General features: G+C 56.9%; 57 protein-coding genes, 1 pseudogene and 1 riboswitch (1 of these 59 running past the window's edge). Of the genes and pseudogenes, 4 read left to right on the top strand and 54 right to left on the bottom strand.

The genetic code is table 11. The features are described 5' to 3' along the window. The 41 genes from ccsA to BLR08_RS04175 form a co-directional block, all read right to left on the bottom strand. Positions 1 to 781: the 5' portion of a cytochrome c biogenesis protein CcsA gene (gene ccsA, locus BLR08_RS04375; RefSeq protein ID WP_072327704.1), read on the bottom strand. 467 nt of this gene lie to the left of the window's left edge; only the first 781 of its 1,248 coding nucleotides appear in the window; the start codon lies at positions 779 to 781; its stop codon lies off the left edge, out of view. Further along, positions 778 to 2,451: a cytochrome c biogenesis protein ResB gene (locus BLR08_RS04370; protein ID WP_072327705.1), complete on the bottom strand. Its 1,674-nt coding sequence runs from the start codon at positions 2,449 to 2,451 to the stop codon at positions 778 to 780. The genes ccsA and BLR08_RS04370 overlap by 4 nt, the downstream gene beginning before the upstream one ends. A 257-nt stretch (positions 2,452 to 2,708) precedes the next feature. Then, complete coding sequence (resA, locus tag BLR08_RS04365; protein ID WP_072327706.1) at positions 2,709 to 3,233, bottom strand: thiol-disulfide oxidoreductase ResA; 525 nt, start codon at positions 3,231 to 3,233, stop codon at positions 2,709 to 2,711. Between the two features lie 141 nt (positions 3,234 to 3,374). After that, positions 3,375 to 4,145, bottom strand: coding sequence for a pseudouridine synthase (locus BLR08_RS04360; RefSeq protein ID WP_072327707.1), 771 nt, complete (start codon positions 4,143 to 4,145; stop codon positions 3,375 to 3,377). A gap of 20 nt (positions 4,146 to 4,165) precedes the next feature. After that, positions 4,166 to 4,516, bottom strand: a complete 351-nt coding sequence (locus BLR08_RS04355; RefSeq protein WP_256328312.1) for an N-acetylmuramoyl-L-alanine amidase — start codon at positions 4,514 to 4,516, stop codon at positions 4,166 to 4,168. A 77-nt stretch (positions 4,517 to 4,593) separates the two neighbouring features. Beyond that, the gene (locus BLR08_RS04350) at positions 4,594 to 5,130 is read right to left on the bottom strand and encodes a spore maturation protein (protein WP_072327709.1); all 537 of its coding nucleotides are present in this window, start codon (positions 5,128 to 5,130) and stop codon (positions 4,594 to 4,596) included. 7 nt (positions 5,131 to 5,137) lie between these two features. Further along, the gene (locus BLR08_RS04345) at positions 5,138 to 5,737 is read right to left on the bottom strand and encodes a nucleoside recognition domain-containing protein (RefSeq protein WP_072327710.1); all 600 of its coding nucleotides are present in this window, start codon (positions 5,735 to 5,737) and stop codon (positions 5,138 to 5,140) included. Between the two features lie 157 nt (positions 5,738 to 5,894). Beyond that, positions 5,895 to 7,073 carry a D-alanyl-D-alanine carboxypeptidase family protein gene (locus tag BLR08_RS04340; protein ID WP_072327711.1) on the bottom strand — a complete coding sequence of 393 codons (1,179 nt, stop codon included), beginning with the start codon at positions 7,071 to 7,073 and terminating at the stop codon, positions 5,895 to 5,897. Positions 7,074 to 7,323: 250 nt separating this feature from the next. Next, a complete protein-coding gene (locus BLR08_RS04335) occupies positions 7,324 to 8,412 on the bottom strand; it encodes an HD-GYP domain-containing protein (RefSeq protein WP_072327712.1) in 1,089 nt (362 codons plus the stop codon). A 315-nt stretch (positions 8,413 to 8,727) separates the two neighbouring features. Beyond that, positions 8,728 to 9,210: a GerW family sporulation protein gene (gene ytfJ, locus BLR08_RS04330; RefSeq protein WP_072327713.1), complete on the bottom strand. Its 483-nt coding sequence runs from the start codon at positions 9,208 to 9,210 to the stop codon at positions 8,728 to 8,730. Between the two features lie 83 nt (positions 9,211 to 9,293). Further along, complete coding sequence (locus BLR08_RS04325) at positions 9,294 to 9,983, bottom strand: DUF2953 domain-containing protein (RefSeq protein WP_072327714.1); 690 nt, start codon at positions 9,981 to 9,983, stop codon at positions 9,294 to 9,296. Between the two features lie 140 nt (positions 9,984 to 10,123). Continuing rightward, the gene (gene scpB / locus BLR08_RS04320) at positions 10,124 to 10,738 is read right to left on the bottom strand and encodes an SMC-Scp complex subunit ScpB (protein ID WP_072327715.1); all 615 of its coding nucleotides are present in this window, start codon (positions 10,736 to 10,738) and stop codon (positions 10,124 to 10,126) included. Continuing rightward, the gene (locus tag BLR08_RS04315) at positions 10,707 to 11,492 is read right to left on the bottom strand and encodes a segregation and condensation protein A (protein WP_072327716.1); all 786 of its coding nucleotides are present in this window, start codon (positions 11,490 to 11,492) and stop codon (positions 10,707 to 10,709) included. Before BLR08_RS04315 ends, scpB begins: the two co-directional genes overlap by 32 nt. 72 nt (positions 11,493 to 11,564) lie before the next feature. Beyond that, positions 11,565 to 12,035, bottom strand: coding sequence for a 6,7-dimethyl-8-ribityllumazine synthase (gene ribE, locus BLR08_RS04310; RefSeq protein WP_072327717.1), 471 nt, complete (start codon positions 12,033 to 12,035; stop codon positions 11,565 to 11,567). 50 nt (positions 12,036 to 12,085) lie between these two features. Next, positions 12,086 to 13,300: a bifunctional 3,4-dihydroxy-2-butanone-4-phosphate synthase/GTP cyclohydrolase II gene (locus BLR08_RS04305; protein WP_072327718.1), complete on the bottom strand. Its 1,215-nt coding sequence runs from the start codon at positions 13,298 to 13,300 to the stop codon at positions 12,086 to 12,088. 33 nt (positions 13,301 to 13,333) lie between these two features. Next, on the bottom strand, positions 13,334 to 14,005 hold the full coding sequence (gene ribE / locus BLR08_RS04300; protein ID WP_072327719.1) for a riboflavin synthase: 672 nt from the start codon (positions 14,003 to 14,005) through the stop codon (positions 13,334 to 13,336). 3 nt (positions 14,006 to 14,008) lie between these two features. Next, positions 14,009 to 15,127 (bottom strand): bifunctional diaminohydroxyphosphoribosylaminopyrimidine deaminase/5-amino-6-(5-phosphoribosylamino)uracil reductase RibD, encoded by a 1,119-nt coding sequence (ribD, locus tag BLR08_RS04295; protein WP_072327812.1) that lies wholly within the window; start codon positions 15,125 to 15,127, stop codon positions 14,009 to 14,011. A 411-nt stretch (positions 15,128 to 15,538) separates the two neighbouring features. After that, a riboswitch (FMN riboswitch) is annotated at positions 15,539 to 15,710 on the bottom strand. Between the two features lie 289 nt (positions 15,711 to 15,999). Beyond that, positions 16,000 to 16,431 carry a peptidylprolyl isomerase gene (locus BLR08_RS04290; RefSeq protein ID WP_072327720.1) on the bottom strand — a complete coding sequence of 144 codons (432 nt, stop codon included), beginning with the start codon at positions 16,429 to 16,431 and terminating at the stop codon, positions 16,000 to 16,002. 293 nt (positions 16,432 to 16,724) lie between these two features. After that, positions 16,725 to 18,056, bottom strand: a complete 1,332-nt coding sequence (gene lysA / locus BLR08_RS04285) for a diaminopimelate decarboxylase (protein ID WP_072327721.1) — start codon at positions 18,054 to 18,056, stop codon at positions 16,725 to 16,727. A gap of 135 nt (positions 18,057 to 18,191) precedes the next feature. Then, positions 18,192 to 19,892, bottom strand: a complete 1,701-nt coding sequence (locus BLR08_RS04280; protein ID WP_371117112.1) for a spore germination protein — start codon at positions 19,890 to 19,892, stop codon at positions 18,192 to 18,194. A 461-nt stretch (positions 19,893 to 20,353) separates the two neighbouring features. Then, the gene (locus BLR08_RS04275; RefSeq protein WP_072327723.1) at positions 20,354 to 20,779 is read right to left on the bottom strand and encodes a stage V sporulation protein AB; all 426 of its coding nucleotides are present in this window, start codon (positions 20,777 to 20,779) and stop codon (positions 20,354 to 20,356) included. Continuing rightward, positions 20,776 to 21,441: a stage V sporulation protein AA gene (locus BLR08_RS04270; protein ID WP_072327724.1), complete on the bottom strand. Its 666-nt coding sequence runs from the start codon at positions 21,439 to 21,441 to the stop codon at positions 20,776 to 20,778. The genes BLR08_RS04275 and BLR08_RS04270 overlap by 4 nt, the downstream gene beginning before the upstream one ends. Positions 21,442 to 21,681: 240 nt before the next feature. Further along, the gene (sigF, locus tag BLR08_RS04265) at positions 21,682 to 22,437 is read right to left on the bottom strand and encodes an RNA polymerase sporulation sigma factor SigF (RefSeq protein WP_072327725.1); all 756 of its coding nucleotides are present in this window, start codon (positions 22,435 to 22,437) and stop codon (positions 21,682 to 21,684) included. Between the two features lie 12 nt (positions 22,438 to 22,449). Next, positions 22,450 to 22,896: an anti-sigma F factor gene (spoIIAB, locus tag BLR08_RS04260; RefSeq protein ID WP_072327726.1), complete on the bottom strand. Its 447-nt coding sequence runs from the start codon at positions 22,894 to 22,896 to the stop codon at positions 22,450 to 22,452. Further along, positions 22,893 to 23,246, bottom strand: a complete 354-nt coding sequence (spoIIAA, locus tag BLR08_RS04255; protein ID WP_072327727.1) for an anti-sigma F factor antagonist — start codon at positions 23,244 to 23,246, stop codon at positions 22,893 to 22,895. Before spoIIAA ends, spoIIAB begins: the two co-directional genes overlap by 4 nt. A 211-nt stretch (positions 23,247 to 23,457) precedes the next feature. Then, the gene (locus BLR08_RS04250) at positions 23,458 to 24,594 is read right to left on the bottom strand and encodes a D-alanyl-D-alanine carboxypeptidase family protein (protein ID WP_256257363.1); all 1,137 of its coding nucleotides are present in this window, start codon (positions 24,592 to 24,594) and stop codon (positions 23,458 to 23,460) included. Positions 24,595 to 24,857: 263 nt separating this feature from the next. Further along, positions 24,858 to 26,528: a DUF4179 domain-containing protein gene (locus tag BLR08_RS04245; protein ID WP_083536610.1), complete on the bottom strand. Its 1,671-nt coding sequence runs from the start codon at positions 26,526 to 26,528 to the stop codon at positions 24,858 to 24,860. After that, positions 26,521 to 27,042: an RNA polymerase sigma factor gene (locus tag BLR08_RS04240; RefSeq protein ID WP_072327729.1), complete on the bottom strand. Its 522-nt coding sequence runs from the start codon at positions 27,040 to 27,042 to the stop codon at positions 26,521 to 26,523. The genes BLR08_RS04245 and BLR08_RS04240 overlap by 8 nt, the downstream gene beginning before the upstream one ends. Positions 27,043 to 27,221: 179 nt before the next feature. Next, a complete protein-coding gene (locus tag BLR08_RS04235; RefSeq protein WP_072327730.1) occupies positions 27,222 to 28,553 on the bottom strand; it encodes a pyrimidine-nucleoside phosphorylase in 1,332 nt (443 codons plus the stop codon). Between the two features lie 129 nt (positions 28,554 to 28,682). Further along, the gene (locus BLR08_RS04230; protein WP_072327731.1) at positions 28,683 to 29,060 is read right to left on the bottom strand and encodes a cupredoxin domain-containing protein; all 378 of its coding nucleotides are present in this window, start codon (positions 29,058 to 29,060) and stop codon (positions 28,683 to 28,685) included. 230 nt (positions 29,061 to 29,290) lie between these two features. After that, positions 29,291 to 29,695, bottom strand: coding sequence for a flagellar protein (locus BLR08_RS04225; RefSeq protein ID WP_072327732.1), 405 nt, complete (start codon positions 29,693 to 29,695; stop codon positions 29,291 to 29,293). A gap of 679 nt (positions 29,696 to 30,374) precedes the next feature. Next, entirely contained in the window at positions 30,375 to 31,226 is an 852-nt protein-coding gene (locus tag BLR08_RS04220) for a purine-nucleoside phosphorylase (RefSeq protein ID WP_072327814.1), read from the bottom strand. Between the two features lie 47 nt (positions 31,227 to 31,273). After that, positions 31,274 to 32,107: a purine-nucleoside phosphorylase gene (locus tag BLR08_RS04215; protein WP_072327733.1), complete on the bottom strand. Its 834-nt coding sequence runs from the start codon at positions 32,105 to 32,107 to the stop codon at positions 31,274 to 31,276. Positions 32,108 to 32,168: 61 nt separating this feature from the next. Then, the gene (locus BLR08_RS04210) at positions 32,169 to 33,344 is read right to left on the bottom strand and encodes a phosphopentomutase (RefSeq protein WP_072327734.1); all 1,176 of its coding nucleotides are present in this window, start codon (positions 33,342 to 33,344) and stop codon (positions 32,169 to 32,171) included. 120 nt (positions 33,345 to 33,464) lie between these two features. Next, positions 33,465 to 34,364: a site-specific tyrosine recombinase XerD gene (xerD, locus tag BLR08_RS04205; protein WP_072327735.1), complete on the bottom strand. Its 900-nt coding sequence runs from the start codon at positions 34,362 to 34,364 to the stop codon at positions 33,465 to 33,467. 136 nt (positions 34,365 to 34,500) lie between these two features. Further along, positions 34,501 to 34,743, bottom strand: coding sequence for a DUF4227 family protein (locus BLR08_RS04200; protein ID WP_072327736.1), 243 nt, complete (start codon positions 34,741 to 34,743; stop codon positions 34,501 to 34,503). Between the two features lie 62 nt (positions 34,744 to 34,805). Continuing rightward, entirely contained in the window at positions 34,806 to 35,930 is a 1,125-nt protein-coding gene (ald, locus tag BLR08_RS04195) for an alanine dehydrogenase (RefSeq protein ID WP_072327737.1), read from the bottom strand. A 154-nt stretch (positions 35,931 to 36,084) separates the two neighbouring features. Continuing rightward, entirely contained in the window at positions 36,085 to 36,534 is a 450-nt protein-coding gene (locus BLR08_RS04190; RefSeq protein WP_072327738.1) for a ferric iron uptake transcriptional regulator, read from the bottom strand. 117 nt (positions 36,535 to 36,651) lie between these two features. After that, entirely contained in the window at positions 36,652 to 37,299 is a 648-nt protein-coding gene (spoIIM, locus tag BLR08_RS04185) for a stage II sporulation protein M (protein WP_072327739.1), read from the bottom strand. Positions 37,300 to 37,387: 88 nt separating this feature from the next. After that, the gene (locus tag BLR08_RS04180) at positions 37,388 to 38,569 is read right to left on the bottom strand and encodes an endonuclease Q family protein (RefSeq protein ID WP_072327740.1); all 1,182 of its coding nucleotides are present in this window, start codon (positions 38,567 to 38,569) and stop codon (positions 37,388 to 37,390) included. 1 nt (position 38,570) lies between these two features. Continuing rightward, on the bottom strand, positions 38,571 to 39,137 hold the full coding sequence (locus BLR08_RS04175; protein ID WP_072327741.1) for an NUDIX domain-containing protein: 567 nt from the start codon (positions 39,135 to 39,137) through the stop codon (positions 38,571 to 38,573). Positions 39,138 to 39,286: 149 nt separating this feature from the next. Between BLR08_RS04175 and mciZ the strand changes: the two genes are divergently transcribed. Then, positions 39,287 to 39,508: a Z-ring formation inhibitor MciZ gene (gene mciZ / locus BLR08_RS04170; RefSeq protein WP_176835410.1), complete on the top strand. Its 222-nt coding sequence runs from the start codon at positions 39,287 to 39,289 to the stop codon at positions 39,506 to 39,508. Here mciZ and BLR08_RS04165 read toward each other — a convergent pair. Both BLR08_RS04165 and BLR08_RS04160 read right to left on the bottom strand, forming a co-directional pair. Continuing rightward, positions 39,472 to 40,857, bottom strand: a complete 1,386-nt coding sequence (locus tag BLR08_RS04165) for a DUF3866 family protein (protein WP_072327743.1) — start codon at positions 40,855 to 40,857, stop codon at positions 39,472 to 39,474. The genes mciZ and BLR08_RS04165 overlap by 37 nt on opposite strands. A 106-nt stretch (positions 40,858 to 40,963) precedes the next feature. Further along, positions 40,964 to 42,106: a M20/M25/M40 family metallo-hydrolase gene (locus BLR08_RS04160; RefSeq protein ID WP_072327744.1), complete on the bottom strand. Its 1,143-nt coding sequence runs from the start codon at positions 42,104 to 42,106 to the stop codon at positions 40,964 to 40,966. 104 nt (positions 42,107 to 42,210) lie between these two features. On the opposite strand from BLR08_RS04160, the gene prli42 reads away from it, so the two are divergent. Continuing rightward, positions 42,211 to 42,306 carry a stressosome-associated protein Prli42 gene (prli42, locus tag BLR08_RS30980; protein WP_176835409.1) on the top strand — a complete coding sequence of 32 codons (96 nt, stop codon included), beginning with the start codon at positions 42,211 to 42,213 and terminating at the stop codon, positions 42,304 to 42,306. Positions 42,307 to 42,487: 181 nt separating this feature from the next. On the opposite strand, the gene BLR08_RS04155 is transcribed toward prli42, so the two are convergent. The 4 genes from BLR08_RS04155 to lpdA form a co-directional block, all read right to left on the bottom strand. Further along, positions 42,488 to 43,873 (bottom strand): dihydrolipoamide acetyltransferase family protein, encoded by a 1,386-nt coding sequence (locus tag BLR08_RS04155; protein ID WP_072327745.1) that lies wholly within the window; start codon positions 43,871 to 43,873, stop codon positions 42,488 to 42,490. A gap of 104 nt (positions 43,874 to 43,977) precedes the next feature. Beyond that, a complete protein-coding gene (locus tag BLR08_RS04150; protein ID WP_072327746.1) occupies positions 43,978 to 44,961 on the bottom strand; it encodes an alpha-ketoacid dehydrogenase subunit beta in 984 nt (327 codons plus the stop codon). Beyond that, positions 44,961 to 45,974, bottom strand: coding sequence for a thiamine pyrophosphate-dependent dehydrogenase E1 component subunit alpha (locus BLR08_RS04145; protein ID WP_072327747.1), 1,014 nt, complete (start codon positions 45,972 to 45,974; stop codon positions 44,961 to 44,963). The genes BLR08_RS04150 and BLR08_RS04145 overlap by 1 nt, the downstream gene beginning before the upstream one ends. Before the next feature lie 155 nt (positions 45,975 to 46,129). After that, the gene (lpdA, locus tag BLR08_RS04140) at positions 46,130 to 47,551 is read right to left on the bottom strand and encodes a dihydrolipoyl dehydrogenase (RefSeq protein WP_072327748.1); all 1,422 of its coding nucleotides are present in this window, start codon (positions 47,549 to 47,551) and stop codon (positions 46,130 to 46,132) included. A gap of 163 nt (positions 47,552 to 47,714) precedes the next feature. On the opposite strand from lpdA, the gene BLR08_RS04135 reads away from it, so the two are divergent. Then, positions 47,715 to 47,984, top strand: coding sequence for a DUF2627 domain-containing protein (locus tag BLR08_RS04135; RefSeq protein WP_072327749.1), 270 nt, complete (start codon positions 47,715 to 47,717; stop codon positions 47,982 to 47,984). 123 nt (positions 47,985 to 48,107) lie between these two features. On the opposite strand, the gene BLR08_RS04130 is transcribed toward BLR08_RS04135, so the two are convergent. Genes BLR08_RS04130 through steA form a run of 3 tightly spaced genes read right to left on the bottom strand, consistent with a single transcriptional unit; the run spans position 48,108 to position 50,847 of the window. Further along, a complete protein-coding gene (locus BLR08_RS04130; RefSeq protein WP_072327750.1) occupies positions 48,108 to 49,010 on the bottom strand; it encodes a hypothetical protein in 903 nt (300 codons plus the stop codon). Further along, the gene (locus BLR08_RS04125) at positions 49,004 to 49,729 is read right to left on the bottom strand and encodes a glycosyltransferase family 2 protein (RefSeq protein WP_072327751.1); all 726 of its coding nucleotides are present in this window, start codon (positions 49,727 to 49,729) and stop codon (positions 49,004 to 49,006) included. The genes BLR08_RS04130 and BLR08_RS04125 overlap by 7 nt, the downstream gene beginning before the upstream one ends. Further along, positions 49,726 to 50,847: a putative cytokinetic ring protein SteA gene (gene steA / locus BLR08_RS04120; RefSeq protein ID WP_072327752.1), complete on the bottom strand. Its 1,122-nt coding sequence runs from the start codon at positions 50,845 to 50,847 to the stop codon at positions 49,726 to 49,728. The genes BLR08_RS04125 and steA overlap by 4 nt, the downstream gene beginning before the upstream one ends. Before the next feature lie 373 nt (positions 50,848 to 51,220). Here steA and BLR08_RS04115 point away from each other — a divergent pair, with 373 nt between their 5' ends. Next, on the top strand, positions 51,221 to 51,547 hold the full coding sequence (locus tag BLR08_RS04115) for a hypothetical protein (protein WP_072327753.1): 327 nt from the start codon (positions 51,221 to 51,223) through the stop codon (positions 51,545 to 51,547). A 122-nt stretch (positions 51,548 to 51,669) separates the two neighbouring features. Here BLR08_RS04115 and BLR08_RS04110 read toward each other — a convergent pair whose 3' ends face one another. From BLR08_RS04110 to BLR08_RS31410, 4 genes and pseudogenes are all read right to left on the bottom strand, one after another. Beyond that, a complete protein-coding gene (locus tag BLR08_RS04110; protein ID WP_072327754.1) occupies positions 51,670 to 52,677 on the bottom strand; it encodes a DUF3231 family protein in 1,008 nt (335 codons plus the stop codon). A 215-nt stretch (positions 52,678 to 52,892) separates the two neighbouring features. Continuing rightward, positions 52,893 to 55,049, bottom strand: a complete 2,157-nt coding sequence (locus BLR08_RS04105) for a right-handed parallel beta-helix repeat-containing protein (RefSeq protein ID WP_072327755.1) — start codon at positions 55,047 to 55,049, stop codon at positions 52,893 to 52,895. 3 nt (positions 55,050 to 55,052) lie between these two features. Further along, a complete protein-coding gene (locus BLR08_RS04100; RefSeq protein ID WP_072327756.1) occupies positions 55,053 to 55,928 on the bottom strand; it encodes a metallophosphoesterase family protein in 876 nt (291 codons plus the stop codon). A 244-nt stretch (positions 55,929 to 56,172) separates the two neighbouring features. After that, positions 56,173 to 56,387: pseudogene (locus BLR08_RS31410) on the bottom strand (IS110 family transposase); the annotation flags it as partial.

Raw genomic sequence — 56,387 nt, 5'->3', positions numbered from 1 at the left:
CCATCAACGGCTCCGTCATGCCGAAGAACGGCGTCATTTGGAGAATCGTGGCCTCATGCGGACCGACCAGCGGCGGCAGCACATACGTCGTCTCCTGAGGCACGAGCTGCTCGACATTGTTGACGTCCTTCATGACGGCATTGCTGGAAAATACCGCTTTATAGCCCATGCCGTTGAAGGAGAAGATCGCAACCACGAAAGCAACGACGATCGCCAGCGTAAACAGGGTGAATTCCACCCCGCGCTGTTCGCGGCGGGCAGCCTTGCTGCGATCCTTGAAGTCGACGTTCTGCACGAGATACATCAGACCCGCTGCAAAGCCGACGGCGAAAAACGCCTCGCCAAGCGCCGCAGTCGTCACATGAATTTTCAGCCAGTAGCTCTGCAGAGCCGGAATTAGCGGCTGCACCTCTTTGGGAAAAACGGAAGCGTACCCGATAATGATGATGGCCACAGGCATCGCGAAAACGCCAAGCACGGAAGACTTGTACAAGAAGTAAACGACGATAAAGGCAAGCACGATCATCATGCTGAGAAATGTCATGAATTCATACATGTTGCTTGTAGGGATGTGTCCGGCCTCCGCCCACCTTGTAAAGAAAAAGCCCGCTTGCGAGAGGAAGCCCAGTATCGTGAGAACAATTCCGATACGGCCCCATTTACGCCCGTAGCTTACCGGATCGGCAACCTGCACCGACTTGCCCCCTGAAACCCCGATCACGAAGCCCAGCATGGCCAGCGCATAAATAATAAATGCAATCAGCAGTAACGTGCTGCTCACGTTTGTTCCACCTTTCTTTCGAGCGCTTTGGGATCAATCACGATTCCCGTTTTTCCGAGAACCTGCGAGACTTCCTTGCGAAGCCCGTACCAGTTTTTATTAGCGTGAGCGCCAAGCGACAGCTCCCCGTCGTCAATACGAAGCCAAATCCGGCGGTGATTCCAGTAAAAGCCCATAATAAGCCCAATCATGGAGATAGCCGCTCCCACCCAAATATACGGCATCGCCCGGTCAACCCGGATGTTCAGATAGCTGATATATTCGGATATCTGGACATTGTCCATCGAGCTGACCGACAGCTCCAGCTTCTGACCGAGCGCGCCGTTGATCTCGTCCTGGCGGAAATTAACCTTGTCGATCTGACGCGGGAAATACATATAAGGCTCGCCACCGGCGGCAAGGCCCGGACCCGTAATCGTAAACACAAAGGCCGGCATAATCGGGTCCCTGGACTTCGTCATCGGCAGCCCTTTGGGGTCGACGGCAAACTCCGGGAAGTAGGCGCTCAGCTTGAGCTGATAAGGACCGGCCGTATACAGCTCCCGCGGATTGTCCATGGACAGCTCGAACGCTCCGAAGGACTCCCCGGTTTCCTTGTTGACCAGCGTCGGCTTGACGGAGATGAGGGTCGGAGCTGGCTTGAAGTCAAACTGGTACGCGAGCAGCCCTTTGTAGGAGAGCGGCTTGTTCACGACAATAGACTGCTTGTGCACTTCCTCCAGCACCGGCTCCTTCGCCGGATCGTCGCAGTCCGCCTTGCACATAAACAGCGCCGCCTGCGTCTCGTACACCTTAGGCACATCGATTCCTTTGGCGCGGAAGTCCTCGGTCATCTCCTCGGGCGTATAATACTCCAGCGTGAATTTCTCGTTTTTCAAATAATACGAGGTCTCCGGAATTTTGACCAGCTTGCCTTCAGGAAACCCGATGTGCTGGTCCATATGCCACCCGGGAATTCCCCGCATCAGCACGGCCCCGAGGAAAATAATGAGTCCGATATGATTGATATAAGGACCCCAGCGGCTGAAACGGTATTTCTCGGCAAGCAGGGCGCTGCCTTCCGTATGTACGCGGTAGCCGGACTTGGCAAGCGCCTTGGCGGCAAGCTTGTTCCACTCCTCAGCGGCTTGCGCGGAAGAGCCTCCGGGAATTGGACCGCTGTACGTCACCTTCTGCCGGGTAATGAAGCGAAGATGCTTGCGAATCTGCTGCTTGCTGAGCGCCCGGTATAACGGAAGCACGCGGTCCAGGCTGCAGACGACCAGCGACGTGCCGATCATAAACAGCAGAGTAATGAACCACCAGGACTCGAACGTATGGGACAAGCCCAGCATGTAATAGATTTTTCCGGACAACCCATAGGTTTCTTCATAATAAACGGATGGATCGAAGTTCAGAAATGTGTTTTCTTGCGGATAAATCGTGCCGAGCGCCGATCCGAGCAGCGTGATCAGGATCAGATAGATGGCCACCTTGACCGAGGAGAAAAAGTTCCATACCCGGTCGATCACGCCTGGATTGGCCTTCTGGGAGCGACGGGCCATCCCGTCATACTTCATCTCGAGCGGCCCTTCCCCCCCGTCATCCTCCAGCGGCTTGCCGCAAGATTCGCACAGCAGGGTGCCGACGGGATTCTGATGGCCGCATTCGCATTTTGTATTGTGAATCATGAGGGTCCTCCTCGAAGGAAGGGCAGCCGGTTAGTAAAAAGCAGATTCGATCAATAAGGCTGGCACGCTCCTGTCAGAATGAGGCTCCGGCTGCTGTTGAAATCGGATTTCCCTGATTGAACTGTCAAGTAGATAGAAATCCGATTTCAAAGGCAGCTCGTAAACTCTTCGCCCCATTCTGACACCGCTTATACCAAATTGATCAAATCTGACAAGCAAACCAACCGGTTCCGGCACGTTCCTTCGTAATCATTAAGTTATTGGGGCAGTAAGGATGCGATCGTTTTGTCGATGTAAGCGGCATCCATCTCGCCGATGCGGATTTCTCCGATTTTGCCGTCAGGCTTGACGAAGAACGTCGTCGGATACTGTGAGACGCCGTAGCGCTTGCGCGTCTCCTCGTTCTTGTCGAACAAGATCGGGAAAGTGACTTTGTACTGCTTGATGAAGTTTTCCACGGCCACTTTGGGCTCGTCCAGATTCAAACCCCATATCTCCACGTTTTTCCCGGCCCACTTCGCCTTCTGCTGCTCCAGCGCCGGCATCTCGTTGCGACAGGGCTCGCAGAACGTGCCCCAGAAGTTGATGACGACTACTTTGCCTTTCAAGTCGGACAGCTGTCTGGTCTGACCATCCAGACTGGCCAGCTTAAAGTCAGGCGCATTCGCTCCTTCAGTCGGCTTTTTGTCGGCGAAAAACAGGTTATTCACAAGCGTCCAGCCGCCGACCAGAAGAATAACGGTGAAAATGGCAATTTGTACCCACTTTTTATGTTTTCCCATCATCCCACACCTTCAAACCCGATTAGTTCGCCATCGTGAAGAAGCGCCGGCTGCAGTCGTCCTCGGCATGGACCGACGAAGGGCTGCGAGTCGGCGCGGTTCCTCATTAAACGGCTACTCACTTTATTATAGCGAAAAATGTCACAAGTCGGATTCGCCTTTTTGAATTTTATGTGACTGGCCGTTCTCCATTGCGAGCGCGGCGTCGCGCAGCTCCTTCACTTCCTGCGGCGACATGAGCCGGAACTTGCCCCGCGGCAGCCCGGAGAGCAGCAGCGGTCCGAATTGCACCCGCTTCAGCTTGATCACGGGATGATGGATGGCGTCGAACATCCGGCGCACTTGACGGTTGCGCCCTTCGTAGATCGTAATTTTAATAACCGATTCCTTTTTCTCGGGATACACGTTGTGATACTCGACCTCGGCAGGCGAAGTCATCCCGTCCTCCAGTTGAATGCCCTCTCTCAGCTTGTCCAGCAGATTGCCGTGCGGCACCCCCTTCACCGTGGCCAGATAAGTGCGCGGCACATGGTGCTTGGGATGCGTCAGCAGATGGGCAAATTCGCCGTCGTTGGTCATCAGGAGAAGCCCTTCGGTATCGTAATCCAGCCGTCCGATCGGATAAATCCGCTCCTTCATATGCCGGAAGAAATCGGTCACGGTCTTCCTTCCTTCCGGATCTTCCGCGCTGGTGATGACGCCCTTCGGTTTATTAAATATCACATATACCTTGGCCTGTTTGCGTATCGGCTTGCCGTCCACCCGGATCTGATCGCTGCCGGCGTCCACCTTCACGCCCAGGGTGGTGACGACCTCGTCATTCACCTGCACGCGGCCTGCGGTTATAAGCTCCTCGCATTTTCTTCGCGATGCAACGCCGGCCTCGGCCAGCACTTTCTGTAATCGTTCCATCTTCTCTATTCACCTCAAAGCTAATGATACCTATCCTGAGGTGAAATCACAAGACGCGCCCACGGAAAACCCGGGCCGGGACATGTTTCCGAGTGCGGATACACCGCATCGGGAGGGAAATCGTACATCGCCGACAAGCGAAGGATCAATTTGCCCAGCACAAACCACTGCTCTTCGCTGCCTGGTTCCAGGTACGCGCCCTGCTGCGAATAGTCGCCTTCCAGACAAATATGAATATAGGAAGGGTCCGTCGGGACAGAGGAAGGGATGATAACGCCGGTTTTGGTGATGAACAGATCATATCCTTTTCCATTAATGGACGGACAGACGGAATGATGCATGAGGATGCCGTCATAGCTCAAAGCTCTCACCTCTTCACGAAGGTTCGCTGCTTGCAGTCTATGCAGAGCTTGACGGCAGGGTGACGCGGAGGGATGACGGACGAGGCTCAGCCGGAAAAAGCGAGGTAGCAGATGACGATGGAAGCGATGAAGCCCACGGCATCGGAGATGAGACCTACCTTGAGCGCATAGCCGGCCTTGCGGATGCCGATCGCTCCGAAGTACACCGTGACGACATACAGCGTCGTATCCGTGCTCCCCTGAATCGTGGAAGCGATCCGCCCCACCATGGAATCCGGCCCGAACTGGGAGATCAGATCGGTCGTAAACGCAAGCGAGCCCGCCCCGGTGATCGGGCGCAGAAACGCCAGCGGGATAATCTCGCTGGGGACTCCAAGCTGCTCGCAGATCGGCTTCAGCCAGCCGATGAACAGGTCCATCGCGCCCGAGGCGCGGAATACGCTGATCGCCACCATCATCCCGACCAGGTGAGGGATAATGCGGATCGCCGTATCGAAGCCGTCCTTGGCCCCGTCTACAAACGACTCGTAGACGGGCACCTTGCGGTAAGCGGCATACAGGGGAATAAAAACGATGATGACCGGGATCGCCCAAGCGGAGATGAGATTTATAAATTCAAACACTTATTCATCATCCTTTCCCCGGACCGATCGTGGTATAGCGCTTACGGTACCAGCGGTCGACCATAATCGCCGCCGCGGTGGAGATGATCGTCGCAATCAGGGTCGTGCCCACAATTTCGGCGGGATTGGCGGAATTATAGCTCATGCGGATCGCAATGAGCGTCGTCGGTATCAGCGTGATGCTCGCCGTGTTCAGAGCCAGCAATGTGGCCATCGCCGGACTGGCCGCATCCTTACGCGGATTCAGCTTCTGCAGCTCCTGCATCGCCTTGATGCCCATCGGGGTGGCGGCGTTGCCAAGACCGAATATATTGGCGCTCATATTCGACATAATGTAGCCAAGAGCCGGATGATCCTTCGGCACCCCCGGGAATAACATCCGGACAACGGGGCCCAGCAGCCGGGCAAGCTGGCGCAGCATGCCCGAATCCTCGGCGATCCGCATCATCCCGAGCCAGAATACCATGATGCTGATGAGGCCGAAGCAGACCGTGACCCCGCTTTTGGCTCCGTCGAACACGGCCTCGGTCACCAGGTCGATCCTGCCCTGAAAGGCAGCTACGATAAAGCCGGCAACGATAAAAAACAACCAGATAAAATTGACCATGCCGTCTTCCCTTCCTTCCTTGTGCCCGCCAGTTCGGTAGTTCGTTATTCGTTAGTTCGGTAGTTCGTTAATTCAATAGTTCGGCAATTCAGCAGTTCGCTAGTCCGCTTCCCGTTTCCGCTTACCCGCAGTCCGGCCGGCCGCTCTGCGCTGCAAGCTATGAATTCGTCTGCCCTGTGAGCATCATGCGGGTCAGCGACTGCAGGATATAAAGCCACTTGTCCGCCAGACTCCAGTTGGCTTGATCGACAGCGTATGCGGGGGCATGCCCGCCTCCGGCATCCGACAGCCTCGGACTGTCGGCAGGCACGAGCGGCACGGTGCCGATCAGCTTGCCGCCCAGCTTGAAATCAACCCGTCCGGCGGTGCCCAGGCGAAATTCCGTCGACGCCGGATCATTCAGCATTGTCTCGCGGGTGAAGCCGCCTGCTTCATCCTCACTGGCCGGGTAACGCAGTCCGGCTCCTGCCACGAAGCCTGTGCCGTCTACTGCCTCCCCCGGCTGGATCAGTGTCTGGAGCGGGTAATGCTGGAACCCGTAGTCGAGCAGACGGGCATGATCGATCCAGTCGTTTGAATCGTTTAGCGTGACAACCGCAACCTGCTGTCCTCCCCGGGTAGCCGAGGAGACAAGACAGCGCAGGGCCAGCTTCGTATAGCCTGTTTTTACGCCGTCGGCTCCCTCGTAGAGCGAGAGCATTTTATTTTTATTGATCCATGTATAATCCCAGGACTCATTAGGATTCGGCACCTTCTTCACTTTCGTCTTCACGATTTCCTGGAATACCGGATTGCGAAGCGCATACGCCGTCAGCTTGGCCATATCGTTCGCCGTAGAGAAATGCCCTTCCTCATCCAGCCCGGACGGATTTTTGAAGCTTGAGTTAGTCATCCCGATCAGCCTGGCCTTCTCGTTCATCAAATAAGCGAAGCCTTCCACACTCCCGCCTACATGCTCGGCAATCGTGGTAGCCGCATCATTGCCTGATCGCAGCATCATGCCGTAAAGCAGATCTTTCAGGTTCATTTCTTCACCCAGCTTCAGATAAATGGAAGAGCCTTCCTTGCCGAAGGCGTTTTTGCTCACCTTGGCCATATCGGACAGCTTCCCGTGCTCAATAGCCACTATCGCAGTCATAATCTTGGTCAGACTGGCGATCCGCATCGGCTTGTCCCCCCGCGAGCTATACAGCAGCCGGCCCGACACTACGTCGATCAAGGCTGCAGACTCGGCGCTCGTGCTTATTCCCGGGGGGGCGGCGATCGCCGGCGGCGCGAACCCCGGAAAAGCGGCGGCCAGCAGCAGGGCCAGCAATAATCCTAGTACTCTTCTCATGTCGTTCCTCCTACATTTTAAGGCTGGCAGCACACGAACGGGCAGGAAGCCGACTCGGATCAGCCCCGCGGCTCAGGCGGAAAATCCAGGACAAGTTCGGATGCTTGTTCAAGTATATGCGGGCGGGATTATCGTTATGAACGGCTTGTCGTTCCAATATTCGTCTCCGGGAACGAAAGCCCAAGCCAAAAAGCCGGAACTGAACGCCCATAGAGCGCAGTTCCGGCAACGGCAGCCTGCTATTGTTCGATTAAACCTCCACTTGCTCGATAAACAACGTAAGCTTCTCGCTCAAGTCCACTTCATACGGCTGGGACAGCTTCTGACCGTCCGCATCCTCCAGCACGCGGATCATCGGCCGCTGGGGAACGGCCGGATTAATGCCCACGACAACGCCCTTCTCCCTGCTGCTGAGCTGCACCGTTACGCCCAGCGGATAAATAGCTACATTATCGCGGAACAGCGCGACCTTCTTCTGATCGTACAGCGTGCCGACTCCGGCAAATAAAATTTCCATCGCTTGATGGGGCAGCATCGCCGATCGGTGCGCGCGGTGCGTAGTCATCGCGTCATAGCTGTCCGCTACGGCGATCCACTTGGCATACTCATGGATGTCCTTGCTCCCGATGCCTCGCGGGTATCCGCTTCCATCTTCACGTTCATGATGCTGGAACGCGCAATGAGCGGATAGCAGCGGCATATTCGGCTCATCCTTCAGCAGCTTGAAGCCCAGCTCCGGATGTTTTTTGATCTCCTCGTACTCCTGTGGAGTCAGCCTTCCTGCCTTGTTCAGCAGCGAGGCCGGCACCTTGGTCAAGCCGATATCATGGAGCAGCGCTCCCATGCCGATCGTCATAAGCTGTTCCCGGGTGTAGCCATTCACCATCCCGAGCATCGTAACATATATGCAAACATTCAGCGAATGCTGATACAAGTAGTTGTTCATGACATTCATATTGGTCAGCATAATAAGCGTGCCCGGTTTATTGTCGCTCAGATCGTCGATAATCATCTTCATCACATTGCCGAACGCCCGGCCCAGCACCTGGCCCTTGGAAACTTTGGACATGCTGTTCTTCTCCATGAACGATCGGAAGTGGGTCCTGACTTCCTGAATAGCGCGCGCACGAGTTTCGTCCGAGATAGGATCGGATATGCATACATCCTCGGTAACCGGATCGGCTATGTACAGGTAATCGATCCCGAACTGCTGCAGCCTCCGGATAAGCGCTTCATTTAACTCCGCTCCTGCATTGAGCAGCACGATCCCTTCTTCACTGAAAATGCACTTGCCGAGCCGCATGCCGGCCTGACAAGACATCGTTGGAAGCAGTCGCAATCTCCATCCTCTCCCTGTGTCTTTCCACCTAATGTCAAGAAAATTTAATCTAAATTTACTATAGACCAAGGTCCCGGAAAGAGCAAGAACAGCCCACGAAAATGTGCTAAAACTAACAAAAAATGTGGGGTGATGGGAGGAAATGCTCATGGATGGCGTGGCGTACAGCTCCGTTCCAGTGCATAAACCCTGCTACTGCACCCTCTCCTGCCTGAGCGCATATGCACGCCATCCGATTGAGAAAAATACCCTAGAACGCCAACAAAAAAAGCTGCCCGCAGGCAGCTTCCGTAAGCCTCTAAAGTCTCCAGGTCGCTATACAATAAAGTTTTGATTCTCGATATTGGTGACCTGCGTGGCTCCGGCTGTCTCATCGCTGGAGCCGGACTTGCCGCTGCTCTTCAGCATTGATTGGATGCGGTCTACGACCTGCGGCGCGGAATCGATCAGGCGCTCCATCAGATGCGTCTGATTATCGAGCGGCACCACTTTTACGCCATGCTTGCCGACGACCAGAAAGGCGATGGGCGTAATGGACACCCCGCCGCCGCTGCCGCCGCCGAAAGGCAAGGACACCGACGCATTATGGGCGTCCGTGCGCCCCCCTCCCGCTTGTGGGTCATCGGATACGAACTCGCTGCCTCCCGCGGCGAAGCCGAACCCCACTTTGCTGATCGGCATAATTACGCTTCCGTCAGGCGTTTCAACCGGATCGCCTACGATCGTATTGACGTCAGCCATTTGCTTGATGTTTTCCATAGCCGTCTTCATTAAGCCTTGAATCGGATGCTCTGTCATCTTGGAAGCCTCCCTGTCTGTAGTCGGAGTAAGGAACAGTGTTAGCTTAACCTTCTCCGGCGCAGACTATGTAGCGTACTTGATCATTGAGGCTGGGGCATGCGGCGGGCAAGGATTCGTTTCCAGGTATCCCATCCTCCCTCCGTTTTGCGGATGCGGTGCAGCAGCCGGACCCCGCCGCTCAGCAGATGCCAGATGCGGATGTAAAACATCCCGGTGCCTTCCGTCAAGAAGGCCTTCCGGTTGAATGCCGGCATCACCATCAGCTGCGGCTGAGCGTCCAGACGAATCGAGCGGGAGATGAAGCCCAGCATGGAGGATTTGATCGCCCACAGCGAGCCGACGAGCATGGCGGTGGCCGGAGCGTCCCCCAGCCCGACCGATGTTTTCCAGCTCAGCTCCGTACAGTGTACCCGGCTCATCAGCCTTTTCATCCATTCATTAAATTCAAAGCAATGCTCCAGCAGCTCGCGAAAATCCTCGTAGGCGCTTTTGATTTTATGCGAATCAATCCGGTCGTCATGATCGCCCAGCAAAGTACCGGCATTGGCATTCACCTGCTCCGTGCGCACCTCAAGCCCGAGCGCCAGTCCCTTGAACCGGATGACCGGCACCTCATAACGGAAATGTACAAGTCCGAGCAGCGCCTTAACCTCAATCGTTATCTCGTCGTTCTGCTCCTGATGCGTAAACGCAAATCGGATCTTGACCGGCCTTGACAACAACAGGCCAGCCAGGAATACAAGAACCGCGGCCACTCCAAGCCATATCATGCCCAATCTCCCCTCCGCATGCCGCAAGCTTCCCCGAACACAAATAAACTCCCGGGTGGCCGGAAGCATGCCGCTTCGTTTCCACGGGAGTTAGTATTGCCCTGTGCTGCCAAAACATGCGCTGGGCCGCCAGGCTTGGCTCAGCCATTGTCGTCCGTCGACATCTCGTCAAACGTCATCTGCCTGCCATCCAGCTTCTCGAACAGCAGCCGAGTCTCTTCTTCCAGATTATCATCGTTCTCGAACAACGATGTTTCCGGAAGATCCTTCAGCGCGCTCAGGCCAAAATAATCCAGAAAAGGCTTGGTCGTTCCGTACAGGATCGGTCGACCCGGCGCATCGGCCCGGTCGACCTCCTGAATGAGGTCCTTGGCAACCAGGGTTTGCAGAGCCCGATCGGCCTTGACTCCGCGAATTTCTTCAATCTCGACTCTTGTGATCGGCTGGCGGTAGGCAACGATGGCCAGCGTCTCAAGAGCCGCTTGCGACAAGGAAGAGCGCGATGGCGAGTAGGCAAGCCGCTCGAAGTAAGCGGCATGCTCGGGAACGGTGGTAAGCTGGAACGTGCCGGCAAGCTGCACAATCTGTAGCCCCCGTCCCTCCCGCTTCATATCAGCCTGCAGATCGAGCACCAGTTCGGTTATAAAGGCTGCATCCTGTTCCAGCACCTCAGCGAGCTGTTTGGCGTCCAGTCCTTCGTCCCCCGCCACGAACAGTAAGCCTTCAATAACTGATTTCATCTGCCCAAAATCCATCTGACCTTCCATCCTCCCGTGCCTGAATCACAATATCATCGAACAGCTTGTGCTGAAAGCACACGATTTTTTTCACCTTCATGAGCTCCAGCACGGCCAAAAACGTGACGACGATCGAGTCTCTCGAACGTTCCCTGTCAATGAGCCTGGAGAACAGCAGCTTGCCTCCGCTGCGTTCCAATGAATCGACCAGCTGGAACATGCGGTCTTTGACGCTGATTTCATCCTTGCGGATGCTGGCTACCGCCTGGCGGCTTTGGAGTCTCCTCATCGCCTTGCGGAAGGCATTCACCAAATCGTTGACATCCAATCCCTTCACCGGGTTCTCCTGCACGACGGGAACATAAGGCGTCAAATCCTCGGGCTCGCGCGTAAAGATCAAGCTCCGTTCCACTTCCTTATCGCGCAGATGATCGGCGATCGCCTTGTACTTGCGGTATTCGATCAGCTTAGCGACAAGCTCGGCGCGCGGATCGTAATCGTCTTCCATCATGTAATCGTCAAAGTCCAGATCCAGCACCGGAGGCTTCGGCAGCAGCATCTTGCTCTTGATCGAAAGCAAAGTGGCCGCCATCACGAGAAATTCGCTGGTGACCTCCAGCTCCAGCTCCTGCATCGCATCCAAATATTCGAGGTACTGATCGGTAATATCCTTGATCGGGATATCATAAATATCAACTTCCGCCCGGTCGATCAGATGAAGCAGCAAATCAAGGGGGCCTTCAAACGTCTCCAGCTTCACCGTAACTTTCATCTGCGCTTGATTCCCCCTTGTCTGCCTGCTGCTGTATATTGCGGCTTATCCGTCAGCCGGCCGTCTTCAAAATTATTGCTGGAGCTGTCGAGTCAAATTCGCCATCTCGATAGCGGTAACCGCGGCTTCCCAGCCTTTGTTGCCGGCCTTCGTTCCTGCACGTTCGACGGCCTGCTCGATCGAATCGGTCGTCAGCACGCCGAAAATGGTCGGAACGCCTGTCTTAAGTCCGATGGCGGCTACGCCCTTGGCCGCTTCATTGCACACATAATCAAAGTGTGGCGTTGATCCGCGAATAACGGCCCCAAGCGTAATGACGGCATCGTAACGGCCGCTTTCCGCCAATTTCTGGGCAATCAGCGGGATTTCGAAGGCGCCTGGCACCCAAGCCAGCTCGATCTCGCTCTCTTCCACGCCATGACGCTTCAGCGCGTCCAGCGCGCCGCTGACCAGCTTGCCGGTAATAAATTCGTTAAACCGCCCGGCTACGATCCCGTATTTCAAACCTTTCGACACTAAATGACCTTCGTATACTTTCGTCATAATCTCACAACTTCCTTTCGATTTCAATATTTTTTTGCAGACAGGCTTGCTTAAATGGTGAAATCCAACAGATGACCCAGCTTTTGCTGCTTCGTATGCAAATAATTCGTGTTGTCTTCGTTTTCTTCCATCTGGATCGGAACGCGCTCGGTAATTTCCAGCCCATAGCCTTCCAGTCCCCGGATTTTGCGCGGATTGTTGGTCAGCAGCCGGATCTGCCTGATCCCGAGATCCTTCAAGATCTGAGCGCCAATCCCATAGTCGCGCAGATCGGCGCCGAAGCCAAGCTTCAGATTCGCATCGACGGTGTCGAGTCCCTGCTCCTGCAGCTTATAGGCCTTCAGCTTGTTGATCAGGCCGATGCCCCGCCCTTCCTGTCTCATATAGAGAAGAACGCCCGAGCCCGCTTCGTCGATCTGCTTGAGCGCGGCGGCCAGCTGGGGTCCGCAGTCGCAGCGATGGGAGTGAAAGACGTCTCCGGTCAAGCATTCGGAATGGACGCGGACAAGCGTCGGCTTGGCCGGGTCAATCTCCCCTTTCACGAGCGCGACATGCTCCTTGTTGTCGACATCATTGGAGTAGGCGATGGCGGCGAAAACGCCGTAGTCCGTCGGCATCCGCACCTCCACCTCGCGGCGGACGAGCTTATCCTTCACGTTGCGGTATTGGATCAGATCCTGGATCGTGATGATTTTCAGCTCATGCTTGGCGGCAATCTCCATCAGATCCGGCACGCGGGCCATCTCTCCGTCTTCCTTGATGACCTCGCAGATGACGGCAGCCGGGTAAGATCCGCACATCCGGGCGAGATCGACAGCCGCTTCCGTATGCCCGCTTCGCCGCAGCACGCCGCCTTTCTTGGCGATCAGCGGAAAAATATGACCGGGACGCCGGAAATGCTCCGGCTTTGTCCGGTCGTCCATCAGCGACTTCACGGTCAGCGACCGTTCCGAAGCGGAAATTCCGGTCGTCGTGTCCACGTGGTCGATGGACACAGTGAAGGCTGTCCCGTGGTAATCGGTATTGCGCGCTACCATCGGCGGCAGATCCAATTGGAGCGCCCTTTCCTCCGTGATCGGCGCGCAGACGAGTCCCCTGCCTTCCTTGATCATAAAATTGATGACTTCGGGCGTCGCCTTCTCCGCCAGCGCGATAAAATCGCCTTCGTTCTCCCTGTCCTCATCGTCCACGACGATAATGACCTTGCCGCGCATCAGATCGTATATCGCTTCCTCAATCGTATGGAATGTAATCGGTGCCGTCATTGCTCCACGCCTCCTTTGCCTTATTTTCACGCTTTACATAAATCCGTGCTCCGTCAGCAGCGAAGCCGTCAGTCCGCCGGTCTGTCCGGTTCGGGCCCCCGCGGCCGCGCCGCCGTTAAACCCGAGCAGCCGCTCGATATATTTCCCCAGCACGTCGGCTTCCAGATTGACCTTGTCGCCGGCTTGCTTGTACCGCAGCACCGTTTCGGCCAACGTATGGGGAATGATGGACACCGTAAAATGCGCCTCCCCCGTATCCACTACCGTCAAGCTAATCCCGTCAATCGTGATCGAGCCATGCGGGATGACATATTTCAGCAGACCCGGATCGCCGGGCTCGATCCGGAACACGACGGCATTCTCTTCCTGCCTGCGCGCGGCTATGCGGCCGGTCGCATCGACATGTCCCTGCACGATATGCCCGCCAAACCGGCCGTTTGCCGCCATCGCCCGCTCCAGATTGACCGGCGAGCCTGTCGTCAAGCTCTCCAGCGTTGTGCGGCGGAATGTCTCCGGCATCACATCGACGGAGAAGGTGGCCGTGTCGAAAGCGATCACTGTCAGGCATACCCCATTCACGGCGATGCTGTCGCCCAGCTTCACATCCTCCAGCACCCGCTTCGCTGCGATGGTCAGCACCATCGCTTGCCCCTGACGGTCGATGCGCTTCATCGCGCCGATCTCTTCAATAATTCCCGTAAACATGCCCTACCCCTCGCTTTCGGTATCATAACGGGGATAGCCCGTCAGGCAGATGTCTTCCCCGTAAGTCTCGACCTGCATCCCCTCGATCCGGATCGCCCGGCTCATCGCCATGCTGCCGGGGAAGTCGAAATTGCCCGGCGCGGCCGCCCCGCCGCCGATAATTTTCGGCGCGAGGAACAGCGCCAGCTTATCGACGAGCCCCGCGCCCAGCAGAGCGCCGCTCAGCCTGCCGCCGCCTTCGACGAGCAGCGAGCCGATCTCGCGCTCGCCGAGCCGCGCCATGGCGGCGCGGAGGTCGACGGCGGGCCCCGGGCCGCAGTCGATCACTTCAACGCCCAGCGCCTCCAGCGCGCGGCGGCGTTCAGGCGGCGCCTGCCCGGTCGTCAGCACGACCGTGGGCGCCGCCTTATCCCGCACGAGCTGCGCGTCGTGCGGCAATCTCAGCGTCGAGTCGACGACGACGCGCAGCGGGTTCAGACCCGGCACCGGCAGCCGGGTCGTCAGGGCCGGGTCATCGGCAAGCACGGTGCCGATGCCGACCATGATCGCCTGGTGGCGGTGACGCAGCATGTGGCCTTGGGCGCGCGCCGCGCTGCCCGTGATCCACTTGCTGTCTCCGCCGCGGGCGGCGATCTTGCCGTCGAGCGTGCTCGCGCTCTTGACGGTCACGAACGGCATGCGCGTCACGATATACTTGTTGAACGCTTCATTCAAGGCCTCGGCCTCGGCTGCCAGCACCCCGGCCCGAACCTCCACCCCATGCGCGGCCAGCCTCGCGAGGCCGCTGCCCGCGACGAGCGGATTCGGATCGGTTGCGGCGACTACGACCCGCCGGACCTTCTCGCGGATCAGCCTGTCGCTGCAAGGCGGCGTCCGGCCATGATGACTGCAAGGCTCCAGCGTCACATAAGCGGTCGCTCCCTCCGCCTCCGCTCCTGCCATATTCAGCGCGTGCACCTCGGCGTGGGCTTCCCCGCGCTTCAGATGCGCTCCCATCCCGACGATACGGCCATCCTTGACGAGCACGCAGCCGACGACCGGATTGATCCCCGTCTGGCCTGCGGCCGCCGCGGCCAATTGGAGAGCGAGACGCATATAGGCTTCGTCGTTCCATATTTCCATCTTCGCCGGGCCTCCTCTTTCTCTTCTTCCAATCCCGCCGAAAGTGACGGCATAATGCAAAAAAGCCGCTTTCGCCGGAGCAAAAAGGGCTTGAGAAAAAAGCATCCGCATGGTAAACATCCGGACGTACGGAATCGAACAAGGCACGAATCAGACAGAGTCGACCGTGGCTGCGACCGCTTGCCGCTGCCGTCCGGCGGCTGTAACGGCCTGGCATAAGCTTATGCTCAAAGAAGCCTGAAGCAGGCTTAATTCAGCGCGTAGCTCGCCCACAGCCCGCTGGCAAGCCCCTCAGCTGCCGGAATGAGCGGCTGAGCGTGCATGTCGAAACTGCGCCTGGTCGAACAAGCCATCGGATTGCCGGGCCGTAGGCAAAACTGCTATGACCGGTACCTGAATCGCTTGATTCCGCTTCCCCTTCTCCCATCCAGACTATACTGTCGGTCTCGGATTTGCACCGAGTCGGCAAACGCTATAACTTGCTGCTGCAGCAAGATGTAACGCAGCTCACGGACTGAGACGGCTGCCGAAGCTGCCGTACAACACCGCCGGTAGGGAATTTCACCCTGCCCCGAAAGGTAAGCTATGCAATTAAAAATCAGTATATCCTTAGTTCACCCATTTGTCTACCCCGAATTAACAGAAGCTAGCCGAAAACCCGGTTATCGGAGCGACAGCATTCGTTTTAGCGGCGCTGCGGAGAAGTTCGCGTTATTTTCTGCGAACTCCACCCATACGCTGCATATTAATTCAGCCGGCCGGGCAGCAGGAGACAAGCTCAGTTCCCCTCGCAGTCTCCGCTCCTCAAGCTTGCCGCCACTAACGGCAGACCAGCCTCTTCTCTGCCATCCGGGAAAGCCGTCCGGATTATCTTAAGCTTCCACTACCTGAACAGACTCCATCTTGTCGCGTCCCTTGAATGCATCGACATGCTCCATGCCGGAGACGACCTTGCCGAATACCGTATGCTGACCGTCGAGATGCGGCTGCGGGTTATAGCAGATGTAGAATTGGCTGCCGCCTGTATTACGGCCGGCATGCGCCATAGCGAGCGTTCCGCGCTCATGCTTGTTCGGATTGATCTCGCAGTTGATCGTGTAGCCAGGGCCGCCCGTTCCTGTTCCGTTCGGGCAACCTCCTTGGGCAACAAAGCCGGGGATTACCCGGTGGAATACCGTTCCGTTATAGAAGCCTTCGCTTGCCAGCTTCTCGAAATTCGCTACCGTGTTTGGCGCATCCTTCTCGAACAATTCCAGAACGACCTCGTTGCCGTCGGACATTTTAATAATCGCTTGTTTAGCCATGTTATGTACGCTCCTTGTTTGCTTATAGTTTGGATGGAATGAACGATGCCGGATAGACCGCCCAAGTTCCTCCCTATTTTACTACACGTCGGGCAGAAAGGAAAATGTTTGCCATGCGGAGGAAAAACCGGGCTACTAACGCCGTCGCGACAGGATGGGCCCTAACGCTGGCAGGGAGGATACCGAATTCGCACTCGGCACCTCCCATGCTTCGCCGGAGCCGGGTTACCCCAGGCTCATCCACTTCCCCACCCGGGCAGCATCCCGCATCCGCTTCTGAGCGCGCTGCGGCTTTATCTCGCCTGCGTTACCGGCTTCAAACGGACGGGCAGCATGTCCTTGCGCACAATGTCCTCATACGTTTCGCGTTCGACCGCAACGTCAGCGGCGCCGTCCTTGACGAATACAACGGCTGGCCGGCGAAGCCGGTTATAATTGCTTGCCATGGCATAGTTGTATGCGCCCGTGCAGGCGACAGCCAGCACATCCCCGCTGTTTACCCGAGGCAGCTTGGCGTCCCAGATCAGCATATCGCCGCTTTCGCAGCATTTGCCTGCGATCGAAACAACCTCTTCCTCCGGCTCGGAGGCGCGGTTGGCCAGCATGGCCTCATACTGCGCCTGGTACAGAGCAGGACGGGGGTTGTCGGTCATGCCGCCGTCCACCGCGACATATTTGCGCACGCCCGGAATATCCTTGTAGGTGCCGACGGTATAAAGCGTCGTTCCCGCATCGCCGACAATGCTGCGGCCCGGCTCGGTCCAAATCTCCGGCAGCGGGTAGCCATGCTTGCCGAACTGCTCGCGCACGGTCGATGTAATAGCGCCCACATATTCGGCCACCGGCAGGGGCGTATCGCCCTCGATGTAACGAATGCCGAAGCCGCCGCCAAGATTCAGCACGGAGAACGTTACTCCCAGCTCCGCGCGGACTTCAACGGCGAAGCCGATCACTTTCTCTACAGCGAGCTGGAAGCCGCCAACCTCGAATATTTGCGAGCCGATATGCGAGTGGGTGCCGAGAAGCTCGATATGCGGGAGATTTGTCGCTTCGGCAACCGCCTGCTTGGCTGCGCCGTTCTGCAGATCGAAGCCGAACTTGGAATCCGTCTGGCCGGTAGAAATATAATCATGCGTATGCGCGTCCACGCCAGGCGTAATCCGCAGCAGCACCTTCGTCTTCTTGCGCTTCTCGCCTGCGATCGCATTAAGCATGTGCAGCTCGACGAAATTATCGACTACGAAACAGCCGATGCCGGCGTCAAGCCCCATCTCAATTTCCTCGGGAGTTTTGTTGTTGCCATGAAAATGAATGCGCTCCGCCGGAAATCCGGCCTGCAGCGCCGTATATAGTTCGCCGTCCGAAACGACGTCCAGAGACATGCCTTCCTCCTCGACGATGCGGCACATCGCCATCACGCAAAACGCCTTGCTCGCATATGCCACTTGAAACGGCAGCCCCGAGCTGCGGAAAGCTTCGACAAACTCCCGGCAGCGCTGGCGGATCAGAGCTTCGTCCATCACATACAGCGGCGTGCCGTATTCCTTCGTCAGCTCAACGGTATCGCAGCCTCCGATTTCCAGATGCCCCTGACTGTTAATTGTACTGGTGCCATGTAGATACATCGTTAACTCCCTCTTCCCCTGTAAGGCTAGAATGCCATCTGCAAACTGCAAACATGTCTCCTCTAAAGTATCATAATCCGCGCTTGTTAGACAACAAGCAAATAACCTCGCATGCGAGGTTACGCTTCAAGCAGCTTATGATCCGGAGCCCGGCTCGGGAGAAGGCTGGCGCGTCGAATCCGCCGTTTTCGTCAAACTCATCCGGGCGCGCATGGACAGAAACGGCCGTCGGATGAGAACATCCAGCATGGCCTTCGCATTGAAGGGCAGCAGCGGCCATAAGTACGGAGTGTTGTACGAGCGCTGCAGCGCCAGCAGCAGAACCAGCCCCGTCGAGGCGACGACAAGCCCCGGCACCTTGAATATGGCGGCCGCGATGAGCAGAACGAGCCTGGCCAGCCGGTTGGCCAAGCTGAGCTCATAGCTCGGAGTTGCAAATGTCCCGATGGCGGCCACGGCCAGATAGAGAATGACCTCATTAACGAACAATCCCGTCTTAACGGCAATATCGCCGATCAGGATAGCCGCTACGAGTCCCATGGCTGTGGCGAGCGGCGTAGGCGTATGAATGGCCGCCATTCGCATCAGATCGATCCCCAGCTCGGCAATGAGAAATTGCAAGATCATCGGGATTTTCCCCACCTTCTGCGGTCCGATGAAATCCAGCCCGATAGGCTTGAGGTCCGGAGAGGTGACGATCAGAAACCAGAGAGGAAGCAGAAATAGCGACGCCGCGATGCCGAGAAACCGTACCCAGCGCAGGTAAGAGCCCACGAGCGGCGTCTGGCGGTACTCTTCCGCATGCTGGACATGGTGGAAGAAGGTTGCCGGCGTAATCATCACCGAGGGGGATGTATCCACGAACACGGCAAGATGACCCTCCAGCAGATGGGCCGCGACGACATCCGGCCTCTCGGAATACCGCACGGAAGGATACGGATTCCAGCCCTTGCCGATGATAGCCTCCTCCAGCTGCTTCTCGGCCAGCGGCAGACCGTCAACCTCCACCTGCTTGATCTTGTCCCTTACCGCTTCCACCATATTCATATCGCAAATATCCTGGATATACCCGATGCAGACGTCGGTTTGCGTCCGCTTGCCGACCTGCGTAATCTCCAGCTTGAGTCGCGGATCGCGAAGCCGCCGGCGCACCAGCGTTACATTGGTGAGCAGCGTCTCGACGAAGCCGTCCCGCGAGCCGCGCACTACCCGCTCGAGATCCGGCTCCTCCGTTGAGCGCACAGGGAAGCTTTTGGCGTCAACGAGTACCGCTTCCTCCTCGCCCTCGAAGAAGAAGGCCGTCCCCCCCATGGAGACATTGTCGATGACTTCCTTCATTTGGGAAGTCTTTTTCACCTGAATATGCGGGATCAGCGCATGGTCGAACAGGTCGATAATATTGAGCTTGCCTGTGCGGCCGCCCGTCTTCTTTTCTTCATGTTCCCGGGAGCCCTCGGAAGCCTCCGCTTTATCCTTTGTCCGCTTCTCCCCGGCTTGAAGCTGCGGTTGTTCGTCTCCGGTCCTGTGACCGGCCCGTTCCTCGCTCTCCCGTCCGCCGGAGCGTCCCTCGTTATCTCCCGGCGGGCGATGCTCCGCATCCGCGTAGGACAGCCGCATCAGAATATCGGTGAGAACGGTGTCCTTCGCAAATCCGTTGTAGTAGAAAATAGCAGTAGGCTGGCCGCCGAATACCATCTCGCGGAAGACAACGTCGAAGCTTTTGTTCAAGCCTACCCGTTCCTCCAGCTGTCTCTTCAAGCGGTCGAAGGAGCCGGGGATACCTTCAGCTTCCTTCAGCCTTCGCTCTTCCTCCGACAGATGCGTCTCCGCCTTCATTTTGCGCGTCTTGTCTTCGTCGGCCGACTGCTTGCGCCCATTCCCTTCCGGCCCATCCGGGGTCTGCTTGCTCAGCCTCTTCCCTTTATCCCCCTTGTCTTCCCCCTCTCCGTCTCTGCTCTCCCTTCCTTCCTGTCTATCTTCCGCCTCTATGCCGCCTCCCCGCCCGGAAGACTCGGGGCGATGATCTGCAGTCCGCTCCCGGGCTTCGCCAACGATCTCGGCATGCGCATTGATTTCCAGCTTGGGCCAACTGCTTTCATGCGATTCGCCTTCCTGTGCGGTTTGGGGCGAATGGTCCGGCGCCTCTTCGGCATTGCGCGCCTTCTCCTCGTCGTCTTCCCCTTTGTTCAGTCTGGACGGATGGGAGCTAACGAGCTTGGCTCGCTTGAATTCCTTTTGCATCGTAAAGTCCTCCTGATATCTAAGTATATCGGTATACGTCCGGCAGCAGCTATGGGCTAGCCCAGAATGCCCAGCCAGTCGATGATCGAACCAAATACTTTACCGAAAATCATCGCCATCAGCAGCCAGATCATGTAAGATTCCATCCCGATTCGCTTGGCGATGATGGGCAGCACGTTAATGACCTCCGTCAGCGCTGCGGCGAGCATCCCTACAAAACAGCCGGCGAGCAGGCCGTAAAGAGCCGCGGACATCGGGAAAAAGTGATAGGTCCATTCGAAGAAATCCGTGATCGTAAAGAAAAGCGCCCCGATGATTACCGCAGCTTCATAGATCCGGATATGACCGTATGACCGGGTAATTTGCGCCAGACGCGGGATGATGTCCAGCACGACCAGGAAGGCGACCATGCCGCTTCCGACAGCGATTCCTCCGGCCAAGCCGATAAACGCAAGTCCGATGAAGCCCAGCCATTCGATCATCCCGGCCTCTCCCGGCTGTTCTGCTCCCCGCTTTCCCTTCGATGCAGCTTGGCATACTCATCCGTGATCACGTATTGATTGACATTTTCCTGATACATGTACATTTCGACCTCGAGTGGACTTGGCTCCTCGTTGAATTTTTTCTGGAACAGATGATTGAAGAAGACGATCATTCCGATGCCGATGCCCAGCGAATAAGGAATTTGCAGCAGCAGCGGATGCGCCTGGTCCCGACCTGTCAGCAGCTTGTAGATATGCCGGTGAACCTCGGCCATGCTCACATCGGCATGGAAGTTCATAATCGCGAGGCCCGAGCCGACGAACAGAAGCAGCCATACGAGCACGATCAGCACTTTATTCGGACGCTTGACCTTTCCCTGCACCTCGACAAGCGTATGCGGATCTCCGAATAGCTCGACCTGCAGCTCCGGAAACTTCTCCTGCACCTTGCTGATAATCAGCATCATATCTACCAGCACAAGATTGCCGTCATACTCCTTCGGACGGTACAGCTCAAGCTGCAGCAGCTCCCGTTCATATTCGGGCGGAGACAGGATCTGGGCGACTGTACCCAGGGTAACCGGCTCCCGGGGATTGATGCTGAGCGTCCGGCGCAAGCGGATATAGATGCGCGGCGGCGAAGAAGCGCTGGATTGCCTCATGCCCCTATAACCTCCCTTCTGCCATATACCTGCAAGTTTATTTTCGTATAAGTGTAGTATGATTGGGAACGCGCACTTGTAATCGTCCACCGCGGATGGGAAAATTTGAGGCCGGTTGTCGTGAATAATAAGAGCAGCCGCAAGGCATTTTAATACAACAGCTGAAAGAGGCACAAAACCCGAAAAGGGAGCGGCCGGACGGCCGCTCCCTTTTCGGGTTCGATTGGTGCAAACATCGCGTTATTGGGCGATCTGATTTTTAATGGACAGCAAAATTTTCTTCTCCAGCCGCGATACCTGCACCTGGGATATCCCGAGACGGCTGGCTACCTCCGATTGCGTCTGGTCGCGGAAATACCGCAGATAGACGATCAGCCGTTCACGCTCGCTGAGCGAGCCGATCGCTTCATTCAATGCGAGCTTGTCAAACCATTTCTCCTGGCCGTCATCTGCGATCTGATCCATCAGCGTAATCGGATCGCCGTCATTCTCGAAAACGGTCTCGTGAATCGAGGACAGAGGTTTGTTCGCCTCCTGGGCGAAAACCACATCCTCCGGCGTAATCCCAAGCTCCTCCGCGACTTCCTTGATCGTAGGCAGCCGACCGTGGCGTCTTGCCAGCTCATCCTTCGTTTTGCGGATTTTATTGGCCAGCTCCTTAAGCGACCGGCTGACCTTAAGCGTGCCGTCATCCCGAAGGAAGCGTTGAATTTCGCCGATAATCATCGGCACCGCATAAGTCGAGAATTTGACATCATAGGACAGATCGAATTTGTCAACTGACTTCAGCAAGCCGATGCAGCCGATCTGGAACAAATCCTCCGCCTCGTAGCCCCGGTTCAGGAAGCGCTGCACCACTGACCATACGAGCCGGATATTGCAATGGACAAGCGTTTCCCGCGCGAGCGCATCGCCGGATTGGCTGAGCGCGATCAACCGCTTGACTTCGGTATCGTCCAGATAACTGTGCGAAGCATGTTTCAAGTCCACATCCATTGACCTCAGCCCCTAATTAAATAAAGCTTTTTTCGACTCGATTCGCTTCTTCATTCGGATTGATGTTCCGGCGCCCAGTTCGCTTGTTACTTCCACTTCATCCATAAAGTTCTCCATGATCGTGAAGCCCATTCCCGAGCGCTCCAGCTCCGGCTTGGAGGTGTACAACGGCTGCTTGGCCAGATCCAGATCCTCGATGCCCCCGCCTTGATCCTCGACGGATATAAACACCGTATCTCCATCTATCTCCGCAGATATCGTAACGACGCCTTCAGGATTGTTATCGTAGCCGTGGATAATCGAATTCGTCACCGCCTCGGAAACAACGGTCTTGATATCGGTCAGCTCGTCAAGCGTCGGGTCCAGCTGGGAGACGAATGCGGCGACCGTCACGCGCGCAAACGATTCGTTCTCAGAGCGGCTGGCGAATTGCAGCTTCATAAAATTGCGTTCACTCATGATACGACCTCCAAACTTTGAATCGCTTGTCTCTCATTGTCTTGGATGGATAAAATCTTGAACAGACCCGACATCTCGAAGAGCCGATATACCGATGGATTCACGTCGCATACGACCATCTTGCCTCCGCGGCCGGTAATCTGCTTGTAGCGTCCGAGAATCACGCCAAGCCCTGAGCTGTCCATAAAGCTGAGCTGCTTCAGGCTGAGAATAATGTGAGTGCTGTGTCCTCTAAGAATCGCTTCTTCCATGCGAGTCTTGACGGCGTCGGCCGTATGATGGTCCAGCTCCCCCTGAAGCCTGACGATAAGCGCATTGCGGTAATGCTCCAACTCGATTTGTAAGCTCACGCTGTTCACTCCCTCCGGTTCATGATCACTGTTTCTACAAGCAGGAAAGCTTTTCCTTCCCCCCCGACAAAACTAGAAGAAATGCGCCAGAACTAGTAGTAAAGCGACAGAAACCGCAAGCGGGGCCGGCTCTCGCGAGGCCGCAGCTTCCGAAAGGTATGGAAAATCCCCGCGAAGCCGGATAGTTCCTGCTGCGGGGACATTCAAGAAGTCAATCGAAGAAAAACAGTCGCTTGGCCGTACGCTTCGTCAATGTCCACCATCCGGCCTTGGTGACTTCCACCGGCGACTCGAGGACGAATTCCTTCAGCACCTGATCGCCCTTGTAAACGACGATTTTGCCAATGGGCTGGCCGACGGCGACAGGGGCCTTCAGATCGGGATCCAGCTGGACCTCATGACGGACTCCGTCGGCCGCATCGCCTTTTTTGAGCAGCAGGGAGTACGAGTGCTTGGCCGTCAGCGGAACAACCGGCGTTTCCCCCTTGCCGATCTTCATTTCGCCGATCGCATCGCCCGTTTTGTAGATGGGCAGATTCGTATATTGGGAGAAGGCGTAGTCGAACAGCTTCGTGACCTCCGCATTCCGCGTCTTCGTATCCGGCTCGCCCATTACGACGGAGATTACCCGCAGATTATCCCGCTTGGCCGTCGCCGTAAGGCAGAACTTCGCTTCGCTCGTATAGCCGGTTTTTAGCCCGTCCGCTCCCGTATAGAAGCGCACCAGCTTATTTGTGTTGACAAGCCAGAACGGCTTGGGCGTGTCCTTGCGCAAATAATCCTGGTACTGGCCGGTGAACTGGGTGATTTCCTCATGCTTGAGCAGCTCCTGGCTCATCAGCGCGATATCGTAAGCCGAGGAATAGTGATTATCGGCAGGCAGTCCATTCGGATTGACGAAGTTCGTATTCTTCATTCCGAGCTGCTTGGCGCGCTCATTCATCATCGCTACGAAAGCCTGCTCCGAGCCGCCGATCTTCTCGGCCATGGCAACGGATGCGTCATTGCCTGACGCCATCGCAATGCCTTTGAGCATATCCTGAACCGTCATCTCCTCGCCCGGCTCCAGGAAAATTTGCGAACCGCCCATGGATGCGGCATATTCGCTTGTACGCACCATCTCATCCATTTTCAGCTTGCCCTGGTCGATCGCTTCCATGATCAGCAGCATCGTCATGACCTTCGTAATGCTCGCCGGCGGGAGCCTGGCATCCTTGTTTTTATCGACGATCAGCGTGCCCGTATCCACGTCCATCACAACTGCGGAAGTCGCGCCCGGCGCCAAGTCCACCTGCTGCTCGGCCGGCTTCTCGGCAGCCGGCTTTTCCTCGGCTTGAGCCGTCGGCATGACGAGTGTCAGCATCAGCAGGACACTGATTCCTAATCTGAACCACGGTTTGATCTTCACCTGTTCTACCCCTCCTGAAGGATTTCTAGTTAATGAAAGTGCTGGTAATCATTGTTGACCTTTTTGGAGGGAAATATTCGGAACCACGCAAAATAGCCCCGTAAAGGGTGGATTTCGCTTTGAAGCCGGATCAGATGCTTGGCGAGAGACGCTATAACTTCAAAAAAACCGGGCTGTTCGCCCGGTCCTGGTCCCGCTTTTAGTTACTGCAACGATATTTCCTTGGTAATGTCCGGTTCCCGGTAGCTGTAGAAGCCCGGACTAAGCTCGATCGCGCCCTTCTTCGCCAGCAGTCCCGGATAGGTTTGAATCCGGCGATTCGTCCCGTTGCCCCCCGGCGGCATCGGTTCGATGGGCGGATATATCCGCTCGCCTCCCTGGTTGACCGCTGTCTGCGAGATCCCCCGGAACCGGTCATCCGGCGACTCGGATTCCACGACCAGGTCGTCTCCCTGCCGATAGTAGGTGAAAGTTACGGGGAAGCCGTCCACCGTCTGCTCGATCGTCCGGCGGCTCTCATCGATTTGTTCCAGCGGCATCCACAGATCGGTAGAACGCTTTTGAACGACGAGCTCCGACAACAGCAGCTTCATCGGAACATTCGACCAATCCTTGTACCATTCCGGCGATTCGAAGCGAAGATGCCAGCCCGACTTGTCGTCATGCCAGAGGCCTCCCTCGATAACCCGCTCGCCAACCTGCAGCTTCTTAACGCGGTAATCGTATTGCGTAAAATCAGGCTTGCCGCGTTCTTCCTCATAATCGATCCGGATCTGCAAAGGAGTGACAGTCAGCGCCTTCAGCTTCATCGATATGTTGTCCTCCTGGATGGTTGAGTCCAGCTTCTTGCGATACGTCGCTTCTCTGGCCTTGGCGTCATTGACCTCAAAAGTAGCGCCACCCCAAGTGCCTTTGATCGTGCGAATGTTCTCCAGGTAAGAGAAGTGAAGTGACGCTTGCTCCCATTCCTCCTCCGTCAACTGGAAGTTGGCCTGGCTGAACTGAATGTCCGGCTTATCGGTTGGAAGGACAGCCGCATAGGATGAAGTGAGGCGCCGTTCCCCCATTTTCAGGAACAAATGAGGATGAGACTGGCCAGTCGCCTGCGGACTGACGGGAATCTCATAGCGGACGCTGACCGTCTCACCGTTCCGTTCTACCGAGGTAATCGCGATAGAGCCATACGGCGTGCCTGTAGCGAGCGTTTGCCCCGGGCGAAGCCGGCTTGGCGACACTTGCAGCGGATTATCGGTATACCGGTAGAAACTCAGATCGCCCAGCGTCAGAACCAGACTGTTGTTCCCCCACCCGAGGGTATTTTCCGTCTCCAGCAGTCCGCTCAGCTGCCCCTTCTCCTCACCCGGGCGAATCAGACTTTGCAGTTCGCCAGTCCTGCCTTTTTCATCGGTCAATGTAGCTGTTTTAAACGTAACATAGTCATGGTCGGGCATATCCGGAACTGTGGCGGAGAACAGCACATCCAGACGGTTGTCATCGGTCACGACCCCATGCAGCCCCACGGTCACACCTTCGTTCTCCATCGTGATTTTCAGCGGATTGCCGAACCCGCTGTTGAACGCCGTCGTAACGCCCAAACGACCGAACAGCTCGGGCCAGCCTACCGTTACCCCCGCCACCACAGGAGCCGCGATCAGCAGCGTCGAAATAGCTGCCGCTGCGGGCAGAAGCCGCATGCGTTTGCGGACGCTGCGACGGGCAGGAGTGGCAAACGCAGGCTGCTGCGCTGTATCATCTCCAGCTCCGGATGCCTCCACACGCGCTTGAATCCTTTCCCACATCGCATCAAAATCAGGAAGCTTCGGACGCTCCTTGCGGGCCAGCTCCTCCACATACCAATCCTTTAAGTTAGTCAAGACATTCATCCCCTTTCCATTTGCCGGCTGTTTCCGTTGTCAACTGTTTACGCATCAGCTGCATGCCTTTGTTCATCCTGGACTTGACCGTACCGAGCGGGATATCCAGGCACTCGGCAATTTCCGGCAGCGACAGCTCATTCACATATCTGAGCGTAAGCACTTTCTGCATTTTGGCAGGCAGTCTGCCGAGCATGCGCGCAAGTTCAAGTTCTCCCTCGCCTCGCAGAACGGATTCGTCGGCCGCCTCATGCGTTAGTCTCGGCTGCTGCAGGAAAGAGGCCATTTCCTTCCACATGCCCTTCTTGCGGCGTTCGCCATGACTGCTGCACAGATTGGCCGCAATACGGAGCAGCCACGGCTTAAGCCGCTCAACGCCGCTTCTGTCCGCCTGGAGCGCCCGGACGAACGTTTCCTGGCACAGATCCTCGGCGTCCGCCGCATTGTGCACCAGATAGTAACATAAGTAGTAGACGTCCTTCCGGTAAGCTTGAAATAATTCCAAATCGTTCACGCTTGCGTTCCACCTCCTTGTTCGGTTGTTAATAAGACCAACAGGCAGACGCAACGGTTCGTTTTCCCGGAGAATAATTAGGACAAACAAAAAATCGCCCGGCAGGCAGCTCCTGCGGGCGATTAGGGCGATTAGGGCAACCGGTGGACAACTGGGCTTGCGAAGCAGTTCGGCTACTCTTAAAGGTAACGGACTCCTTCCTTGCTTATGACGGCATACATCAGCTTCAGCCTCTCCACCGGCTGGCTTGCGAACTTGAACGCCGCTACCGTGCGCCCGATCATGCTTTCCGTCTCGGAGGGCTCGTTGCGGTTCGTATATAACACCGCGAGCGGCTCCCCGGCCTGGACCCGGTCGCCGACCCGTCTGGCGAGCTTAAGTCCGACGGCCAGATCGATCCGGTCTTCCTTGGTAGCCCGGCCGGCGCCCAGCAGCATCGCCGTCACACCGAGCGATTCGGCGTCAATCTCGGCGACATAACCATCCTGCGGCGCGGGGACTTCGATCCGGAAGGCCGCCTGCGGAAGACGGTCCGGATCGGCCACAACCCTGCCGTCGCCTTCCTGGGCCTCGATGAATTGCCGGAATTTGTCCAGCGCCGCGCCGCTTCTCAGCAGCTCCGTTACCCGTCCCAATGCTCCATCGTATGAATCCGTCAAACCTCCGAGAAACACCATATGCGCGGCAAGCTCCAGGCAAAGCTCCGTCAGCTCGGCCGGCCCTTCTCCGCGGAGCGTGTCCAAAGCCTCCTTCACTTCCAAGGCGTTCCCGATCGAAGGTCCAAGCGGTTCGTCCATATTCGTGATGACTGCCACCGTCTCACGGCCGACCTCGGTGCCGATACCGACCATCGCTTGCGCAAGCGCCACCGCATCGTCCAGCGTCTTCATGAACGCTCCCTTGCCCGTCTTGACATCGAGCACGATCCGGTCCGCCCCGGACGCAATCTTCTTGCTCATGATGGAGCTGGCAATCAGCGGGATCGAGTCCACCGTCCCCGTCACATCCCGCAGCCCGTACAGCTTCTTGTCGGCAGGCGTCAAATTGCCGGATTGGCCGACCACTGCGATACCGATGTCCCGTACCTGCTGCAGAAACTGCTCCTTGGATCGTTCGACCTGGAAGCCCGGAACCGCCTCCAGCTTGTCTACCGTGCCGCCCGTATGCCCGAGCCCCCTGCCTGACATCTTGGCCACCGGCACGCCCGCAGCCGCAACCAAGGGAGCCACGATCAGCGTAGTCGTATCGCCGACGCCGCCTGTGCTGTGCTTGTCCACCTTGACGCCCGGAATCGCGCTCAGATCGACCTGGTCGCCCGAAGCGGCCATCGCCATTGTCAGATCCGCCGTCTCCCGCGCGCTCATCCCTTGAAAATAAATCGCCATCGCCCAAGCGGATACCTGGTAATCCGGGATCGCCCCCTTCACATAGCCGTCGATCAGCCAGGCGATTTCCTCCCGGGAGAGCTCGCCGCCGTTTCTTTTTTTATGGATAAGATCCACTGTCCGCATAGGAATCAACCTCTCTATAGACATGATTCCTTGTATTATATGCTTATCTCGGCCAAAAGAAAAGGAAGCCCGGCGCTAAGCGCAGACCTCCTTCTCGGTTACTGGTATGGCAGCCGGACGTGTTCTTCCTTACTCCACGATCAGCTTTGTTTTCATCTCCGCATGTCCCGGGCCGCAAGGCAGCGAGCAATGCACTTCGTATTCACCCGGTTTGTCGAATGTGAATTCCATCGACTTCGTGTTATTGTCGAGCTTTACGCTTGTTCCGACAATTTCCATCGCATGAAGGCCTTCCTTGTTCTGCAAGGAAACCGTCATTTTTTCCCCGGCTTTTACTTTATATTCCGCTTGATCGAACTTGTAGTTCGAAGCAACGAATTTCAAAGTAGGACCGGCCGCTTCTTCCTTCGCCATTTCCGCTTGCCGAGCCGAGATGTTCTGGAACAACACTCCCGTACCGAGGAGACAGGCGACGATGAACAGTGAAAACATGATCCACTTTTGCATAGGTATTCCCCCCTTACTTGTTTGCCGTTAGACACATAGGTTTATTGTACATAATACTGATGGTTTTACACATGCCTATTTGGGACATTCCCGTGAAAGATTTGTGACAAAATCGTCAAATTCCGGGTTGCTTGTCCAAGTCCAAAGCTATTTTAGCATAAAACGATGCCAACAACAAAGTACAAAGGCCAGCCCCTGCGCGTGCAAGGACTGGCCGTCTCCTCCGGCGGTCAATAGGAAAGTCGGTCCCGGATCTGAAAGCCCGCTCCCCTCTCCTTCGCCTTTTCCTCTTTGTCCCTCATCTGCCGGATCTCCGCAGTCAGCCGAACGCTGCAGCTCGTACACAGATGTCCCTTGCGGACTCCCGCTCCGCAGCTGCTGCACGGATACGTCAAGCCCGGGTAAAACGTAGCCGGCAGCTTGTTTTCTTTAATAAAAGCATGGATCTGCCGGAGCGAAACGCCCGTTGCTTCGCTAAGCTCCGAGGTGGTCGCCTTATGAGCCTTGCGCAAATAGTCGGAGCATGCCGTGAAATCGGCATCTACGGCTCGTTGGCAGCCTTGACACAGGTTGCGTAAATTTTTCTGAAATACTTGACCGCATGATGGACAATTCGCGACCTTAAGCATCGTCATGGCTGGCCACACCTTTCCGGAAAAACTCATTCACAGGGCCTATATCAGGCATGAATGTATAGTTCTTTTTACCCAATTGTATCATGATATTCATGCTTTCGATATAGCGTTCTGGGCCTTGCCTAACTTTTTTTTGGAGAAAACAAGGTCCTCCCGAAGGAGCATGGAGTCGTAAGCGGAGATCTTCGGGGATCTGGCCGATGTCCAGGTTTTTCTTACCCGCCGCGCTTGCGCATAAGCGTGTGGCGTAGACGCATACTATCGGTGGCGCTTACCGCCGACAGCAAGCTTGCAGCTGTAACTAGCAGCCCAATCCGAGGAGGTGCCAGACGATGTCCAACAAACAGCAAGGTCACGGCAATCAGAACACCACGACTCGCAACAGCGATAAAGGGTCCAAGAAGTCGAACTAATTTTGCCGCCCACGCCCTGACCGCTTCAGGCGCGCGGGCATTTTTTTGGCAATACGGCAAGCCTGGCAGCGGCGCCCGGGAAAATCGCTTTAGACTTCTTATAAAGCCGTACTTTTACCACCATGAAATCGAACAATCAGCCGGCCTGAAGCTTACACATTTTTGGATTTCAAAAAAACTGCTTCTTATCGACGAGAGTCATCGATAAAAAGCAGTCTTTAGAATGGGCCGCAGCAATCTGCGAATCGCCGCTCATAGCGCGTCAATCAGACTTCAACTTCGGCTACGAACCGCTTCACCAGCTCAATAAACACCGGCTTCGTCCGATTCGCCACCGCTACCACCTGTTCATGGGTCAGCGGCTCAAGCTGCTCGCCGATCGCCATGTCGGTTATGCAGGAGATGCCCAGAACCTTCAATCCCGCGTGGCTGGCGGCGATCACCTCGCCGACCGTCGACATGCCGATCGCGTCCCCTCCAAGCTTGGCGAGCATCGTCAGCTCCGCCGGCGGCAAATAGTTCGGGCCCGAGATGCCCGCATAAACGCCCGATTGCAGCCGGATCGGTTCGCCCCGCTCCTGCCCCATCCGCTCGGCCACGCTCTTTGCCATCTCCCGGTAGGCGCGGCTGTAAGACTGCGACATATCGGGAAAGCGAACGCCCAGCTCGGGATGATGCAGCCCGATCAGCGGGTTATCGCCGGTCATGTTCAGATGATCCTCGATCAGCATCAGGTCACCCGCGGCGAAGGCGGGATTCATGCCGCCCGCGGCGTTGGTGATGATGAGCGATTGCACCCCCAGCTGCTTCATCACATAGATGGGGAAAACAACCTTCTTCATCGAATAACCTTCGTAATAATGAAACCTGCCCTGCATGACGATAACCGATTTCCCTTCCAGTTCGCCGATGACGAACTGTCCGGCATGTCCTTCTACGGTAGACACCGGGAAGTGAGGCACCCGATCATACGGGATGATGACCGGATGTTCGACCTGATGCGCCAGATCGCCCAGCCCGGAGCCTAACACCATGCCAATGTGCAAAGGACGCCTGTCAATTTGGTCGCTGATCCATTGAGCCGCTTCTTGAATATGCTGAACATAACTATGTTCCACGCTCATATCCGTCGCTCCCTTCAAATTGTATCCGAACCAAACGTAGGTCACATGCTCGGAATGATGCCGACGATCAGCTTAAGGAAGGTTTGCTTCACCCGATCCGTCGTTTCGATAACTTCTTCATGGGACAACGGCTGATCCAGTATGCCCGCCGCCATGTTGCTGATGCAGGAGAAGCCCAGCACCTCGATCCCGGCATGCCGGGCGACCAGCACTTCGGCGACGGTGGACATGCCGACCGCGTCTCCGCCCAAAGTGCGGATCATCCGGATCTCCGCCGGGGTCTCGTAGGAGGGACCCAGCAGCCCGAAATAAACGCCTTCCTGGAGGTCAAGCCCTTGCTCTTTGGCTACGCGGTGCGCCACTTCACGGAGTCTGCGGCTGTAAGCCTCCGACATATCGGGGAAACGCACGCCCAGCTCTCCGAAGTTGGGTCCGATCAGCGGATTGCGGAAAGTAAAATTGATATGATCGCGAATCACCATCAAATCGCCCGGCTTGTACGCCGTATTGACGCCGCCCGCCGCATTGGTTACCAGCAGCTTCTCTACGCCAAGCTCCTTCATCACACGGACCGGGAAGGACACGGTCTCAACCCCGTATCCTTCGTACATATGAAAGCGGCCTTTCATCAACAGCACATGACGGCCGGCAACCGTGCCGAGCAGCAGCTCGCCTGCATGCCCCTCGACCGTGGACACCGGGAAGTTCGGAATCTCCTCATACGGAATCGTAACCGCATCTTCCACCAGATCGGCCAATATGCCGAGTCCGGAGCCCAGTATAAGGGCAATCTCAGGCTTAACCGGATACCTCTCTCTTATAAAACCAGCCGCTTCTTTAATTTGGCTAAGCAATGGCGCCTCAACTTGATCCATATGCTCTCGTCTCCCTTCTTTATGTAACTTGCATCTTCTATAAGGCGTAACCGCCAAGCCGTCAGCGCAGCTCCGCCAAAAAGCTCTGTCCGTTGCCGGTCCCGGGCACGCCGAAATTATCCGCAACCGTAGCGCCTATATCGGCAAATGTGCCTCTTACTCCAAGCGACCCGCGCTGCTGAAGCGCAGGGCTGTGGACGAGCAGCGGCACATATTCGCGCGTATGATCGGTGCCGGGATGAATCGGATCATTGCCATGATCCGCCGTCAAAATCAGCAGATCGTCCGGACCTATCCTTTCCATGATGCGAGGCAGCCATTCATCGAACTCGTTCAACGCGGACGCATAGCCTTCCGGATCGCGGCGATGCCCGTACAAGGAATCGAAATCAACCAGGTTGGTGAAAAGCAGCCCGTGAAACGGCTTGCCAAGCTCGTCAATCGTACGCTCGATGCCGTCCCGATTGCTTTTCGTCGGAGTGCTGTGCGTAACGCCCTCGCCCGAGTAAATATCGCCGATCTTGCCGATAGCGATGCTGTCCAGGCCCGCATCCTTCAGCCGGTTCATCACCGTCTCCGCCGGAGGCTTGACCGCATAATCGTGCCGGTTCGGCGTCCGCTTAAAAGCGCCGGGCTCCCCCGTATACGGGCGCGCGATCACGCGGCCGACCGCATAAGGCTCCTCCAGCGTCAGCCTGCGGGCAATTTCGCAGGCCCGGTACAGCTCCTCCAAGGGGATGACCTCTTCATGGGCGGCCAATTGAAAGACGCTGTCGGCTGATGTGTATACGATCCATGCTCCGGTCCTCATCTGCTCCTCGCCCAGCTCGTCCAGGATCTCCGTGCCGGAAGCGGGTTTGTTGCCGATCACCTTGCGTCCTGTCTCGCTCTCAAAGCGCTCAATCAGCTCCCGCGGGAAACCGTCCGGAAAAACGTTGAAAGGAATCTCGACCTTCAGCCCCATGATCTCCCAATGGCCGGTCATCGTATCTTTGCCGACTGAAACCTCGGCCATCTTCCCGTAGCAGCCATCGGGCTTGTCCGCCGGTTCGATGCCTTCCAAGGGAGCGATGTTGCCCAGCCCCAGCCGCTGCAGGTGGGGAAGCTTCAAGGCCGGCACGCGCTGCGCTATATGCCCCAGCGTATGGGCGCCGGCATCTCCGAACCGCGGGGCGTCCGGGAGCTCTCCGATCCCGACGCTGTCAAGCACGATTAAACAAATCCGTTGGAATTTCATGGTCAGGACCTCCTACTTTCTTCAATGCCTACCGCTATTATCGCAAAACCACTTCGTTTTTGCAAAAGCGGCAGACCGACAAGAAACCCGTTCCCTGGTCAAGAGAACGGGTGCAAGCCGTCAAGATTCCATGCGCGCCCGCGGATGCGAGCGGTCGTATACGTCCTTCATCTTGCTGCGGGTCAACTGCGTATAGATTTGCGTCGATGAAATATCGGCATGCCCGAGCATTTCCTGCACGGAACGCAGATCCGCCCCGTTCTCAATCAGATGGGCGGCGAAGGAGTGGCGCAGCGTATGCGGCGTGATCTCCTGGTCGATGCCGGCTTCGCGGGCGTACCGCTTCATGATTTTCCAGAAGCCTTGGCGGGTCATGCGCGTGCCGAGATGGCTGACGAAGAGCGCGGTCTCCTGCTTGTCCTGCTTGAGCAGACGGGCCCGTACCGTCTCCACGTAGGTCTGTACGAAGCCGGAGGCGATCTGTCCGAGCGGCACGATCCGCTCCTTGCCTTTGCCCATGCAACGGATGAAGCCAAGGCCCGGATTCACGCTGTCCACATCCAGCGAGATCAGCTCGGAGACGCGAATGCCCGTCGCATACAAGACCTCCAGCATGACCTTGTCCCGAAAACCATTCGGAGACGCCAGCTGCGGCGCGTCCAGCAGCTTGCCGACCTCCTGCACGGACAGCACCTGCGGGATGCGCTTCTCCAGCTTGGGCGTCTCCATATGTATCGACGGATCATGGTCGATCCGCCGCACGCGAACCATGAATTGATAGAAGCCGCGAATCGAGATTACGGCGCGGGTCAGCGTTGCGCTGGCGCGGCCCTTCTGCTTGAGACTGTGCAAATACCCGGCTATGCTGGCTTTGCCCGTCTCTCTCCAAGCCACGACTCCCGCCTGCTCCAAATAATCGAGATACTGCAAAATATCGCGCTCGTACGAATCGAGCGTATTTGGCGCGAGCCCGCGTTCCTCGGTTAAAAATGTAATAAATGCCTGCAAATCCTCTCTCATGAGCAATCCCCTTTATGTTGTGACAAAAGCGGCCTTTTGTCATAATTCCACATCAGGGGGGCGGATTCCTGCCGGATTGCCAGGCCGATTCAGGAATTATTCGCCAGTTCCGAACGAAGGCGCCGGAGGAGGCGGACTACTCCCCGATCTTGTAGAACAGCCTGAGCCGGTCTCCCATTCCTTGAGGATTCGCCACGATGGCGGAGTCCTGCTTAAATACTTTAATGGCGCGACCGCTCGGCTCCTTGTACCGGTGCACCGGCTCCAGAAACGAAGCCGCGACGATCAGCAGATGATAAAGCGCAAACGTGCATACGACAAATACAAGGGCAAACCGGAGGCGTGCCAGCCATCTTCCCGCGCGGATATGAATGATCATAGCTACTCTCCCCTCCCAAGAGTAGCCTATGACGCTCACTCGCCGAATATGCTGACAAGTTGTCAGCTGATGGGCAGCAGAGAATCCAGCCCGGTATACGGAAGCCCGACCGCTTCGGCTACAGCCGCATGCGTGACATGTCCCTGATACGTATTGACGCCGAGCTTGAGCGGCGAATTGCCGTACAAAGCGCGGGTTACGCCGCGGGCCGCCAGCTCCATCGCATACGTTATCGTCACATTTGTCAGCGCCAGCGTGGAGGTCCGCGGTACGGCTCCAGGCATATTGGCGACAGCATAGTGAATGACGCCATGCTTCTCATAAGTAGGCTCGCTATGCGTCGTCACCCGGTCGACCGTTTCGATGGAGCCGCCCTGATCGACTGCTACGTCTACGATGACAGCCCCCGGCTTCATCGTCTTGACCATGTCCTCGGTAACCAGCTTCGGCGCCCGGGCACCCGGTATCAGAACGGCGCCGATCAGCAGATCGGCTTTCTGCACCGCATTGGCGATATTGTAAGGATTGGACATCAGCGTACGCAGCCGGCCGTGGAACACGTCGTCCAAATATCTGAGTCGTTCGGCGTTCCGCTCGATGACTACGACGTTCGCTCCCATCCCGAGCGCGATTTTGGCAGCGTTCGTCCCTACGATTCCTCCGCCCAGAATAATAACATCGGCCGGCGGAACGCCTGGAACCCCGCCCAGCAGTATGCCCCGTCCGCCGTAAAATTGCTCAAGGAACTGGGCGCCTACCTGGACGGACATCCGGCCGGCCACCTCGCTCATCGGCGTCAGCAGCGGCAGTCCCCCGCTGGGCAGCTGAATCGTTTCATACGCGATCGACGTCACCTTGCTTCGCACGAGCGCCTCGGTCAGCTTCGGCTCGGCCGCCAGATGCAGATATGTAAACAAGGTCAGCCCTTCGCGGAAATAAGCGAACTCCTCCGCGAGCGGTTCCTTCACCTTCATGATCATCTCGGCTTGCGCCCAAACCTCGGCCGCCTTTTCGGTCAGCACCGCGCCTTCCTTGGCATAGTCCTCGTCCAGGAAGCCGCTGCCGGCCCCCGCTCCCTTCTCGACGAGCACCGTATGTCCGGCTGCCGACAGCATCGCGGCGCCGCCTGGCGTCAATGCGATTCGATTCTCATTATTTTTAATTTCCTTCGGAATCCCGATAATCATCTCGTTATGCCTCCCTCATAGTCGCTTGTATAGCCGCTTGCATAGCAGCGTGCATAGTCGCTTTCCTGTAGGTTCTGCCGAGCGACGCAAATTCATGACGGAGAATGCAAAAAACCTCCTACTTGCCGATGGGCAAAGCCGAAGGTTTCTTCATTCACGTTTTGTTTTTGTCCCGGCAGCGGTGGCAGATCCCTTGAAAGTCCAGACGGTGGTCGAGAACGTGGAATCCGTATTCGCGTTCCACCCGCTCCTCCAGCTCGCCGAGCCAGTCTTCCATAATCTCGTCAACGGCGCCGCACTGTACACAGATCAAGTGATGATGGTGATGGTGGCTGCTGTCGTTGCGAAGATCGTAACGGGCTACGCCGTCCCCGAAGTTCATTTTCTCCACCACATGAAGCTCACTGAGCAGTTCCAAAGTCCGGTATACGGTGGCAAGGCCGATCTCGGGCGCGATATCCTTAACCAGCATAAAGACATCCTCGGCGCTCAGATGATCTTCCTCGTTCTCAAGCAGTACTCTTACCGTTGCTTCGCGTTGGGGCGTAAGTTTATAACCCTGCGACTGCAGCTGCTGTTTGATTTTATCAATGCGAGATTCCATGCTCCTCCCCCTACGGCTGCCATCAATCCGCTTAGGCTGCCTGTTCATGGCGCGGATTCGCGAAAAGTAACATCATGGTATCATTATAGGAGAGGAAATGGAAGAAAGTCAAACCTTTTACGCCGCTCCCAGCGCGACAAGCATCGGCGTTACCCACTTCATCATCGCCGGGGATATATAGGCTTCGAACAGCGCCACGCCAACCAGCAGCACACCTGAACCGAGCGTGACGCCCGAGAAACGCATCAGCGGCTCGAACAGCTGGCCCTTCTTATGGATAAACCGGTTTTTCACCAAGCGCACGCTGAAGGCAACCGCCGTTACACTGCAGACGATGAAGACCGGAATGACGATCAGATTTTGCGGAACGACCGATACGAGCGCAAACAGCAGTCCCTTCCAGGATAACGTGCCGACCATGTAACCGACCGTAAACCCGATGAGCACTCCTTTAAGAAAATCCAGAATCAGGATGAGCGGAAGCCCGATGACCGACATGCCGAGCAGCCAGATGATCAGCACCCATTTCATATGAAGAGCAAGCGTATCGCGGAAGGAAGCCGTCACATCCCCGTTCAGCTCGCCTTGATCGACCATCGAGAAAAAGTTGCTCAAATAGCGTGTAATCTCCTGCTTCTGCTCCAGCGACAAAGCGCCCACCATAATGGCGCCAAATACAACTCCCGTTATAAAGATGACGCCGATGAACACATACAGCGACAGATGTTCTTTCCAGTACTGCTCTAGCATTCGGTTATGCGGCATGCTGGCAAGCCCCCCTTGTCCGGTTAGTACAACCTATGCGCGGACAAGCGGGAATATGACAGCGGGTCGCCGAAGAAGGAGCCCTCTCTTAGCGCCCCACCTTGCCGTATTTGCCCCCGCCGCCGGTCTGCAGCTCGAGGGTGCCCTGCCGGGCCGCCAGCAAGTAGCCGGCTATCCGCTCGCCGGCCGCTTCGGCCAGTTCCTCATAAGAGGTGCGGTGGAGCAGGTCCATCTCCGTGCCGAAGCGTTCCAGCAATGCAGCCAGCAGCTTGGGGCCCAGTCCGGGGATAAACTCCAGCGGCACCTGGTACACATACGGCGGTCTGCTCTCCGGCACAAAGGGCCGCTCGCGGTCCGAGATGGACAGGATGCGGTCCATCACGCCGCGGACGATTTTGGTGCTGCCGCAGTACAGGCAGCGCTCGACAACCGTTGCCCCCTGCTCGTCGAGAATCGACTCGCAGGCCGCGCAGTACGTCCGGTGGTATTTCCCGAGGCGCGGATTCAGTCCGTAGTTGGCAAGCACCTTCCGCCCGTCCTCTCCGTTAAGGGCCCGCCTCAGTTCCGCGAACGTCGGCTCGGCCAGCCGCAGCTTGTTGTATTCTCTGCCGATCTTCGGCAGCGAATGAGCGTCCGAGTTGGTGAGGAAGGTGTACCGGTCCAGCTCCGATATCCACCCCGCCATCTCCGAATCCGCGCTGAGCCCAAGCTCCACGGCGGCGATTCCGTCCAGGTCGAGCAGCTCGGACATCCGCTCGCAGCTGCTGCCGTACACGCTTTTATGCGGAGTGAAGATATGCGCCGGTACCAGTATCCCTCCGCGGCCGATCACTTCCTGCTGCAGTTCCCTGGCCGGTACATACAAGCGCTGCGAGCTGAGCTGAACGTTTTTCATATGCCGGCGGAGCCAGTCCGTGAAGGAGCGCATATCTTCAATGCCCGGCAAATACGCGATCAGATGCGCCGGCCGCATGCCCGGGTCGCGCACCTCCAGCTCGCAGCCGAGCAGCACGGTCGATTGATGGTACCGGATGCCGCCGCCGGCCAGCTCCTCCATTCCCCCCGTATCCAGATAACGGAGCATGTCCCGCTGAACACCCGGGGAATGGCAGTCGATGATGCCGACGATGTCCATCCCTTTGCGCTGCGAGGCCTCCTTGGCGATGCCGAAGAAGGTCAAATTGTTCGCCGCGCTGATTTTGACCGCCTCTCCCGCCTCCGTCCGCCCGATATGGATATGCAGATCCGCATAATAGGAGTTCAGCGCCATCTTATTCGAAGGACCCCGTCAGGATGTACAGCTGCCAGGCGTATACGGCCAGGATCGTCTTGGCGTCGCTGATCCTCCGCTCGCGGATGAGTTCCTTCGCTTCTTCCAGCGTAACTCCCCATGCCTCCAGAAATTCGTCGTCATCCGGCCTCGACACACCGGAAGCCAGCTGCTCGGCGACATACAGATGAAGCAGCTCATCGGCAAATCCCGGCGACGTGTAGAAGGAAGCGACGTGACGCAGCGAGCCGGCCGTATAACCGGTTTCTTCCTCCAGCTCGCGCCGGGCCGCTTCCAGCGGGTCCTCCCCGGCGTCCAGCTTGCCCGCGGGAATTTCAACCTGGCTTTTCTCCAGCGGCTTGCGGTACTGCTCCACGACGATCATCCGGCCGTCCCCGGTCAAGGCCAGCACCGCTACCGCTCCCGGATGCTTGACGATTTCCCGGGTCGCCTCCCCTCCATCAGGCAGACGCACCGTATCTACTTGCAGTGAAATGATCTTCCCTTCAAAAATCGGCTTCGTAGATAACGTAACTTCTTCAAATTTTTTTTGAGAATGGGTTGACAAGTCGGATTCCTCTCTTCTCTCCAAGGGTAATAGGCTATATAAGCTTCAATGTACCCCAAGAACGCCCCTCAGGTCAAAACACACAGTCATAAACGCCGGGATCCTTGCATAGCTTGAACTATAAAACTATGAAAGCCGGGTGAATGAATATGAAAATTTACGCAAAAGATAGTCAAATGTGTTTGGTAGGCAAAGGGTGGGAAATTCGTCATTACTTGCAGAAGGTAGCGGGACAAGCCGATTCGCATACGAGATTAAACGATTATCTGATCGATCATGTCATCAAGCCGAGCCGGGCTCGCAGTCAAAAGTCCGTGAAAAGATGGGCCAAGCTTTATTCGTCCCTTGGGCTGGCGCGCAGGGCGAGGTAACGCTCATAGGCATGGCCGGCCGCCGTACAGACGGCCTGGAAGAAAGCCGGCTCCTCCGCTAGACCGCGGCCCATCGTCGTAACAGGCGGGCCGTAAGCGGCCAGCGCGAGCCCGATGTCTTCCGCCGGCGGCGGGCTGAGCCACAGCACTTCATGCCGGGCCGCCAGCGCGGCCTCCGCCTCCTGCCCGCGCAGCATGCTCCGCTTCGCCTGATCTGCAAGCAGCGGCAGCGGCACGACAGCTCGGGCCTGGGCGGCCGGTCCGAGCGCGATCCGCGTATGGGCGCTGAGGCCGCGGTGGCGCTCCCGCTTGTCGGCGAAGCCGATCCGCGGTATGAGGACCGGCTGGCCGCCGAGCGCGCGCACAGCATTGACCAGCTCGGCGGTCTCCATGCCGCTGAAGCCGTAGGCCGTGCCGGTGCCGGCGATGCCCGGCCCCATCACGGCGATGATCAGCCCGGCGCGCAGCACATGCCGGGCCGCCAGCAATGCGGTGAACTTGTTCACCGCTTCCAGATCGCCGCCGTACGCATGGCCGTACGTCACGGTGCCCTCAAGCCAGCCGAGCCCGCGAAGGCGGGCGGCGTGACGGCTGATGCCAAGCGGCAGGGCGCCGCCATCGCTCATGACATAGGCCAGGCGCAGCCCGGTTGACCCGGGACCGCGTCCGGCCTCTTTATGCCTCAGCCAAGCTGCCGCCACCGGCAGCATGCTGTGCAGCTCGCCGATCAGCACCGGCACGCCGTCAAGCGAATCGGCTGCGCGAAGCATGTCATGATGCGGGCTGCCGGGTTCCTCGACCGCCAGCACCGCGCGCTGAGCCGACGTGTAACGCAGCTTCATGATGTGGCCCTCCGCCTGGAGCCCCGCCTGTTCTACTTTATGCAGCCGGATGTCAGGCGAGGCAGACTCGCTTGGCTCGCCCGGCGAAGCCATGGCGGCGGCGTTCTCCGGCGTGCCAGTGGTCGGCGGAGCGCCCGGCAGACAGTCTCCGCAGCCGAATTTTCTGGCGGCGGACGGGCATACTGCTGCCGGCTGCAGCGCCGCCGGCAGCTCCTTCGGTAGGACGGCCTGCACGAAATGATAGCCGCCCGTCCCCAGACCAAGCCGGACAGCCGTCGTGTTGACGAGCACACGGTCTCCGGCTGCAAGCGGCGGGAAGCAGGTCAGATCATGCAGCGCCAGCTCCGAAGTCGGGGCCGATCCGGGCAGCAGGACCCGCACCTGCTGCATGCCGCCATGCTGCCCGGGCAGCTTCTCAAGATTCTCATGCTTCTTCTCAAGCTCTTCAAGCTTCTCAAGCTCCCCAAGCACTTCAAGCACATGCCCCCATTCCCAATCAATCCGCATTAGCTCCCCCTTCTCCGGGCGGACGCATGACCATGACCCTGTGTCCGGACAGACAAAAAATCGCCCCATACCTAAGTATGCGGCGATTTGTCCAGGCAGAACTTGCTTATTGGGCAGCGGCGACCTGCTTGACTATCGAAACGACGGCCTCCGTTGTTTTCACCAGATCGGAGATGGCTATGCGCTCCTTGGTCGTATGAATATCCAGGTAACCGACGGCCAGATTTACAGTCGGAACGCCAAAGCCGTTAAACACATTGGCGTCGCTGCCGCCTCCCGAATGAAAGGTGCGCGGCTTGCAGCCGATGTTCGACAGCGCGGTCATAGCCAGCTTGACGACCGGCGCCGACTCATCGTACATGTAGGCGGGGTAGATTACCTCGCTTTGAAATTCCAGCTTCGCTCCCATCTCATCGGCGACGGCCTGGCAAGCCTGGCGCATGCTCTCGACCTGCTCGTCCATCCGCTTCTGGGTGAGACTGCGCGCTTCCGCTTCCAGCCTGACAACCTCGACGACGATGTTGGTCGCTCCCTCCACTCCGCCTTCGAACCGGCCGATGTTGGCGGTCGTTTCCTTGTCGACCCTGCCCAGCGGCATCCGCGCGATGGCTTTGCTAGCCACGGTAATGGCGCTTACCCCATCCTCCGGATTTACCCCGGCATGAGCGGAACGTCCGCGGAACGTAATATGGATCTTGGCTTGCGTAGGCGCAGCCACCGCGATATCCCCGATCGTCCCGTTCGAATCGAGGGCATACCCGAAGTCGGCGTTCAGCTTGGACGGGTCCATCGCCCGCGAGCCCTTCAAGCCGGCCTCCTCGCCGGCGGTGATGACGAATTGAATCTGCCCGTGCTCGGCATTCGTTTCCTTCAACACCCGGATCGCTTCGAGCATGGCGGCCAATCCCGCTTTGTCGTCGCTGCCGAGTATCGTGGTGCCGTCGCTGCGGATATAACCGTCGTCGCCAACCTGCGGCTTGATCCCTTTCCCCGGCGTCACAGTGTCCATATGCGAAGTGAAGAACAGCTTCGGCAGCTGCTTGGCCGCTTCCGACGAAGCTGCCAGCGTAAAGAACAGGTTGTTGGAGCCGTGCCCGGTTTGGGCGGCCGACTCATCCTCCTCTACCGTCAAGCCGTAAGAAGTAAACTTCTGCTTCAACACCCGGCTGATTTCCTGTTCATGTTTCGTTTCGCTGTCAATCTGAACAAGCTCCAAAAATTCCGCAACCAATCGGCTTTGCTGGATCATGACTTCCCTCCTATGTACGAAATGAGTTAATATAGATGTTGAGGATGGCGTTCAGCTTCCCGCACCCACTTATTCTACTATTCCCAGAAAAGGAGCCGTTCCTTATGCAGAATAAAGTTATATTCAAGGTTATCGTCTATGTAACGCTCATTGCGATGGTTTTGTCCACCGTACTCCTGACCGTCAGCAGCTTTCTGTAAGCTCAGCCCCCGGACAAGCTCTTGCCTGCTCATCCTGGCGTCGGCCGCCCCTCAAGCGTTCTGCTCGCCCTTGCTTGCGGGAGCAGGCTTTATGCCGAGGCGGAGAACCGTTCCAGGGGGCCGATGAGCCGTCTTTCGTCCCCCGCGTCCTGCCGCTTCGGCTTACCGGCTGCAATCACAATCAATACAGCTTGGTCTCCTGATTGTAGCTCTCCAGATTTTCCTTCACCCGCTGCAGGAACCGGCCGCATACGATACCGTCCAATATCCGGTGATCGAGCGACAGACACAGGTTGACCATGGAGCGAACCGCGATCATATCCTGAATAACGACCGGCCGCTTCACGATAGATTCGAAGGACAAAATGGCCGCCTGCGGATAATTGATGACCGGATACGAGAGGATCGAACCGAACGAGCCGGTATTATTCACCGTGAAGGTGCCCCCCTGCATCTCGTCAAGCGTCAGTTTCCCCGTCCGCGCCCGGCGCGTCAAACCGTCGATTTCCCTGGCCAGACCCGCGATATTGAGCTGATCCGCTTTCTTGATGACCGGCGTCACGAGGAAATCCTCCGTGCCTACCGCCAGCGAAATGTTGATATCCCGCTTCACGATAATTTTATCGGTCGCCCAAACGGAGTTCATGATCGGGTAATCCTTGATCGCGTTCACGACAGCCTTCAGCAGAAATGCCAGGTAAGTCAAGTTAATGCCTTCCTCGCGCATGAATTCGCCCTTCAGCTTATTGCGCAGCGTCACCAGATTCGTCACATCCACCTCGATCATCGTCCAGGCATGCGGAATTTCCGACTTGCTTTGCTTCATCTTGCTGGCGATCGCATTGCGGATCGGCGTGACATCGACCAGATATTCGCCCCGGCCCGCCAGCTGCTGACCTTCGACTTCAATATTCGGCAGAGGCGGGTTTTCGGACAAATGCAGGCCGCTGGAGCGGACCGGCATCTTGGGCGGATTCGCGATAAACACACCCTCCTCCGCAGCCGCCTGCGCCGCTTCTCGGTTGGCCTCAGCGACGGACTGACCCGGCTGCCGGGACGGCGTCCGGCCCCCTGTGCCTCCGGCTGCGACGGCAGCTTCCACGTCCTTGCGCGTCACTCTCCCTCCCGCTCCGGTACCTGCAACCTGGGAAAGCTCGATGCGATGCTCGGCTGCGAGCTTGAGCACCGCAGGCGAATACCGGCCGCTCATCGGCCCGCCGCCCGCTACTTGCACCGCCGCTGCCGGCCGGTTCGCGCTGTCGGCCGCCGCCTGCTGAGGGGCGGCTCCTGTTGGCTCGGCCGCTCCCGCCGCCCCCGGCTCTTCGATAAGGCAGATCGCCTGACCGACTGCCGCCGTTTCGCCGTCGGCCGCGAGCAGACGGATCAGCTTTCCTTCGATCGGCGACGGCATCTCCACGGTAATTTTCTCAGTAATAAGCTCGCATAATACATCGTATTGCTCGATATAGTCTCCCGGCTTTTTCAGCCACTTGCCTATGGTGGCCGATACCAGGCTTTCGGCCAGATGCGGAACCGTAACCTCGGTCCCCTTCATACTGTCGCCCATTTGGCTATTCCTCCCCACAATGCACCGGCGGCTCCTGCTTGTCGCCGAACCATGCCAGGCCGCCCCCGCAGCGGCCGCCTCACCGCGTGCCTGTAATCTCCCTACTAAAATTCAGCGAGCTTGCGCATCGCTTCCTTGATTTTGTCCGTGTTAAGCAGGTAAAACTTCTCCATGACCGGGTTCATCCCGACGGCCGGCGTATCCGGCCCGCATAGGCGCATGATCGGCGCATCCAGGTCGAATAACATCTCCTCGGCGATGAGCGCGGATATCTCGCCGCCGACGCCGCCTGTCTTGTTCGCCTCGTGAACGATCAGCACCTTGCCCGTCTTGGCTGCCGCCTCAAGTACCGCATCCTTATCCAGCGGCTGCAGCGTCCGCAGGTCCAGGACGTGAGCGCTGATGCCCTCTTCGGCAAGCTCCTCGGCCGCCTTCAGCGCATACTGCACGGTTATGCCGTACGAGATGACGGTAATATCCGTCCCCTCGCGTTTTACTTTAGCTTTGCCGATCGGCACGATATAGTCCTCGTCCGGCACTTCGCCGGTCACGCTCAGATAACATTTCTTATGCTCGAAGTACAGGACAGGGTCCTCATCGCGGATGGCGGCCTTCAGCAGCCCTTTGGCATCGTAGGGGTCCGAGGGAGCTACGATCTTAAGCCCAGGAATTCCGAAAAATACGCCCTCCGGACATTGCGAGTGATACAGCGCTCCGCCGCCGGTTGCCCCGTATGGCGCGCGGATGACGACCGGACAATTCCAGTCGTTGTTGGAACGGTACCGGATAAGCGAAGCTTCGCTAATAATCTGGTTCGTCGCCGGGAACATAAAGTCCGCATACTGCATCTCGGCCACCGGTCTCAGCCCGTACATGGCGGCGCCGATCGCCACGCCTGCTATCGCCGATTCGGCGAGAGGGGTATCCATGACCCGCTCCTCTCCGAAGAGCTCGTACAGTCCTTTTGTCGTATTCAAAACGCCGCCCTTCTTGCCGACGTCCTCTCCAAGAACAAATACATGCTCATCGCGTTCCATCTCTTCTTTCATAGCCGTACGGATCGCTTCGAGGTAAGTGATAGCCGCCATTACTGTAACCCTCCCCCATCACCGTATACATGGAGCAGCGTATCCTCGGATGCCGGATGCGGCGCCTGCTCCGCGTAATCCGTCGCTTCGGTCAGCTCCTGCTTGATTTGCGCGGCAAGCTCCGCTTCCCGGTCCTCCGACCAGATGCCGCAGCTTATCATATAATTCCGCAAGCGCGGTATGCCGTCCCGCTCCCGGTTCGTTTCCACTTCCTCGCGCGTCCGGTACAGGAGGTCGTTGTCCGAGGTGGAATGCGGCGAAATCCGGTACATAACCGCTTCGATCAGGGTCGGTCCTTCGCCGCGCAGCGCACGCTCGCGCGCCTCCTTCACGACGCGGTATACTTCCAGCGCATCCCGGCCGTCCACCTTGACCCCGGGAAAGCCGTAGCCTAACGCCCGCTCGGCAATGCTGCCGGCCGTCTGCTTGTGGAGAGGAACCGAGATCGCGTACTGATTGTTTTCGCACATGAAGATGACGGGGAGCTTGTGAACCCCTGCGAAGTTGCAGCCCTCATGGAAGTCCCCCTGGTTGCTCGACCCGTCGCCGAAGGTGACGAAGGAAACGAACTCCTTTCGCTGCAGCTTGGCTCCCAGCGCAAAGCCGACGGCGTGAGGAACTTGAGTCGTCACAGGGGAGGAGCCGGTGACGATGTTCAATTTCTTGGAGCCGAAGTGACCGGGGAGCTGCCGGCCGCCGCTGTTCGGGTCCTCGGCCTTAAGAAACACCGACAGCAGAAGCTCGCGCAGCGTCATGCCGACAGTAAGTACAAAGCCATAATCACGGTAGTAGGGAAGAAAATAGTCCGTTCCTTTCTTAAGCGCATAAGCAGCAGCAACCTGGGCCGTCTCCTGCCCGATGCCCGATACGTGGAACGGGATCTTGCCCGAGCGCTGGAGCAGGAAGCAGCGCTCGTCGAACATGCGCGCCTTCAGCATGTATGTGTACATCTCGATGACTTGTTCATCCGTCAGTCCGAGCTGGTGATGCATCTGTTTTTGTCCGATGGACATGGGGCAACCGCCTCCTTGACTATTTCGATGGCTCGCCCGCAGAGCGAGTTCGGAAAGCGCAAAGTATAGCAGCTATTCTTATTACCTGGTGCTAATACTTGACGCTATATGTATATTATAATCGGATTCGGTTATGAACACAATTTTTGCTTCAGCTAGAAGCTGATCGCTTTCCCATCCACCGCCAGCATCGCTTCGCCGAGAATTTCGGACAATGTCGGATGCGGATGAATCGTCTGCCCGACCTCCCATGGCGTCGCCTGGAGCAGTTGAGCCAGCGAAGCCTCGGCTATGTAGTCGGTCACGTGAGCGCCGATCATATGCACGCCGACGATATCCCCGGACTCCTCATCGGCGATCACCTTGACAAAGCCGTCCGTTTCCCCCAATATTTGCGCCTTGCCCAGCCCCTGGAAGGCCAGCTTCGCCGTCTTCACCTTGCGTCCCTGGTCCTTGGCATGGCTTTCGGTCAAGCCGATGCTGGCAATCTCGGGCCTGGAGTAGACGCAGCGCGGCACCTGATGAGCCTCGACCCGATGTACCGCCTGCCCGCTGCCGTGCTCGGCCGCAGCAATGCCTTCATGAGCAGCCGCATGAGCCAGCTGCAGCCCGCCGATGCAGTCGCCGACAGCGTAAATATGAGATTCGGCGGTTTGCATATTGGCGTTCACCTTGATGAAGCCGTTCTCCACCTTGATATCCGTCGCATGCAGCCCGATATCCTCGATATTGGCCTGCCGGCCTACGCATACAAGCACGACTTCGGCTTCCAGCTCTTCCAGCTCCTCGCGTCTTTTTACGGCCAGCTTGACGCCGTCCGGCTGCCGAACGACCGACTCGGTCTGCACGGCTGCCCCGGTGCGTATCGTCACGCCGCGTTTCTTCAAGATGCGCTCCAGCTCGCGGGACACCTCTTCGTCCTCTCCGGGCAGCAGCCGCTGGGCAAATTCCACGATCGTCACTTGGACGCCGAAATCGCTTAGCATCGAAGCCCACTCCACGCCGATGACGCCCCCTCCGACAATCAGAGCCGACTGGGGCAGCCGCTCCATCCGCAGCGCTTCGTCGCTGTTCAGCACGCGGACCCCGTCCGTCTCAAGACCCGGCAGAGAACGCGGGCGCGAGCCCGTAGCGATGATCAGCTTGTCCGGCAGCAAATTCAAAATTTCGCCGTCTGCTTGCTCTACCGAGACCGTTCCGCTTCGCGGCGAGAAAATCGATGGCCCGATAATACGTCCTTTACCCTGGAACACCGTAATTTTATGCTTTTTCATCAAATATTGAACGCCTTGGTACAGCTGATCGACGATCGCTTGCTTGCGCTGGCTGACCTTCGCATAATCGACCCGGACCGCTTCGGCTTCTATGCCGAACCGTCCGCTCTCCTGCATGAGGGCGAACAGCTCCGCGCTGCGCAGCAGCGCTTTGCTGGGGATGCATCCCCGGTGCAGGCATGTTCCTCCCAGCTTATCCTGTTCCACGATCGCAACGGTTTTGCCGAGCTGAGACGCCCGGATAGCGGCGGTATAGCCTCCAATTCCCCCGCCCAGCACGATCGTATCAAATGATTGTGACATCGCGAACCCTCCCGATTCCATGGTTTTCTTATTGTAACTCTATTCGCCTGCGGAAATATAGTCCATTTTGTGAAATGGCATGAATTCCGGCCCAAAGTGTGATAACGTTAGGAGAGTATATGCAATCGCAAACGCTCAATCGCCGTACTTAAGGAGTTGCACCATGAAAGCCGTTATTCAACGTTTTATCGCGATGCTGCTGCTCGTCATTCCCGGCCTTATGGCGACGTACGGATTTCTTGCCATGAAGGACGCCTGGTTCGCCCAATTCGAAACCTCCGGCGGAGACGGCAGCATCCTGTGGTGGAAGCTGCTGCTCGGCATCGTCTTATTCGGCCTGGGAGTAGCCTTTATCGGAGGCTGGATTTTTTTCCGCGACCGCAAGCGTAATTACGTCGCTCCCCGCTTCCGCAAGAAACGCCAAAGAAGGTAGACTCTCTTACAAGTCTACCTTCAATCAGAGCCTGCGCACAAGCTCTCCGGCCAAGGGGAGCTATTTGTCGTTAGGCAAGCCCTCTAGAAGTCCGGTGAATGACTCGCGGCCTGCGGAGCTTCCCTATGCCCGCTCCCGCGGTCTCCCCATCTCATCGAGCCAATGCAGCAGCCGATGGCGGGCGATAAATACCGTCAATGAGCGGCGCGCCGTATACAGATGAAGCAGCAGCAGCAAGCCGCATATTACCGCCTGAGCGGCAATCGCTGCCGTCTGGGTTATCGCAACGCCTGCCGCAAAGCCGAGTAGATTGGCCCCCGTGTCTCCCAGCATCAAGCGGCGGCGCAGATCCGGAACAAGCAAAATACCCGCTCCGATCATAACCGGCCACAGGCCGGACAGCCACAAAGCGTTGGCCTGCGGTCCTGCCCCTCCAGCAGCCGCATACCAAACCGCCGTCGCCGTCATCACAAGCAGCGCAGCCTTGCCGGCCCGGCCCGGACGCAGGTCGAGCAGGTTCACGCTATTGGCCGACAGCATGATCAGCAGCGCCTGCAGCGGCACAAGCAGCAGCGAGTCCATATGCCTATCCGCTTGCGGAAGCAGCACAAGGAAAGCCCCTCCCGCAGCAGCAAGCAGTTTGCAGATTCCAGTCGTGAGAATGCTTGTCCGTCTCCACTCCCTAAGATGGCCGCCGATTCCCTTAATGTCGCGCTGTCCGATCAGATCGTCCAGCAGTCCGGCACCCGCAACCAACGAGGCGGCTGCGGCAAAATCAGCCGTCCGCGCCAGGTCGGCAGCCGGCAGCGTCATGCGCCCGGCTGCGAAACCTCCGGCCAGCAGCAGCCACAGCAGCAGCCCTCCCGCCGTCGGCACCTGCTCTCCGCGATAATTCGCCGCCGTCATCCGATGCCGCCAGGCGAAGCGCACAAACGCCGAAACGCCCCATATATGCGTCCAGGCACCGAGCAAAGCGAGCCCGGCGATGGCCGGCAGCGCCCGTTCCAGCCCTGCTCCGTTCAGCATATCGGCATTCTCCAGCACTGCCACAAAGCGCGTCCGACCGACAAAAACTGCCGGCCGCGATGCATCCAGCCGGACCAGGTTTTGCCTGTAGTTCTATGCATAAAAGGAGCCTCCGTCTCTTCGACGCGGTATCCGAGCTTAAGCAGATCGACAAACATCCCGACCTCCACGCCGAAGCCTCCGTACTGACGCTTCAATGCCTGGAGCGCTTCGGCGCGGAGCGCGCGCTGGCCGGAGAGCGGAGCGCTCGCTTCAAAGCCGGTCAGCAGCCGGACGCCCCGGACGGCTAATGCGCGGACCAGCCCGAACCCGCCCGTGCCGGGGCAAGGAGTCAGCCGGGCGACGCACATATCGGCAGCGCCTTGCAGCACGGGCTTCAGCAGCAGCGGATAATGCTTGGCCGACAGTCCGAGATCGGCGTCCAGGAAAATCAGAATATCCCCTCGGGATTCATTCCAGCCGGATTCCAGAGCAGCCCCCTTGCCCCTTCTCCGCGGATGCTTGACCACCTTGTCGGCCCATGGCAGGGCAGCTTCGGCAGTTCCGTCCCGGCTCCCGTCATCCACCACGATCAGTTCGTACTCGAGGTTGTCAGAGGGCATCTTCAAGGCAGATTCCCTGCCCTGCGCCATCTGCTTGCGCAAGGTTTTAAGCGTAAGAGGCAGCCGCTGCGCTTCATTCCATGCGGGGATGATTATCGTTACTTTGGTTGCTGTCATATGCGGTTCCTTCCTTCGCCGGCGTAGTGAGATCTTCGCGCCCCTGTCCAAGCGGCGGCGACCCGCTCCTGCCATCTGCTCCACAGGCTCTCCCGGCGTCCTGTGAGCAGACTGCTGATTCCTTTGGCATCCACCAATTTGCTCCCGATCCGCATACGCACCAGCCAGGAGCTGCCCATCCCCGGCCGTCCTTTTTCGAGAAACTCCTGCATATGCGTGTGCAGCCCAACTCCCACGATCGAAGCGCAGCCTCCATCATAAGCGAGCAGCAGCGCGGCGTCCTCGCTTGTGCCCCCGGCGCAGAGAACCTGGACATCCGCGCGAGGGATCAGCTCCTGCAGGCGCCGCAGCCCCGGCGCTCCGCCGCTTCGATAGCCATGTACGATCAACTGAGCGCCGCACCGCAGCGCCCGGTCCGAGACGCTGTCCATATCGCCGACGATCAGATCGGGAAGCCAGCCGTCGTCCAGCAGCGCATCCGCGCCGCCATCCACTCCGATTATGACGGGCTTCACCCGGCGAATATATGGCTTAAGGGCGGTCAGATCAGCTCTGTACCCCGGACCCCGGGCGACGACCAGCGTTTGTCTGCCGCCAAGCTCGCAGCGCAGCTTTAAGCTTTCGACCGAAATCGGCGTCAGCCAATATTCCTTTTCCAGCCGCGCATGCTCCAGCGTGTTGCTGATAAAGCGGTCAAGCCTGTCCGGCTCCCCCTCGCATGCCAGCGTATTGAGCGCATGCCACTTGTCCGTCGTGAACCGCAGGCAGGGCAACCAGCTGGTCCCAAGATCGATCCCGTTATCGGACAGCTCCGCATAGTCTGCCGCGGCCATCCTGTCGAAGGCTTCGGCCGCCGTCTCGACCAGCGGAATGCCCGCTTGCAGAAGCCGCAGCGGAGCAGTCGTGGCGAACGCTCCCGTCATCGTACGCCCAGCGTTGATGACGGCGGCCGCCTTCGCTTCGATCAGGCCGACGGCGGCGAGCTCATCCAGATTATCATGATGAATAACAGCGATCGCGCCGGGCTCAAGCTGGCGGATCAATCGTTTCGTGCTGCGGCCGGCCTGCGTTTTGCCTCGAATCCGGATCGGCTGTCCGCACAAGGTTCTTGTGGCCATCTCCTTGTTGCTCCCCCCGTCTTTCCTGCAATACCCGATAGTCAGAGCGCCCAAGCTTCCGCCGGGTTTCAAATCAGCCGAACATAATGGTATGTATTGCTCATAAGCATCATAAAGTCTTTCATATGTCCGGCCTCGAGCTGCCGGCCGGCTGCCCCCGATTAGCCGCTACCACTGGCCGGCCGCTATGCTTTCCTGCGTCCAACTGCCAAATTTCGAGAGCTCCGTTATCATTTGTTAAATTGCCCATGACCGGAGGCTCGTATGCAGTAAATTTTAATTAAAAAATAAGAAAGCACTTACAAAATTCTACACCTTCCGAGCAAATCCGTATGGTATAATGAGTTTTATTCCAGCGATAGGAGTAGATCCAATGCAGAAAATATGTCAAAAAATTGTTCGTGTTCAGGACGGTCTGATTACGGAAATTTATGATGGCTTGATCTACAGAGACTTCCATGACAATCAAAGCGCTATCAAGGAACTGCTGATGGACGATGTCGGTTTGGACTTCGATGGGATACTGCAGACCTATGAGAAATTGATTTATGACATAGCCTGCTCCAATGTCGAATTCAGGGCCCAGATCATGCACAGGCTCCCCGAGGGTTGGCTGGATTGGGCGCACAGCTTCTATCAGGATGAAGCAGCCGGAGAAGCCGAAGCGACGGCAGTCGGAATCAAGCATACGATCTTATAAAGAAGCCGCCTCGAGAGAAGCGGCTTTTTCGCTGCCCAAGACAGGGCTTTCCGGCTTGTTGAAGAAGGCCCCGCTCTCCTCCTGCTATCCAGCGTGATGAGACTTCCAGGCAGTACCGGCGATTATAACATCGCAAGCTCTTTGCGATTAGGGGCATGAGGCGGTTCTTCCAGCCATCCTCTGTCAATCAAGATGTCAGCGCCGTCTTTGCCGTACTGCAAGATTTCAGGAATTAGTTTTGAATATTCCCCCGCCAGATCCGTTCTTGATGAAGTCGACAACGCATGACCGATAAAAGTAATTCCTTGTGTATTCAGCATCGTCACGAGATTCATGATCAGCTTATCTGAAAATGGGGACGTCGTTGAAGTGGACACTTCGGAATTCACCATTATGGATCCCATCAGATCTTCTTTAATCAAAGTATGATTCAGAAAGTGAATCTGTCTTTGGGCCAGTTCTTTTCCCTTTATCAAATATTGTTGAATAACCTTATCCTTCGTAACTTGGATGAAGGCAGTGAGCAAAACTAGACCAAAGTAATTCCTTTCGATGTTAAAGAACATTTCGGACAACTCCAGGACATTTAAAGGACGCTTCTTTTCCAGCCATTTGGATATGAAAGCTTCTTTCTTTTGAACAAATTCAATATGGTCCGGATAAGGAATCATCGGCGGCCGATCATATATGCCTTTGGCGAGCAACAGATTGACAGACTCATTATAAAGCTCTATTGTCGATTGGAGACATTGGGAAAAAAATGCCCGGATATCCTGCCGGGCTACATTCGACACAAATATACCGTAAGCCACCAAACCAAGACGACTCATGCCATACACATAGCTCAATGGAAAAAGATCAAAAAACAAAGGAGGGCTGTTCAGATTGACATCATCATCCGAAAAACCTTTAGGGATGGGGAATTTTTCATGTTCGAATATTTTTTTTATTTCCACGGTGTGCTTCTGGGACAATTCCAGCGACTTTTTCACTAGCGATCGAACATTATCATCCGTGGCATGTTGCCAAAAATGCTTAGAAATACAAATTGAAATGCTATCATTGATATAGGTCGTCCATAATCCGGCAATTTCTGTCGATGAAAGACCTACCGTATGTTTCACATTCATGCTGAGGACTCCTTAAGAGTGGTTTTATAGGAGTATGTGCAACTCCCCTCAACTTATACAAGGTTAACCGCAACAATACCGCGTTTATCGGATATTTAATACTCCGGTAAACGCGGTATTGGTTGTCGCTCCGTTCATCTTTAAGCTTGGTCCGCAGCCTTGTTCGCTATCATCGCGATGTTTTCGTTATTCGAGCTGGCCGCCGGCCCGCACACTCAGTCCTGGAGCGGCTGCACGAGACTGCTGTCGTTGCGCAGCCCTCCGGAGTTATAGCCGTATTTCGCCGCGCCGGTTGTCGTGTCAAACCAGATGCCATAACGATAGGTGCCTCGCAGCAAGTTATCGCGCACGATGCCTGACTGCGAGCTTTCCGCCACCCGGATGGCGTCATAGACGGTCGTTTCCGGCTCTGTAAATATATTGGCGATAATCAGGAAGTCGGTCACCTGGCGGATGTACAAATAGTTATATACCATATCGATCAGCTTGTTGCCGGCGACCTCCACATCGCTGCACTGAAGCAGCTGCACGGCATGATTGCTCTTGTGAATCTGATTCGACCGGATCGAGAGATGCTGCACATTTTCCATCCGAATGCCGTCCTGCGTCGTTTCAAGCAGCACATTGTCGTGGACGCTGGCATTATTACAATTCGTCATCAGCAAAGCGTGCATCGTCGCCTTCCGAATCTGGTTGCCGGTAACCTGGCAGTAGTTGTTGTCAAACAAATAAAAGGCGTGCTCCGTCGGCTGATACACCTGATTGTTGCAAAGCTCCACATGCGAGCTTCCGGAAATCTCGACGGCCGCGTGCGTCATATAATTCATCGTATTGCCCGTAATCGAAATCCGGTTAATGTTGCGCACGGTGATCGCCGAATCCACCCCTACGCTGATGATATTGCCTTCGATACGCACATCCTCGGACACGATGTCCATGGAAATGATGCCGATGGCGAAACGGCGCAGCGTGCTGTTGTGATCCGGAAAAATGCTTTGCATGTTGATAAACTGGTTGTTGCTGATTACAAGCCGTCTCAACGGACCGGCCGCCCCGAAGGTGGCGTGATTCGGACCGCAAACCGCGTAAATGCCGCCGCCGCATTCGAAAAAATAATTTTCCGTTATGATGGTATTTAGCCATTTATAAGGATGTATAGCGAAATAGGTCATTCCCTCAAACGTATTGTTGCGGATCGAGATGTTTTGATGGAAACGCCCTTCCTTGTGCGAATGCCCGCCGACACCGCAAGGCCAAGCCCTGAATGTCACCGTTTGCGAAATCCCGGCCTTCATAAACGTATAGGAGCGCCCTTTGCCGAAGTAACAATTGCGCACGGTCACATTTTTGCAGGGGGTGTTGTCGGCCGGCAAAGCGCCGGAGATGCCGCCGGAATAAGCCAGATCGAGCTGTACCGCCTCCACGTACCAGCGGTCGGTGGCCAGCTCGCGATACCCGTAAAATTTGCAGTCCTCGATCGTGACATTTTGGGAGGAGTTGATCTCGATCGCATGTCCGTCGATCAGATCGTAAAACTCGCAATGGCGGAATGTCCAATCGGAAGCGTGAGCGAACTGCAGCACATTGCCGTCTTCGTAGCAAAGCGACGGCGGATTATAAGCGACAAACTCAAAGCGGGCATTTTCAAACAATATGTTTCCATTGCCGCTATATCCCGGACTCGCTTGCCCGTTCGGTTCGAAATTGATCAGCATCGTATTCGGATGGTTGCGCCAAAAGGTCGCCCCTTGCTCGCAGCGCACGGAAGTTTTGCCGTAAATAACCATCACGCTCGACCAGACGTAATCTCCTTTCGGAACGATGACGGTCACTTCTTGCCCGATGTCCCTGGCCAGCCGAAATACCTTTTTAAACGGCACGGTATCGTCGGATGTCTTATCCCCCTTGGCGCCCCACCACTGCGGATATACCGGAGCGCCATGGAAATTGCCGGTCACCTCGCCGTCTCCGCCGAAAATGGTCGTCACCGCGGCTTCCACATGGCTGTTCACCACAGCCACTACACTGCTGTCCGGCGTCAGCATCGCCCCGTAATCGAATACGAGCCGCAGCCGGGACGGGAACGTTACCGCACTGCCGAGGCGATATTGTCCGGGGGGGAAGTAAAACGTGGCTTCAGCCGCGCCCGCCACCGAAGCGATCAGGGCGGTCAAGGCTGCAGCATTGTCCTGGATGCCGTCGCCTGCGACGCCGTGATCGGTCACTTTGTGCCATTCCACTTGCGCCGGCGGACTTCCGGCCGCATACGCCCGACCGGTTCCAGCCAGCAAGCCGGGCGCTGCCATCAGGCCGCCCACCGCACCCAATCCGGCTATAAAGCTTCGGCGGCTCATCGCTTTTCCGTTGTTCATAAATTATCCCTCCGTAAGCGGTATTAGAAGCTCCCTGTCCTGCTTGCGCCCTTGCGCGTAAGATCGGCTCTCGTCATATTCGATAGACGTGGCGATCGCCGCGGGAAGCGGTACCCGGCGCGTAGACACTTTGATGAACATGTCGGTCACTTCAATGAGCTTGTATTCGAAAGGAGCTTCAACAAAAGCGCTGGTCGAGATGTATGCCCCGTGCGGGGAGCGCTTCATTGTATTTAAATGGTTATGCCCGGAGAGCACCAGCTTGAGTTGCGGGTAGCGCTCCATCATATCTACAAGCGGTTCGCGAAACGAGGCGGGAACCGCATGAATTTCATGCGGCAATCCGCTTTGCTCCACAGGCATGCCGTAAACGGGATTATGCACCGCGAGCAGATGCGGCTTGTCCGGATGCTTCCGCAAGTTTCGCTCCAGCGTCTCCACCTGCTCCTCGCTCAGATGCGGGTCCAAAGCTCCCTTCCATATGTAAGGCTCGCTGCGATCCCAATGATTGGCCAATACATGGACAACATAATTCTCCTCCACGAAGCAATAATCCGCGGAGGAGCCGACAAACAGATCCGGAGCTTGCTCCAGCCAAAGCGACAACGCTTCAGATCGGCTAATGTCGTGATTGCCCAAGCATAAGCGGACAGGGACCGGAAGAGAGCGGCAATCGGCGTATGCCTGCTGGATCATCTCAACGCTGCAGCCGTGAATCAAATCGCCGCCATGCAGGACAAATTCAGCCCGGTGACGCCGGATTTCGTCTCCCAGCGCCGCTAGCAGCTCACCCATCAGCTGCGGATAAGGGGGCTGCTGGCGAAACCCGGGCGGGCTTGCGCCGATATGCGTATCCGTCACATAGATAAAGCGACTCATCCGAAACCTCCTGTCTCAAGCTTGACACGCTAGAGTATTTGCGATTGCTTTACTTGCCATAGTACCGTTTACTTCCGCTTTCCATAATTTCCATATATTTATCCAGGCCCATTGCTTTTACGGTTTTCTGTGAAAATACGTTAAACAGATGAGTGTGCGATTTTCTGTTTTTAGGCAATACAATGCCCGGGATCTCCATTTCAATGAGTCCATGTTTATCCTGTCTATAAGTTGGTAACAATAATTAACTTGCTCGTTTTTTTGGTCCGCCTTCTAGGTAAGCTTCTTTGTTTTTAAGCATGTTATAGGCAATGACCAGTATGGTTCGTGCAACAGCAATGCAAGCTTTCTTCTTTCCACGCCTTGATGCGATCTTCCAAAATTTCGTGGATAAACCGTTGTTTCTCGTACGAGCGATTGCCCAGGCCGCTTCGCATAATGCTACTTTGGTATGTGAAT

Source organism: Paenibacillus sp. cl123 (assembly GCF_900101595.1).
Classification (GTDB): domain Bacteria; phylum Bacillota; class Bacilli; order Paenibacillales; family NBRC-103111; genus Paenibacillus_G.
Note: the sequence above shows the minus strand (reverse complement) of the source record. Positions and strands in the feature narration are given on the sequence as shown.

Excerpts from the sequence above, each read along its gene's own strand:
- BLR08_RS04130 (WP_072327750.1), bottom strand. The coding sequence starts at position 49,010 with ATGCTGAACGGAGCAGGGCTGGAACGGGCGCTGCCGGCCATCGCCGGG.
- BLR08_RS04340 (WP_072327711.1), bottom strand. The coding sequence starts at position 7,073 with ATGAGAAGAGTACTAGGATTATTGCTGGCCCTGCTGCTGGCCGCCGCT.
- BLR08_RS04190 (WP_072327738.1), bottom strand. The coding sequence starts at position 36,534 with ATGGAATCTCGCATTGATAAAATCAAACAGCAGCTGCAGTCGCAGGGT.
- ribE (WP_072327717.1), bottom strand. The coding sequence starts at position 12,035 with ATGACGAAAGTATACGAAGGTCATTTAGTGTCGAAAGGTTTGAAATAC.
- BLR08_RS04360 (WP_072327707.1), bottom strand. The coding sequence starts at position 4,145 with ATGGAACGATTACAGAAAGTGCTGGCCGAGGCCGGCGTTGCATCGCGA.
- BLR08_RS04315 (WP_072327716.1), bottom strand. The coding sequence starts at position 11,492 with ATGAAAGTTACGGTGAAGCTGGAGACGTTTGAAGGCCCCCTTGATTTG.
- lpdA (WP_072327748.1), bottom strand. The coding sequence starts at position 47,551 with ATGTCACAATCATTTGATACGATCGTGCTGGGCGGGGGAATTGGAGGC.
- ald (WP_072327737.1), bottom strand. The coding sequence starts at position 35,930 with ATGATTATCGGGATTCCGAAGGAAATTAAAAATAATGAGAATCGAATC.
- BLR08_RS04100 (WP_072327756.1), bottom strand. The coding sequence starts at position 55,928 with ATGAGTCGCTTTATCTATGTGACGGATACGCATATCGGCGCAAGCCCG.
- BLR08_RS04105 (WP_072327755.1), bottom strand. The coding sequence starts at position 55,049 with ATGAACAACGGAAAAGCGATGAGCCGCCGAAGCTTTATAGCCGGATTG.
- lysA (WP_072327721.1), bottom strand. The coding sequence starts at position 18,056 with ATGTATCTACATGGCACCAGTACAATTAACAGTCAGGGGCATCTGGAA.
- BLR08_RS04145 (WP_072327747.1), bottom strand. The coding sequence starts at position 45,974 with ATGTCCATCGGACAAAAACAGATGCATCACCAGCTCGGACTGACGGAT.
- spoIIM (WP_072327739.1), bottom strand. The coding sequence starts at position 37,299 with ATGCCGCATAACCGAATGCTAGAGCAGTACTGGAAAGAACATCTGTCG.
- BLR08_RS04270 (WP_072327724.1), bottom strand. The coding sequence starts at position 21,441 with ATGAGGCAATCCAGCGCTTCTTCGCCGCCGCGCATCTATATCCGCTTG.
- BLR08_RS04325 (WP_072327714.1), bottom strand. The coding sequence starts at position 9,983 with ATGATATGGCTTGGAGTGGCCGCGGTTCTTGTATTCCTGGCTGGCCTG.
- BLR08_RS04275 (WP_072327723.1), bottom strand. The coding sequence starts at position 20,779 with ATGATCGAATGGCTGGGCTTCATCGGACTTGCGTTTATCGGCTTGGCC.
- spoIIAB (WP_072327726.1), bottom strand. The coding sequence starts at position 22,896 with ATGAGTGAACGCAATTTTATGAAGCTGCAATTCGCCAGCCGCTCTGAG.
- BLR08_RS04225 (WP_072327732.1), bottom strand. The coding sequence starts at position 29,695 with ATGACGATGCTTAAGGTCGCGAATTGTCCATCATGCGGTCAAGTATTT.
- BLR08_RS04115 (WP_072327753.1), top strand. The coding sequence starts at position 51,221 with ATGCAGAAAATATGTCAAAAAATTGTTCGTGTTCAGGACGGTCTGATT.
- BLR08_RS04150 (WP_072327746.1), bottom strand. The coding sequence starts at position 44,961 with ATGGCGGCTATCACTTACCTCGAAGCGATCCGTACGGCTATGAAAGAA.
- BLR08_RS04155 (WP_072327745.1), bottom strand. The coding sequence starts at position 43,873 with ATGGGCGACAGTATGAAGGGGACCGAGGTTACGGTTCCGCATCTGGCC.
- scpB (WP_072327715.1), bottom strand. The coding sequence starts at position 10,738 with ATGGATTTTGGGCAGATGAAATCAGTTATTGAAGGCTTACTGTTCGTG.
- resA (WP_072327706.1), bottom strand. The coding sequence starts at position 3,233 with ATGGGAAAACATAAAAAGTGGGTACAAATTGCCATTTTCACCGTTATT.
- sigF (WP_072327725.1), bottom strand. The coding sequence starts at position 22,437 with ATGGATGTGGACTTGAAACATGCTTCGCACAGTTATCTGGACGATACC.
- BLR08_RS04250 (WP_256257363.1), bottom strand. The coding sequence starts at position 24,594 with ATGCCGACGGCTCAAGCCGAGGAAAAGCCGGCTGCCGAGAAGCCGGCC.
- BLR08_RS04180 (WP_072327740.1), bottom strand. The coding sequence starts at position 38,569 with ATGGCGCTGAACTCCTATTATGCGGATCTGCATATCCATATCGGGCGG.
- BLR08_RS04305 (WP_072327718.1), bottom strand. The coding sequence starts at position 13,300 with ATGACGGCACCGATTACATTCCATACGATTGAGGAAGCGATATACGAT.
- BLR08_RS04230 (WP_072327731.1), bottom strand. The coding sequence starts at position 29,060 with ATGCAAAAGTGGATCATGTTTTCACTGTTCATCGTCGCCTGTCTCCTC.
- steA (WP_072327752.1), bottom strand. The coding sequence starts at position 50,847 with ATGGCCACAAGAACCTTGTGCGGACAGCCGATCCGGATTCGAGGCAAA.
- BLR08_RS04210 (WP_072327734.1), bottom strand. The coding sequence starts at position 33,344 with ATGAAATTCCAACGGATTTGTTTAATCGTGCTTGACAGCGTCGGGATC.
- BLR08_RS04215 (WP_072327733.1), bottom strand. The coding sequence starts at position 32,107 with ATGGATCAAGTTGAGGCGCCATTGCTTAGCCAAATTAAAGAAGCGGCT.
- mciZ (WP_176835410.1), top strand. The coding sequence starts at position 39,287 with ATGAAAATTTACGCAAAAGATAGTCAAATGTGTTTGGTAGGCAAAGGG.
- ribE (WP_072327719.1), bottom strand. The coding sequence starts at position 14,005 with ATGTTTACGGGAATTATTGAAGAGATCGGCGCGATGAAGCGCATCGAC.
- BLR08_RS04290 (WP_072327720.1), bottom strand. The coding sequence starts at position 16,431 with ATGGCTAAACAAGCGATTATTAAAATGTCCGACGGCAACGAGGTCGTT.
- BLR08_RS04125 (WP_072327751.1), bottom strand. The coding sequence starts at position 49,729 with ATGACAGCAACCAAAGTAACGATAATCATCCCCGCATGGAATGAAGCG.
- BLR08_RS04200 (WP_072327736.1), bottom strand. The coding sequence starts at position 34,743 with ATGATCATTCATATCCGCGCGGGAAGATGGCTGGCACGCCTCCGGTTT.
- BLR08_RS04280 (WP_371117112.1), bottom strand. The coding sequence starts at position 19,892 with ATGAAGGCGGAGACGCATCTGTCGGAGGAAGAGCGAAGGCTGAAGGAA.
- BLR08_RS04370 (WP_072327705.1), bottom strand. The coding sequence starts at position 2,451 with ATGATTCACAATACAAAATGCGAATGCGGCCATCAGAATCCCGTCGGC.
- BLR08_RS04345 (WP_072327710.1), bottom strand. The coding sequence starts at position 5,737 with ATGGTCAATTTTATCTGGTTGTTTTTTATCGTTGCCGGCTTTATCGTA.
- BLR08_RS04110 (WP_072327754.1), bottom strand. The coding sequence starts at position 52,677 with ATGAATGTGAAACATACGGTAGGTCTTTCATCGACAGAAATTGCCGGA.
- xerD (WP_072327735.1), bottom strand. The coding sequence starts at position 34,364 with ATGAGAGAGGATTTGCAGGCATTTATTACATTTTTAACCGAGGAACGC.
- BLR08_RS04160 (WP_072327744.1), bottom strand. The coding sequence starts at position 42,106 with ATGATCCAGCAAAGCCGATTGGTTGCGGAATTTTTGGAGCTTGTTCAG.
- BLR08_RS04235 (WP_072327730.1), bottom strand. The coding sequence starts at position 28,553 with ATGCGGACAGTGGATCTTATCCATAAAAAAAGAAACGGCGGCGAGCTC.
- ribD (WP_072327812.1), bottom strand. The coding sequence starts at position 15,127 with ATGGAAATATGGAACGACGAAGCCTATATGCGTCTCGCTCTCCAATTG.
- BLR08_RS04165 (WP_072327743.1), bottom strand. The coding sequence starts at position 40,857 with ATGCGGATTGATTGGGAATGGGGGCATGTGCTTGAAGTGCTTGGGGAG.
- BLR08_RS04135 (WP_072327749.1), top strand. The coding sequence starts at position 47,715 with ATGAAAGCCGTTATTCAACGTTTTATCGCGATGCTGCTGCTCGTCATT.
- prli42 (WP_176835409.1), top strand. The coding sequence starts at position 42,211 with ATGCAGAATAAAGTTATATTCAAGGTTATCGTCTATGTAACGCTCATT.
- ytfJ (WP_072327713.1), bottom strand. The coding sequence starts at position 9,210 with ATGACAGAGCATCCGATTCAAGGCTTAATGAAGACGGCTATGGAAAAC.